Origin of the sequence: Kitasatospora sp. NPDC051702 (genome assembly GCF_040681575.1) — a bacterium.
Lineage (GTDB): Bacteria > Actinomycetota > Actinomycetes > Streptomycetales > Streptomycetaceae > Kitasatospora.
This window is the reverse complement of the sequence record NZ_JBFAZB010000012.1, coordinates 115163-170942: the sequence shown is the minus strand read 5'-3', so window position 1 is coordinate 170942 and position 55780 is coordinate 115163. Positions and strand designations below refer to the sequence as shown.

Annotated in this window: 52 protein-coding genes and 1 pseudogene (2 of these 53 cut by a window edge); 26 read left to right on the top strand and 27 right to left on the bottom strand. The window is 73.6% G+C overall.

The window, feature by feature from the left end:
• Nucleotides 1-32, top strand: the 3' end of a protein-coding gene (locus AB0N04_RS13735; protein ID WP_360210936.1) for an ABC transporter permease. 826 nt of this gene lie to the left of the window's left edge; 32 of the gene's 858 nt are visible here — the last part of the coding sequence; its start codon lies beyond the left edge, outside the window; its stop codon occupies nt 30-32.
• Nucleotides 33-174: 142 nt separating this feature from the next.
• Here AB0N04_RS13735 and greA read toward each other — a convergent pair whose 3' ends face one another.
• Together greA and AB0N04_RS13725 are read right to left on the bottom strand one after the other, a co-directional pair.
• The gene (greA, locus tag AB0N04_RS13730) at nt 175-675 is read right to left on the bottom strand and encodes a transcription elongation factor GreA (RefSeq protein ID WP_360210934.1); all 501 of its coding nucleotides are present in this window, start codon (nt 673-675) and stop codon (nt 175-177) included.
• Between the two features lie 266 nt (nt 676-941).
• Nucleotides 942-1355, bottom strand: coding sequence for a DUF4307 domain-containing protein (locus AB0N04_RS13725; RefSeq protein ID WP_360210932.1), 414 nt, complete (start codon nt 1353-1355; stop codon nt 942-944).
• A gap of 258 nt (nt 1356-1613) precedes the next feature.
• On the opposite strand from AB0N04_RS13725, the gene mca reads away from it, so the two are divergent.
• The 3 genes from mca (at nt 1614) to AB0N04_RS13710 (ending at nt 4919) form a co-directional block, all read left to right on the top strand.
• Nucleotides 1614-2519: a mycothiol conjugate amidase Mca gene (mca, locus tag AB0N04_RS13720; protein WP_360210930.1), complete on the top strand. Its 906-nt coding sequence runs from the start codon at nt 1614-1616 to the stop codon at nt 2517-2519.
• Between the two features lie 49 nt (nt 2520-2568).
• Nucleotides 2569-2760, top strand: coding sequence for a hypothetical protein (locus AB0N04_RS13715; protein ID WP_360210928.1), 192 nt, complete (start codon nt 2569-2571; stop codon nt 2758-2760).
• A gap of 110 nt (nt 2761-2870) precedes the next feature.
• Nucleotides 2871-4919 (top strand): thioredoxin domain-containing protein, encoded by a 2049-nt coding sequence (locus AB0N04_RS13710; protein WP_360210926.1) that lies wholly within the window; start codon nt 2871-2873, stop codon nt 4917-4919.
• Nucleotides 4920-5070: 151 nt separating this feature from the next.
• Here AB0N04_RS13710 and AB0N04_RS13705 read toward each other — a convergent pair whose 3' ends face one another.
• The gene (locus AB0N04_RS13705) at nt 5071-5427 is read right to left on the bottom strand and encodes a hypothetical protein (RefSeq protein ID WP_360210924.1); all 357 of its coding nucleotides are present in this window, start codon (nt 5425-5427) and stop codon (nt 5071-5073) included.
• A gap of 90 nt (nt 5428-5517) precedes the next feature.
• Between AB0N04_RS13705 and AB0N04_RS13700 the strand changes: the two genes are divergently transcribed.
• A complete protein-coding gene (locus tag AB0N04_RS13700; RefSeq protein WP_360210922.1) occupies nt 5518-7188 on the top strand; it encodes an alpha/beta hydrolase in 1671 nt (556 codons plus the stop codon).
• Between the two features lie 117 nt (nt 7189-7305).
• On the opposite strand, the gene AB0N04_RS13695 is transcribed toward AB0N04_RS13700, so the two are convergent.
• Nucleotides 7306-8238 (bottom strand): hypothetical protein, encoded by a 933-nt coding sequence (locus AB0N04_RS13695; RefSeq protein WP_360210974.1) that lies wholly within the window; start codon nt 8236-8238, stop codon nt 7306-7308.
• Between the two features lie 262 nt (nt 8239-8500).
• On the opposite strand from AB0N04_RS13695, the gene AB0N04_RS13690 reads away from it, so the two are divergent.
• The 3 genes from AB0N04_RS13690 to AB0N04_RS13680 all read left to right on the top strand — a co-directional run bounded on the left by AB0N04_RS13690 (nt 8501) and on the right by AB0N04_RS13680 (nt 10906).
• Complete coding sequence (locus AB0N04_RS13690) at nt 8501-9160, top strand: papain-like cysteine protease family protein (protein ID WP_360210920.1); 660 nt, start codon at nt 8501-8503, stop codon at nt 9158-9160.
• Nucleotides 9161-9169: 9 nt separating this feature from the next.
• Entirely contained in the window at nt 9170-10018 is an 849-nt protein-coding gene (locus AB0N04_RS13685) for a hypothetical protein (RefSeq protein ID WP_360210918.1), read from the top strand.
• 312 nt (nt 10019-10330) lie between these two features.
• On the top strand, nt 10331-10906 hold the full coding sequence (locus AB0N04_RS13680) for a hypothetical protein (protein WP_360210916.1): 576 nt from the start codon (nt 10331-10333) through the stop codon (nt 10904-10906).
• Here the strand turns inward: AB0N04_RS13680 and AB0N04_RS13675 are convergent.
• A complete protein-coding gene (locus AB0N04_RS13675) occupies nt 10877-11557 on the bottom strand; it encodes a hemolysin III family protein (protein ID WP_360210914.1) in 681 nt (226 codons plus the stop codon). The genes AB0N04_RS13680 and AB0N04_RS13675 overlap by 30 nt on opposite strands.
• 285 nt (nt 11558-11842) lie before the next feature.
• Between AB0N04_RS13675 and AB0N04_RS13670 the strand changes: the two genes are divergently transcribed.
• The gene (locus AB0N04_RS13670; protein WP_360210912.1) at nt 11843-13669 is read left to right on the top strand and encodes a phosphoenolpyruvate carboxykinase (GTP); all 1827 of its coding nucleotides are present in this window, start codon (nt 11843-11845) and stop codon (nt 13667-13669) included.
• A 234-nt stretch (nt 13670-13903) separates the two neighbouring features.
• Here AB0N04_RS13670 and AB0N04_RS13665 read toward each other — a convergent pair whose 3' ends face one another.
• Both AB0N04_RS13665 and AB0N04_RS13660 read right to left on the bottom strand, forming a co-directional pair.
• Entirely contained in the window at nt 13904-15118 is a 1215-nt protein-coding gene (locus AB0N04_RS13665) for a pyridoxal phosphate-dependent aminotransferase (protein ID WP_360210910.1), read from the bottom strand.
• A 99-nt stretch (nt 15119-15217) separates the two neighbouring features.
• Nucleotides 15218-15931, bottom strand: coding sequence for a hypothetical protein (locus AB0N04_RS13660; RefSeq protein WP_360210908.1), 714 nt, complete (start codon nt 15929-15931; stop codon nt 15218-15220).
• Between the two features lie 96 nt (nt 15932-16027).
• Between AB0N04_RS13660 and AB0N04_RS13655 the strand changes: the two genes are divergently transcribed.
• A complete protein-coding gene (locus AB0N04_RS13655) occupies nt 16028-16738 on the top strand; it encodes a prepilin peptidase (protein WP_360210906.1) in 711 nt (236 codons plus the stop codon).
• Between the two features lie 175 nt (nt 16739-16913).
• On the opposite strand, the gene AB0N04_RS13650 is transcribed toward AB0N04_RS13655, so the two are convergent.
• On the bottom strand, nt 16914-18521 hold the full coding sequence (locus AB0N04_RS13650) for a glycosyl hydrolase family 18 protein (protein WP_360210904.1): 1608 nt from the start codon (nt 18519-18521) through the stop codon (nt 16914-16916).
• Between the two features lie 381 nt (nt 18522-18902).
• Here AB0N04_RS13650 and AB0N04_RS13645 point away from each other — a divergent pair, with 381 nt between their 5' ends.
• The 4 genes from AB0N04_RS13645 (at nt 18903) to AB0N04_RS13630 (ending at nt 24498) form a co-directional block, all read left to right on the top strand.
• Entirely contained in the window at nt 18903-19697 is a 795-nt protein-coding gene (locus AB0N04_RS13645; protein ID WP_360210902.1) for an isoprenyl transferase, read from the top strand.
• A gap of 263 nt (nt 19698-19960) precedes the next feature.
• The gene (locus AB0N04_RS13640; RefSeq protein ID WP_360210900.1) at nt 19961-21295 is read left to right on the top strand and encodes a PhoH family protein; all 1335 of its coding nucleotides are present in this window, start codon (nt 19961-19963) and stop codon (nt 21293-21295) included.
• A 451-nt stretch (nt 21296-21746) separates the two neighbouring features.
• Nucleotides 21747-22487, top strand: a complete 741-nt coding sequence (locus tag AB0N04_RS13635; RefSeq protein ID WP_360210898.1) for a transglycosylase SLT domain-containing protein — start codon at nt 21747-21749, stop codon at nt 22485-22487.
• 484 nt (nt 22488-22971) lie between these two features.
• Complete coding sequence (locus AB0N04_RS13630; protein WP_360210896.1) at nt 22972-24498, top strand: AI-2E family transporter; 1527 nt, start codon at nt 22972-22974, stop codon at nt 24496-24498.
• Here AB0N04_RS13630 and AB0N04_RS13625 read toward each other — a convergent pair.
• From AB0N04_RS13625 to AB0N04_RS13615, 3 genes are all read right to left on the bottom strand, one after another.
• Nucleotides 24485-24805 (bottom strand): hypothetical protein, encoded by a 321-nt coding sequence (locus AB0N04_RS13625; protein ID WP_360210894.1) that lies wholly within the window; start codon nt 24803-24805, stop codon nt 24485-24487. The two genes, AB0N04_RS13630 and AB0N04_RS13625, sit on opposite strands and share 14 nt — an antisense overlap.
• A 219-nt stretch (nt 24806-25024) precedes the next feature.
• On the bottom strand, nt 25025-25567 hold the full coding sequence (locus tag AB0N04_RS13620; protein WP_360210892.1) for an alkyl hydroperoxide reductase: 543 nt from the start codon (nt 25565-25567) through the stop codon (nt 25025-25027).
• Nucleotides 25568-25570: 3 nt separating this feature from the next.
• Nucleotides 25571-26122: a peroxiredoxin gene (locus tag AB0N04_RS13615; protein WP_030397082.1), complete on the bottom strand. Its 552-nt coding sequence runs from the start codon at nt 26120-26122 to the stop codon at nt 25571-25573.
• 190 nt (nt 26123-26312) lie between these two features.
• Between AB0N04_RS13615 and AB0N04_RS13610 the strand changes: the two genes are divergently transcribed.
• Nucleotides 26313-27263: a LysR substrate-binding domain-containing protein gene (locus AB0N04_RS13610; RefSeq protein ID WP_360210890.1), complete on the top strand. Its 951-nt coding sequence runs from the start codon at nt 26313-26315 to the stop codon at nt 27261-27263.
• A 102-nt stretch (nt 27264-27365) separates the two neighbouring features.
• Here AB0N04_RS13610 and AB0N04_RS13605 read toward each other — a convergent pair whose 3' ends face one another.
• A complete protein-coding gene (locus AB0N04_RS13605) occupies nt 27366-27992 on the bottom strand; it encodes a TetR/AcrR family transcriptional regulator (RefSeq protein ID WP_360210888.1) in 627 nt (208 codons plus the stop codon).
• A 154-nt stretch (nt 27993-28146) separates the two neighbouring features.
• On the opposite strand from AB0N04_RS13605, the gene AB0N04_RS13600 reads away from it, so the two are divergent.
• Nucleotides 28147-30327 (top strand): MMPL family transporter, encoded by a 2181-nt coding sequence (locus AB0N04_RS13600; RefSeq protein ID WP_360210886.1) that lies wholly within the window; start codon nt 28147-28149, stop codon nt 30325-30327.
• 125 nt (nt 30328-30452) lie between these two features.
• On the opposite strand, the gene AB0N04_RS13595 is transcribed toward AB0N04_RS13600, so the two are convergent.
• The 3 genes from AB0N04_RS13595 to AB0N04_RS13585 all read right to left on the bottom strand — a co-directional run bounded on the left by AB0N04_RS13595 (nt 30453) and on the right by AB0N04_RS13585 (nt 36570).
• Nucleotides 30453-32294, bottom strand: coding sequence for an ATP-binding SpoIIE family protein phosphatase (locus AB0N04_RS13595; RefSeq protein ID WP_360210884.1), 1842 nt, complete (start codon nt 32292-32294; stop codon nt 30453-30455).
• Between the two features lie 71 nt (nt 32295-32365).
• Nucleotides 32366-33064, bottom strand: coding sequence for a class I SAM-dependent methyltransferase (locus AB0N04_RS13590; protein ID WP_360210972.1), 699 nt, complete (start codon nt 33062-33064; stop codon nt 32366-32368).
• A 536-nt stretch (nt 33065-33600) separates the two neighbouring features.
• Nucleotides 33601-36570 carry a BTAD domain-containing putative transcriptional regulator gene (locus AB0N04_RS13585; protein ID WP_360210882.1) on the bottom strand — a complete coding sequence of 990 codons (2970 nt, stop codon included), beginning with the start codon at nt 36568-36570 and terminating at the stop codon, nt 33601-33603.
• 213 nt (nt 36571-36783) lie between these two features.
• Between AB0N04_RS13585 and AB0N04_RS13580 the strand changes: the two genes are divergently transcribed.
• Complete coding sequence (locus AB0N04_RS13580; protein WP_360210880.1) at nt 36784-37068, top strand: hypothetical protein; 285 nt, start codon at nt 36784-36786, stop codon at nt 37066-37068.
• Nucleotides 37069-37362: 294 nt separating this feature from the next.
• Here AB0N04_RS13580 and AB0N04_RS13575 read toward each other — a convergent pair whose 3' ends face one another.
• A complete protein-coding gene (locus AB0N04_RS13575; RefSeq protein ID WP_360210878.1) occupies nt 37363-37647 on the bottom strand; it encodes a hypothetical protein in 285 nt (94 codons plus the stop codon).
• A 199-nt stretch (nt 37648-37846) separates the two neighbouring features.
• On the opposite strand from AB0N04_RS13575, the gene AB0N04_RS13570 reads away from it, so the two are divergent.
• Nucleotides 37847-38605: a GntR family transcriptional regulator gene (locus AB0N04_RS13570; RefSeq protein ID WP_360210876.1), complete on the top strand. Its 759-nt coding sequence runs from the start codon at nt 37847-37849 to the stop codon at nt 38603-38605.
• Between the two features lie 145 nt (nt 38606-38750).
• On the opposite strand, the gene AB0N04_RS13565 is transcribed toward AB0N04_RS13570, so the two are convergent.
• Nucleotides 38751-40418, bottom strand: a complete 1668-nt coding sequence (locus tag AB0N04_RS13565) for a fumarate hydratase (RefSeq protein ID WP_360210874.1) — start codon at nt 40416-40418, stop codon at nt 38751-38753.
• Between the two features lie 145 nt (nt 40419-40563).
• Between AB0N04_RS13565 and AB0N04_RS13560 the strand changes: the two genes are divergently transcribed.
• Nucleotides 40564-41379 (top strand): DUF1707 domain-containing protein, encoded by an 816-nt coding sequence (locus tag AB0N04_RS13560; protein ID WP_360210872.1) that lies wholly within the window; start codon nt 40564-40566, stop codon nt 41377-41379.
• Nucleotides 41380-41641: 262 nt separating this feature from the next.
• Complete coding sequence (locus tag AB0N04_RS13555) at nt 41642-42118, top strand: WhiB family transcriptional regulator (RefSeq protein WP_360210870.1); 477 nt, start codon at nt 41642-41644, stop codon at nt 42116-42118.
• A gap of 99 nt (nt 42119-42217) precedes the next feature.
• Here the strand turns inward: AB0N04_RS13555 and glpX are convergent, their stop codons facing one another.
• On the bottom strand, nt 42218-43258 hold the full coding sequence (gene glpX / locus AB0N04_RS13550) for a class II fructose-bisphosphatase (protein WP_360210868.1): 1041 nt from the start codon (nt 43256-43258) through the stop codon (nt 42218-42220).
• Nucleotides 43259-43473: 215 nt separating this feature from the next.
• On the opposite strand from glpX, the gene AB0N04_RS13545 reads away from it, so the two are divergent.
• Nucleotides 43474-44010, top strand: a complete 537-nt coding sequence (locus AB0N04_RS13545) for a DUF4245 domain-containing protein (RefSeq protein WP_360210866.1) — start codon at nt 43474-43476, stop codon at nt 44008-44010.
• A 147-nt stretch (nt 44011-44157) separates the two neighbouring features.
• On the opposite strand, the gene AB0N04_RS13540 is transcribed toward AB0N04_RS13545, so the two are convergent.
• The 4 genes from AB0N04_RS13540 to AB0N04_RS13525 form a co-directional block, all read right to left on the bottom strand.
• Nucleotides 44158-44760, bottom strand: a complete 603-nt coding sequence (locus AB0N04_RS13540; protein WP_360210864.1) for a malonic semialdehyde reductase — start codon at nt 44758-44760, stop codon at nt 44158-44160.
• A 112-nt stretch (nt 44761-44872) separates the two neighbouring features.
• On the bottom strand, nt 44873-45130 hold the full coding sequence (locus tag AB0N04_RS13535; RefSeq protein ID WP_360210862.1) for an exodeoxyribonuclease VII small subunit: 258 nt from the start codon (nt 45128-45130) through the stop codon (nt 44873-44875).
• Nucleotides 45131-45208: 78 nt separating this feature from the next.
• A complete protein-coding gene (gene xseA / locus AB0N04_RS13530; RefSeq protein WP_360210860.1) occupies nt 45209-46432 on the bottom strand; it encodes an exodeoxyribonuclease VII large subunit in 1224 nt (407 codons plus the stop codon).
• A gap of 76 nt (nt 46433-46508) precedes the next feature.
• Nucleotides 46509-47873, bottom strand: a complete 1365-nt coding sequence (locus AB0N04_RS13525; RefSeq protein WP_360210858.1) for an APC family permease — start codon at nt 47871-47873, stop codon at nt 46509-46511.
• 87 nt (nt 47874-47960) lie between these two features.
• Between AB0N04_RS13525 and AB0N04_RS13520 the strand changes: the two genes are divergently transcribed.
• Both AB0N04_RS13520 and ppgK read left to right on the top strand, forming a co-directional pair.
• Complete coding sequence (locus tag AB0N04_RS13520) at nt 47961-48935, top strand: 4-hydroxy-3-methylbut-2-enyl diphosphate reductase (RefSeq protein ID WP_360210856.1); 975 nt, start codon at nt 47961-47963, stop codon at nt 48933-48935.
• A 155-nt stretch (nt 48936-49090) separates the two neighbouring features.
• Nucleotides 49091-49837 carry a polyphosphate--glucose phosphotransferase gene (gene ppgK / locus AB0N04_RS13515; RefSeq protein ID WP_360210854.1) on the top strand — a complete coding sequence of 249 codons (747 nt, stop codon included), beginning with the start codon at nt 49091-49093 and terminating at the stop codon, nt 49835-49837.
• Between the two features lie 29 nt (nt 49838-49866).
• Here the strand turns inward: ppgK and AB0N04_RS13510 are convergent, their stop codons facing one another.
• Nucleotides 49867-50352: a DUF6542 domain-containing protein gene (locus tag AB0N04_RS13510; RefSeq protein ID WP_360210852.1), complete on the bottom strand. Its 486-nt coding sequence runs from the start codon at nt 50350-50352 to the stop codon at nt 49867-49869.
• Nucleotides 50353-50744: 392 nt separating this feature from the next.
• Here AB0N04_RS13510 and ychF point away from each other — a divergent pair, with 392 nt between their 5' ends.
• Complete coding sequence (ychF, locus tag AB0N04_RS13505; RefSeq protein WP_360210850.1) at nt 50745-51818, top strand: redox-regulated ATPase YchF; 1074 nt, start codon at nt 50745-50747, stop codon at nt 51816-51818.
• A gap of 134 nt (nt 51819-51952) precedes the next feature.
• Here the strand turns inward: ychF and AB0N04_RS13500 are convergent, their stop codons facing one another.
• Nucleotides 51953-52216: a type II toxin-antitoxin system RelE/ParE family toxin gene (locus AB0N04_RS13500; RefSeq protein WP_360210848.1), complete on the bottom strand. Its 264-nt coding sequence runs from the start codon at nt 52214-52216 to the stop codon at nt 51953-51955.
• Nucleotides 52209-52478: a type II toxin-antitoxin system Phd/YefM family antitoxin gene (locus AB0N04_RS13495; RefSeq protein WP_360210846.1), complete on the bottom strand. Its 270-nt coding sequence runs from the start codon at nt 52476-52478 to the stop codon at nt 52209-52211. Before AB0N04_RS13495 ends, AB0N04_RS13500 begins: the two co-directional genes overlap by 8 nt.
• A 179-nt stretch (nt 52479-52657) precedes the next feature.
• Between AB0N04_RS13495 and AB0N04_RS13490 the strand changes: the two genes are divergently transcribed.
• The gene (locus tag AB0N04_RS13490) at nt 52658-53089 is read left to right on the top strand and encodes a hypothetical protein (protein ID WP_360210844.1); all 432 of its coding nucleotides are present in this window, start codon (nt 52658-52660) and stop codon (nt 53087-53089) included.
• Nucleotides 53090-53091: 2 nt separating this feature from the next.
• Nucleotides 53092-54921, top strand: coding sequence for a caspase family protein (locus AB0N04_RS13485; RefSeq protein ID WP_360210842.1), 1830 nt, complete (start codon nt 53092-53094; stop codon nt 54919-54921).
• A gap of 52 nt (nt 54922-54973) precedes the next feature.
• On the opposite strand, the gene AB0N04_RS13480 is transcribed toward AB0N04_RS13485, so the two are convergent.
• Both AB0N04_RS13480 and AB0N04_RS13475 read right to left on the bottom strand, forming a co-directional pair.
• On the bottom strand, nt 54974-55639 hold the full coding sequence (locus AB0N04_RS13480; RefSeq protein ID WP_360210840.1) for an HAD-IA family hydrolase: 666 nt from the start codon (nt 55637-55639) through the stop codon (nt 54974-54976).
• A 73-nt stretch (nt 55640-55712) separates the two neighbouring features.
• A pseudogene (locus AB0N04_RS13475) lies at nt 55713-55780 on the bottom strand (dihydrofolate reductase family protein); it runs 1062 nt beyond the window's last position.

The window sequence follows — 55780 nt, the reverse complement described above, 5'->3', positions numbered from 1 at the left end:
CGGTGCGCAAGTACCGCTCGGCCGTCGGCTGAACCCGTACGCGCCGGGCGCGCCGGACGCGCGGTCCGGGTCGGCGGTGCCGGACGCGCCGGGCGCGCCGGACGCGTCCGACACGCCGGAGGGCGGCCGCGGGGTCCCGGACCCCGCGGCCGCCCTCGTCGTGCGGCGGCCGGATCAGCCGGCGTGCGGCACGACCTTGACGATCTTCACCATGGCCGGCTTGCCGTTCGGCAGGTCGTAGGTGGCCTCGTCGCCGATCTTCTTGCCGTCGATCGCGCGGCCCAGCGGCGACTGCGGCGAGTAGACGTCCAGCGTGTCGGAGCCGGCCACCTCACGGGAGGCGAGCAGGAACTCCATGAGGTCGTCCTCGTCGCCGTCGAAGGCGACCGTGACGACCATGCCCGGGGCCACCACGCCCGAGTCGGCCGGGGCCTCGCCGACCTTCGCGCGCTCCAGCAGCTGGGTCAGCTGGCGGATGCGCAGCTCGTACTTGCCCTGCTCCTCCTTGGCCGCGTGGTAGCCGGCGTTCTCCTTGAGGTCGCCCTCCTCGCGCGCCGCCTCGATCTTCTGGGCGATCTCGATGCGCCAGGGCCCGGTCAGGTGATCCAGCTCGGCCTTGAGCTGGTCGTAGCCGGCCTGAGTGAGCCAGGTCACGTTCTCACTGGTCTGGGTCACGGGTGCTCCTCGTAGGTGCTGGGGCTGTGCTGAGGGTGTGAGTCGTCAGCAGGGTTGGTGGTGATAACGGTCGTAACTACAAAGCAACGCCCGCTCCCGTACCATCCGGTGCGGAAGGGGCGAAACCACGAGCCTAACAAGTCCTGCCGACAAGCGGGAGGGTCGTTGGCGCGCCATTGACGTCGGCGTTGCGCCACGGTGTACAGAACGGGGTGCGGGACTTCCTACGGATGCCCGCTCGCCCTGTCGAATATGCGCCGACGGTCCTACTTGGCCGGCGTGCAGCCCAGCAGCTCGGCCGTACTGCCGCGGGCGGTGGTGCGCAGCGTGACCACGGCGTCGTAGCTGGAACCGTCGGCCGGGACGGGGAAGTCCGCGACCCCGACCACCGCGCCGTCCCTGCCCTGCGAGCGGACGGTGCAGCTGCCGGCCGTCCCGTCGCTCTTGCGCACCGCCAGGTGCAGCTGCACCTCGGAGTCGGAGACCGCCTGGAAGGTCGGCACCGAGCCGTTGATCGCGGTCTCGCGCATCAGGTAGGAACCGCCCAGCCAGGCCACCAGGCCCAGGCCCAGCACGCCGCACACCGCGCCGACCGCCTTCAGTCGGCGGTCCGAGTCACGGTCGCCGCTCCGGCCGTAGCGCCCCTCGGGCAGCTGCGGGGTGGTGGTGCTCGCGTTCATCCGACCCGGTCCTCTCCTGGGGGAGGGGCCGCGCGGGTGGTGCGGGGGAATGCGACGCTCCTCCAGTCCGTCACTATAGGAGGGGCACGCCCGCGGCCGGTCCGGCGGGGGCGGGGCTCGGTCGCGCCGGGGTCGCTTCGCGGGCCGGTCCGGCGGCCGCGCGGCCCCGAGGTGAGCGGCCCGCACGGCGGGCGCTCGTACGGTGGGCGGGTCCGGACTTTCGCGGAACGCCCGACGATGTGGAAGGAACGCAAGGCGTTGACTGAGCAGTTGCGACTGATGGCGGTGCACGCCCACCCGGACGACGAGTCCAGCAAGGGCGCGGCCACCATGGCCAGGTACGTCGAGCAGGGTGTGGACGTGCTCGTGGTCACCTGCACGGGGGGCGAGCGCGGGTCGGTCCTCAACCCCAAGCTGCAGGGGGACCCGTACATCGAGGAGAACATCCACGAGGTGCGGCGCAAGGAGATGGACGAGGCCAGGGCGATCCTGGGCGTCCGGCAGGACTGGCTGGGCTTCGTCGACTCCGGCCTGCCCGAGGGCGACCCGCTGCCCCCGCTGCCCGAGGGCTGCTTCGGCCTGCAGGACGTCGACGAGGCGGCCGAGCCGCTCGTCCGGCTGATCCGGGAGTTCAAGCCGCAGGTCATCACGACCTACGACGAGAACGGCGGTTACCCGCACCCCGACCACATCATGACCCACAAGATCACCATGCGGGCCTTCGACGCCGCCGGCGACCCGGACGCCTACCCGGAGGCCGGCGAGCCCTGGCAGCCGCTGAAGCTCTACTACAACCACGGCTTCCCGATGGGCCGCATCCGCGCGCTGCACCAGTACCTCACCGAGCACGGCCACGACTCGCCCTACGGCGAGTGGATCGCGGGCTGGGAGAAGAGCGGCCGCAAGGAGCGCGAGATCACCACCCGGGTGCGCTGCGACGACTGGTTCGAGACCCGCGACCGCGCCCTGATCGCCCACGCCACCCAGATCGACCCGGACGGGCCCTGGTTCCGCGTCCCGCTGGAGGTCCAGCGCGAGGTCTGGCCCACCGAGGACTACGAGCTCGCCCGTACCCTGATCGATGTGGACCTGCCGGAGGACGACCTGTTCGCCGGCCTGCGCACCCCCACGCTGGCGGCCGACGTCGCCGACGCGCGCGACTGAACCACCCCCCGATGGCCCGGCTCCCCGTGAGCCGGGCCACCATAGAGATATGAGCGCCCCCGTGAACCTCGTCCACCTCGCCGCCGACCTCGCCGTCGACGACGCCAAGGTCACCCCCGGTCTCCTCGGCTTCGTCGTCTTCGCCGCGCTCGGCGTGGCCACCTGGTTCCTGGCCAAGTCGATGAACCGGCAGTTCAAGAAGGTCGACTTCGTGGAGGAGCCGGAGGCCCCCAAGGAGTAGCGGGCCCCGCCCGCCCGGCGGGCGCGGACACCGTGCCCGCCGGCCCGCGCCGGCCCCGTACCGGCCCGACCTGCCGCCTGCCCGGGGCCGGATGCGCGAGGATGGGGGCCATGCCGAACCGTCTCGCGGACGCGACCTCGCCGTACCTGCTGCAGCACGCCGACAACCCGGTCGACTGGTGGCCGTGGGGGGTGGAGGCCTTCGAGGAGGCGCGGCGCCGCGGCGTACCGGTACTGCTGTCGGTCGGCTACGCGGCCTGCCACTGGTGCCACGTGATGGCGCACGAGAGCTTCGAGGACGCCGGGCTCGCCGAGTACCTGAACGAGCGGTTCGTCGCCGTCAAGGTGGACCGGGAGGAGCGGCCCGACGTCGACGCCGTCTACATGGAGGCGGTGCAGGCCGCGACCGGGCAGGGCGGCTGGCCGATGACGGTCTTCCTCACCCCCGACAAGGAGCCGTTCTACTTCGGCACCTACTTCCCGCCGCAGCCCCGGCACGGCATGCCGTCCTTCCGTCAGGTGCTCGAAGGCGTCGACGCGGCCTGGCGCGACCGGCGCCAGGAGGTCGCCGAGGTCGCCGGCCGGATCCGGGCCGACCTCGCCGAGCGGGCCGCCGTCTACTCCGCCGGGGCCCACCACCCGCCCGCCGACGCGGACCTGCACCAGGCCCTGGTCGCGCTCACCCGGGAGTTCGACGAGCGGCGCGGCGGCTTCGGTGGCGCGCCCAAGTTCCCGCCGGCCATGGTGATCGAGTTCCTGCTGCGCCACCACGCCCGCACCGGCTCCGAGGCGGCGCTGGAGATGGCCGTCCGCACCGGTGAGGCGATGGCCGGCGGCGGGATCCACGACCAGCTCGGCGGCGGCTTCGCCCGGTACTCGGTCGACGCAGGCTGGGTGGTACCGCACTTCGAGAAGATGCTGTACGACAACGCCCTGCTGCTGCGCGCCTACCTGCACCTGTGGCGGGCCACCGGATCCGACCGGGCCCGCCGGGTCGCGCTCGCCACCGCAGACTTCCTGCTGCGCGAACTGCGCACCCCCGAAGGGGCGTTCGCCTCTGCCCTGGACGCCGACAGCCTCGACGAGGAGACCGGGAAGTCCGTCGAGGGCGCGTACTACGTCTGGGAGCCCGGCCAGTTGGTCGACCTGCTCGGACCCGCCGACGCGGCCACCGCCGCCCGGCTCTTCGTCGTCACCGCCGAGGGCACCTTCGAACACGGCACCTCCGTCCTCCAACTCCTGTCCGAGCCCGAGGACTTCGCCGAGTACGAGGCCCTGCGGGCCCGCCTGTTCGAAGCCCGGGCCCAACGGCCCGCACCCGCCCGCGACGACAAGGTCGTCGCGGCCTGGAACGGCCTGGCGATCGCCGCCCTCGCCGAGACCGGCGCACTGCTCGACCGCCCCGACCTCGTCGAGGCCGCCGAACGCGCCGCCGACCTGCTGCTCGCCGTCCACCTCACCCCCGACGGCCGGCTGCTGCGCACCTCCCGGGACGGCCGGGCCGGCACCAACGCCGGCGTCCTCGAGGACTACGCCGACACCGCCGAGGGCTTCCTCGCGCTGTACGCCGTCACCGGCGAGGCCGAGTGGCTCGAACTGGCCGGCGCGCTCCTCGACACCGTCCTCAAGCACTTCACCGACGAGGCGTCCGGCGCGCTCTACGACACCGCCGACGACGCCGAGGAGCTCATCCGGCGCCCCCAGGACCCGACCGACAACGCCACCCCCTCCGGCTGGACGGCCGCCGCCGGCGCCCTGCTCGGCTACGCCGCCTACACCGGCTCCGACCGGCACCGGACCGCCGCCGAACGGGCCCTCGGCATCGTCGGAGCGCTCGCCGCGCGGGCGCCCCGCTTCATCGGCTGGGGCCTCGCCGTCGCCGAGGCGCTGCTCGACGGGCCGCGCGAGATCGCCGTGGTCGGCGCGGCCGGCGACCCGGCGACGGACGCGCTGCGCCGCGCCGCGCTCCTCGCCACCGCGCCGGGGGCCGTGGTCGCGGTGGGCGCGCCGGGCGATGGGGCGGAGGTCCCGCTGCTCGCGGACCGGCCGCTGGTCGGCGGGGCGCCGGCGGCGTACGTCTGCCGGCACTTCGCCTGCGAGGCGCCCACCACCGATCCGGCGGAGCTCGCGTCGCGGCTCGGCGTGGTCGTGGAGCCGTAGCGGCGGGTGCGCGCTGGGCGCCGCCGTGGTGCTGCTGTACACCGACCTGGCCAATCCGACCAGCAACTCCATTTACCAGCAGATCGGTTACCGGGCGGTGGAGGACTGCCTGAGCATGGACTTCGCGGGTCAGAACACCTAGGACCGCCCTTCACGCGCCGTCGGTCGGGCGCCCGTCGGCGAGCTTCGTGCCGAAGGGGTCGGCGGCGCCGGTCGCCCCGGGCGCGGGCAGGTAGTCGGAGTCCTGGTAGGCCCGTGCGCAGGTGAGCAGGTTGGCGCCGGCCGCCCGCATGTCGCCGGCGAGGCCGTCCAGCAGGGCCGTCCAGGCGGCGCCGCACCCCTGCAGCGCCGCTCCCGCCCGCCAGCCGGGCAGGCTCCCGGCCGCCCTCGCGCCGGGCTCCGCCAGCTTCGCCGTCTCCTCCGGCACCTTGCCGGCGACGGTCAGCGCGTTGTGCCCGGCCGCGGTCAACTCGCCTGGCCTGACGGTGAATCCCGGGTCTGGTGCCATCGCGTCCCCTTGCCGGCGGTGTCGGTCGCGGGCGCTATGGTAGCCGTGCGTACCCGGGCGGGCACGCAGCGTCGGTAAAGGGGGTGGGGGATGGACCTCGCGGGCCTGAGGGACGCCGGCCTGGCGGACCTCCACACCGCGGCGGACGCGTACGACGCGCTCTGCCGGGCGTACGCCCGGCACGTCGCCGACTGGAGGGGCGGCACCGCCGATCGGGTCCGCGGGTCCGGGTGGAGCGGCCCGGCGGCCACCGCCGCGGCGACCGTCCTGGACGGTGTCACCGGCAAGCTGGACGCGGCGATGACCGAACTCGGCTGCATCGGCCGGGAACTGCGCGCCTGCGCCGACTCCCTGGCCCTCGCCCAGGGCACGCTCCACCAGGCGCTCGCGGACGCCCGGGCCGAGGGCTTCGCGGTCGACGGCGCGGGCGCGGTGAGCCGGCCAGTGCCGGACAACCCCTACCGGGCCGTCGGCTGGGAAGCCCGGCAGAAGGCCGCCGCCGAGGACATCGCCCGGCGGATCGGCTCGGCGCTGTCCGCGGCGACCAGGGCCGACGAGGGCCTGGCCGCGGAGCTCGACCGGTTCGCGCGCCAGGCGAACGACGCGTCCGGTCTGGACGGGCGGACGGCCGCCGCGGACGTCCTCCGGGAGGAGCGTGCCGACCCGCTCTGGAGGCGGAACATGCCAGCCGGGGGCGCGACGCCGACGGAGGTCCGCTCCTGGTGGCAGGGCCTCGGCCCGCAGGGGCGGCAGTGGTTCCTCGACCACCACCCGGAGGAGCTCGGCAACCTCGACGGCGTCCCCGCGCAGGTGCGGGACCAGGTGAACCGGGCGCGGCTGGAGGCCCTCCTGAGGGCCGCCCGGGACAGGGCGGCGGCGGGCCTGCCGCCGACCCCCGGCGACCGGGCGGCCCTCGCCCGTTACGGGCCCGTCGCCGACCGGCTCGGAACGGGCCGGGGCGAGCCGCCGCTCTATCTGCTCGGCCTCGGCGAAGCGGGCCGGGGGCGGGCGATCCTCTCCTACGGGAATCCGGACACCGCCACCGACATCGCCGTCTACGTGCCGGGGATCACCACCACCACCGAGAGCCTGGGCACGGCGGGAAACGTGCACGACGGCACCAACGAGGCGGAGAACGCGCTGAGCCTCTACCGCGCCGCCGGCGCCAGGGCCCCGGCGGGGCGCGCGGTCGCCTCGATCGTCTGGCTCGGCTACGACCCGCCGGGAGCCGACTTCGGGGCCGCCTCCACCAGGGCGGGCAAGGACGGCGCCCCGGCGTACGCGAGGTTCCTGAGCGGGCTGCGGGCGAGCAACGAGGGGGTCCGCCCGCCGCACGTGACCGCGGTCGGGCACAGCTACGGCTCGTACCTGGTGGGCCGGGCGGCCGGGCTGGCGTCCGGGCCGGGGTCGCCGGACTCGCCCCCCGACGACGTGGTCCTCCTCGGCAGTCCGGGCGTCGGCGCGGACCGGGCCTCCGACCTGGGGCTGCCCCCGGGCCGGGTCTGGGTCGGTGCGGCCGACAACGACGTGGTGACGCACACCCCGTCCAGGCTGAGCATCGATCCGGACGAACGCTGGTTCGGGCGGGATCCGGCCAGCAGGCACTTCGGCGCGAACCGCTTCACCGTCGACGACTGGAGCCGGGGGAACCCCGTCGACGCCCACACCAAGTACCTGACCGGCCGGGGCGGGCCCTCGCTGGGCAACGTCGCGGCCATCGTCACGGGCAGCGGCGACGTCCGTCTGACGGGCGGGCGCTGACGACCGGGTGCTGACGACCGGGCGGGCGGCGGAGCCGGGGCGGCGGACGCCTGGATGGTGGGCGCCCGGGCGCCCCGGGCGCGGCGGCGGCCGTACGGGGCGTACCGGTCGGCGCCGTCACGCCCAGTCCCACCGGATCCCGAGGATGCACGGCCGCAGCGCCGTCGCGACCAGGTGGACGCAGTGGTGCCCGTCGAGGGTGAGTTCCTCGGTCTCGTAGGGCGTTCCTCCGGGGGAGTGCAGGGCGAAGCGGTGGCAGCGGACGGGGAGGGCCGCGGGGTGGAAGGTGACCTGCAGGACGTACTGGCCGGCGCCGGAGTTGAAGCCGCGGACGTACTCGCAGCTGGGGTCGGGGGAGGGGGCGTCGTCGAAGCCGTAGCCGAGGAGGTGGGTGTCGCCGGCGCGCAGCCGGCGGTCGAGGAGGAGTTCGGCGACGAGCAGGTGGTGGGCGCGGTCGTGGCGGATCCGGCCGGGGCGGCAGTTCTCCTCGGCACGGACGCCGACGCCGGTGATGTCGCAGCCCGGGTCGCCCTGGTAGAGGGCGAGGTAGCGGTCGGTGCCGTCGCGGTGGGCGCGCAGGGCGTGTTGGGAGTCGCGGCGGGTGATCTGGCGGTCGGGGCCGAGGCGGACGCGTTCGATGTGGGTGATGGTGTGCAGGCCGGTGTCGCGGGGGCCGGCGATGGTGGCGAGCAGGTCGTCGACGGCGGTGGCGGGGGAGATGAGGTCGCGGTAGGGGCGGACGGGCGGTCCGGCCGGGGTGGTGTCGGCGGCGCGGCGGGGGCCGAGCAGCCGGGTGAGGGAGCGGTCGGGGAGGTCGAGGACCTCCTCGAGGGCGGCGACGGCGCGGAGCGATTCGGGGCGTTCGGGTCGGCGCCGGCCCTGTTGCCAGTAGCTGAGGCTGGTGAGGCCGACGTGGACGCCGCGCAGGGCGAGGTGGCGGCGGATGCGGTGGAGGGCGAGGCCGCGGGTGGCGATGGCGGTGCGCAGGGCGAGGTGGAAGGGGCCGGTGCGCAGGGCGGCGGCGAGGTCGGCCTGGTCGGTGCGGTGGATGACGGCCTCCTGGTGTGGGGGTGGGCAGACCGTGTTTGACCGTGAATATTCACATCCGGTCGGGGGTTTGTCACCGGTTCCGGCTCGTCGCGCGGGGGTTTCCGGGGTGGCGTTCACACCGGGGACCGCCCGTTCACACCCGAACTCGGTTGGCCTCGGAGGCCGTTGACCGGATCCGGCCACGGCGCGATGCTCATGGCGCGATCCGGACCGCGCCCCCACACAGCACTTCGCTTCGCTCGTGCAAGGAGGCACCTCCCCCATGCCAGTTCCACGCATACGGCTGCGCCGTGCGGTCTCACTGCTCGCCCTCGGCGTGCTGGGCCCGGCGCTGACCGTCGCGGCGACCACCCCCACGGCCGCCGCGACCCCCACCGCCGACCGGGCCGCGGCCCGGGTCCGGCAGGCCGCCGCACCCGGCAGCACGGCCGATCTGGCCGGCACCTACAAGAAGCTCAACATCACCATGCAGCAACAGCAGCAGACCAACTGGTGCTGGGCGGCGAGCGGGAACACCATCGCCACCTGGTTCGGCTACTCCTACAGCCAGAACCAGTTCTGCAACGCCGCGTTCGGCCGCTCGGCCAACTCCGGCTGCCCCAACAGCCAGGCCACCCTGGGCGACGTGCAGAACGGCCTGAGCCGGATCGGCGTCAACCCGGGTTCGTACGTCACCGGGTACCTGCGCTACGGCACGGTGCAGGTCGAGGTGGACGCCGACCGGCCGATCGAGACGCGCATCCAGTGGAGCTCCGGCGGCGGTCACATGCACGTCGTCTACGGCTACGACACCGGCAACAACTGGGTGTACTGGGGCGACCCGTGGCCGTCCAACTACCGCTACAACTGGGCGGACTACTGGTACTACGTGAACAACGACACGTTCTCGTGGACCCACTCCCTGTACCGGATCGGCGCGTGAGGGGCGACCATGACTGACCTCGGAAGGGCCCGTCGGGCCGCCGTCACCGCCCTGCTCGCCGCCGGTCTCGGGCTGGTGCTCGCGCCGGCCGCGCACGCGGGCTCCCCGGCCGGCGCCCCGGCGCCGCTGTCCGCGGCCGACCTGGCCGGGGCCCGCAGCGCGGTCCAGGACCGGGCGGTCCTGGACCGGGTGGGCCACTTCTTCGCCCGCAGGGGCGTCCCGCCGACCGGGCAGCTCACCCTCGGCGCGGCGGAGGAGGCCCGGGCGGCCGGCGCGGCCGCGCCGCGGCTGACCGGCGACACCGTGCCGGTCTACACCCTGGACGCGGCCTTCGTGGCGGGCGCCGCGGGCGTGCCGGTGGCGAAGGCCGAGTTCACCGCGAGCACGGTGGTCGCGGCGGACGGGCAGACGGCCTCGGTGTGGACGGTCCGGCAGGGCGGTGCCTGGAGGGTCGTCAACATCGCGTCCGGCGGTGACGAGGGCGACTACGCGGCGAAGGCGGCGAGCGGTGGCGGCGGCACCGCGTTCCGCGAGCCGCAGGTCAACGCCTGGTACGTGCTGCGCGACGGCCGGGTGCTGCCGCTGGACGACGAGGCGCGGCGCTCGGTGGGCGCGGGCGGGGTGTCGCTGGCCGCGTACCAGCAGCTGGTGCACCAGCGGTACGGGGACAAGCTGCCCGGCTCGGCGTACGACCGGGCGGGTGGGGGCGGCGGCTACCCGCTGGCGGCCGGTCCGGAACGGGCGGCGGGCGGCGGTTCGGCGCTGCCGGCGGTGACGGCGGCCGCGGCCCTGGGCGCCACCGCGCTCGCGGGTGCGGGCGCGGCCCTGCGGCGGCGGAGGGCGGGCGTCCGGGCTTAGCCCCTGGATGCGCCGCACGCGGGACGGGCGGGGTCCGGCCGACACGGCCGGGCCCCGTCGTCGTGTCCGGAGGGTGACGGCGGCCGGGTGACCGGTCGGGTGCGCTCCGTGATGTGTCCTGGAAGTGCAGCTTCCGCACGAGGAATTGACGCAACGTTGATCTGTCGTTCGCCGCCCGGGGGCGGTTCCGGGTGACGGACGGTAGATACGATGTGGCGGTCGGTCAGTGCGGGCCGACGTGTGCCGAGAGCGGGGAAGGGGTGGGGCGGCAGGAGCCGACCACGAGCCCGGCGCCGGGAAAGGGGAGCCGCAGTGGCCGACAGGGATGACAGGCAGTCGAGTGCCCAGGTGTGGGGCGCGGTGGTGGTGGTGGCGTCCGCGCTCGCCGTGGTCGCGGCCTACCTGATCAACGGGGCGGCGCTGGTCCTGGCGGTCGCCGGGGTCGAGGTGCTGCTGGTGATGGTGCACGTCGGTCGCAGGTGGCGTGCGATGCACCGGGAACCCGCCCCGCGCGGACACCGGTCCTCCGCCGCCAGCCCGGACGCCGCGCACTGCGAGCGCTGCCGCCGGGCCCGCGAGGCGCTGGACGCCCGGCAGGCGCGCGGCGGTGCCGCCCGGCCGGTGGTGGCTCCGCGCTCGCAGGCGCAGGCGGGCCCGGCCTCGTGGTCCGGCCCCGCGCCCGTCCCCGGCCCGGACGTCGAGCCGCACCCGGGGGCCGGTCCCGAGGCCGGCCTGGTCGACCGCCCGCCGTACCCGCGCCGCCCGCAGGGCCGGGCGCCGTACGAGCGCCCGTGGACGGCGGAACGGGCGGTCACCCGGTCCGTGGACCGGGCGGCCGCCCGCCGTGGTGCGCCGGGTTCAGCCGGCCGCGCTGTACGCCACCAGTGAGACCCCGACGTACTGCACGATGAACGCGCCCAGGGTGAAGGCGTGGAACACCTCGTGGAAGCCGAACCAGCGGGGTGAGGGGTTGGGCCGCTTGAGCCCGTACACCACGCCGCCGATGCTGTAGAGCACCCCGCCGACGATCATCAGCACCAGGACGGCGACTCCGCCGGCCCGCAGGAAGTCGGGCAGGAAGAAGGCGGCGGCCCAGCCGAGCGCGATGTACACGGGGGTGTACAGCCAGCGCGGCGCGCCGACCCAGAACACCCGGAACGCTATCCCGGCCAGTGCGCCGCCCCAGACCGCCCAGAGCAGCAGCTGCTGGGCGGCGCCCTTGAGCAGCAGCATCGTGAACGGCGTGTAGGTGCCCGCGATGATCAGGAAGATGTTCGCGTGGTCGAGCCGGCGTAGCACGGCGTCGCCGCGCGGCCCCCAGTCGAAGCGGTGGTAGACCGCGCTCACCCCGAACAGCAGCCAGGCGCTGACCGAGTAGACGGTGCAGGCGATCCGGGCCGGCGTGGATTCGGCCAGGCAGATCAGCACGATCCCGGCGGCCACGGTGGCGGGGAACATGCCGGCGTGCAGCCAGCCGCGCCACTTCGGCTTGTGCTCGGTGCTCTCACTCTCCGTGCTCCCGAGGAGCTCAGCAGTCATGCGCTGCATGCTACCCGCTACCTACGGGGCCGTAGGTTACTGGCTCGTAGTGAAGTGGCGATCGTCACTCTTGGACGTTTTGGAGCATTCGGAGAGGGGGTGGAGGCGCCCGGGGCGCGGCGCGGGTGGCTCGTTACTGGCTGGTAATCATACTTACTGTAGTAAAAGATGCGTCAATTTCGCCTTCGTGCCGTGATTCGGCCCCGAGGCCGGAGCTACGCTGCAAGCACCCTCAGACCCCCGCTACGCCATCTCCTCGCCGAGATGGCGTGAAACGGAGCGATCGTGTCGTACGAGATCTCTGCTCTCAGCGCCTCCGCGCCCACCCGTCACCAGCGCCTGCTGGCGTGGGTGAGCGAGATCGCCGAGCTCACCCAGCCGGACCGCGTCGAGTGGTGCGACGGCTCCGACGAGGAGTACCAGCGCCTCGCGGACCTGCTGGTGGCTCAGGGCACCTTCAAGAAGCTCAACGAGGAGAAGCGCCCCAACTCCTACTACGCCGCCTCGGACCCGACGGACGTGGCGCGCGTGGAGGACCGCACCTACATCTGCTCCGAGCAGGAGAAGGACGCCGGCCCGACCAACAACTGGAAGGCCCCCGCCGAGATGCGGGAGGTCTTCCAGGGCGAGAACGGCCTGTTCCGCGGTTCGATGAAGGGCCGCACGATGTACGTCGTGCCCTTCTCGATGGGCCCGGTCGGCTCCCCGCTGGCCGCCTACGGCGTCGAGATCACCGACTCCGCCTACGTCGCCGTGTCGATGCGCGTGATGACCCGCATGGGCACGGCCGTGCTGGATCAGCTCGGCGAGGACGGCGACTTCGTCAAGGCCGTGCACACCGTCGGCGCCCCGCTGGCCGAGGGCCAGGCGGACGTGCCGTGGCCGTGCAACAGCACCAAGTACATCTCGCACTTCCCGGAGAGCCGCGAGATCTGGTCCTTCGGCTCGGGCTACGGCGGCAACGCCCTGCTCGGCAAGAAGTGCTACGCGCTGCGCATCGCCTCGACCATGGCCCGCGACGAGGGCTGGCTGGCCGAGCACATGCTGATCCTCAAGCTGACCCCGCCGTCGGGCGAGGTCAAGTACGTCGCGGCCGCCTTCCCGTCGGCCTGCGGCAAGACCAACCTGGCGATGCTCCAGCCGACCGTCCCGGGCTGGAAGGTCGAGACGATCGGCGACGACATCGCCTGGATGCGCTTCGGCGCCGACGGCCGGCTCTACGCCATCAACCCCGAGGCCGGCTTCTTCGGCGTCGCCCCCGGCACCGGCGTGGACACCAACGCCAACGCCATCGACACCCTCTGGGGCAACACGGTCTTCACCAACGTCGCCCTCACCGACGACGGCGACGTGTGGTGGGAGGGCCTGACCGAGGAGCCCCCGGCGCACCTCACCGACTGGCGCGGCAACGACTGGACGCCGGAGTCCGGCACCCCGGCCGCCCACCCGAACGCCCGCTTCGCCGTCCCGGCCGCGCAGTGCCCGACCATCGCCCCCGAGTGGGAGGACCAGGCGGGCGTGCCGATCTCGGCGATCCTGTTCGGCGGCCGCCGCGCCACCGCCGTCCCGCTGGTGACGGAGTCCTTCGACTGGCAGCACGGCGTCTTCCTCGGCGCCAACATCGCCTCCGAGAAGACCGCCGCCGCCGAGGGCACCGTGGGCGAGCTGCGCCGCGACCCGTTCGCGATGCTGCCGTTCTGCGGCTACAACATGGGCGACTACTTCGCCCACTGGCTGAAGGTCGGCGCCCAGGCGGACGCCGCCAAGCTGCCGAAGATCTACTACGTCAACTGGTTCCGCAAGAACGCCGAGGGCTCGTTCGTCTGGCCCGGCTACGGCGAGAACAGCCGCGTGCTGAAGTGGATCGTCGAGCGCCTGGAGGGGACCGGCGACGGCGTCGAGACCCCGATCGGCGTGCTGCCGACCGTCGAGGGCTTCGACCTCGGCGGCCTGGACCTCTCGAAGGAGGACCTCGACCTGCTCTTCACCGTGGACGCCGACATCTGGCGCCAGGAGGCCGCACTCGTGCCGGCCCACCTGGAGCTGTTCGGCGAGCACACCCCGAAGGAGCTGTGGGACGAGTACCGGAGCCTGGTCGCGCGCCTCGGCTGAGCCTGAGCCTCAGCCGAGCGAGAGGCGGGGGCGCGGCACGAACCGCGCACCCGCCGAGCGACAGGACGGCCGGAGTTCCGCTGGACGGTCTTTCCCCGACCAAGGAGACCGTCCGGGCCGGAACTCCGGCCGTAGTGCTTTTCCGGGGCGCCCGCGGGGCGCCCCGCGGGCGTCGCCCGGGCGGGGTCCTCTCGAGGGGCGTCCTTTCGAGGGGCGTCCTCCGAGGCGGGTCCCTCAGGGCTGGGTGTAGCCGCTCAGGAAGTCGCCGATCCTGGTCACCGCGTCGGTGATCTCCTCCGCCCGCGGCAGGGTGACCAGCCGGAAGTGGTCCGGTTCGGGCCAGTTGAAGCCGGTGCCCTGGACCAGCAGGATGCGCTGGGAGCGCAGCAGGTCCAGCACCATCTGCGCGTCGTCCTTGATCTTGTAGACCTTGGGGTCCAGCCGGGGGAACGCGTACAGCGCGCCCTTGGGCTTGACGCAGCTGACCCCCGGGATCTCGTTGAGCAGCCGGTAGGCCGCGTCCCGCGAGGCCAGCAGCCGCCCGCCGGGCAGCACCAGGTCGCGGATCGACTGCCGGCCGCCGAGCGCGGCGGCCACCGCGTGCTGGGCGGGCATGTTGGCGCACAGCCGCATCGAGGCGAGCACGGTCAGGCCCTCGACGTAGCTGCGGGCCCGCTGCCGGTCGCCGGAGAGCACCATCCAGCCGGAGCGGAAGCCCGCGACCCGGTACGCCTTGGACAGGCCGTTGAAGGTGACGCAGAAGAGGTCGGGCGCGAGGGTGGCCAGCGGGACGTGCTCGGCGTCGTCGTAGAGGATCTTGTCGTAGATCTCGTCGGCGTAGACCACCAGCTGGTGCCGGCGGGCGATCTCGGCGATGCCCTCCAGCACCTCGCGCGGGTAGACCGCGCCGGTCGGGTTGTTCGGGTTGATCACCACGATGGCCCGGGTCCGGTCGGTGACCTTGGCCTCGATGTCGGCGAGGTCCGGGTACCACTCGGACTGCTCGTCGCAGCGGTAGTGCACCGCGGTGCCGCCGGCCAGCGAGACCGACGCCGTCCAGAGCGGGTAGTCCGGGGCCGGGACGAGCACCTCGTCGCCGTCGTCCAGCAGCGCGGTCATGGCGAGCTGGATCAGCTCCGAGACGCCGTTGCCGAGGAAGACGTCCTCGACGCTCAGCCCGTGCAGGCCGCGCTCCTCGTAGTGCATGACCACCGCGCGGCGCGCGGAGAGCAGGCCCTTGGAGTCGCCGTACCCGTGCGCGGACGCGAGGTTGCGCAGGATGTCCTGGAGGATCTCCGGCGGTGCCTCGAAGCCGAAGGTGGCGGGGTTCCCGGTGTTGAGCTTGAGGATGCGGTGGCCCTGTTCCTCCAGCCGCATCGCCTCGTCGAGCACCGGGCCGCGGATGTCGTAGCAGACATTGGCGAGCTTGCTGGACTGGATGACCTGCATGCCTGCCTACTTTAGGGGCACCTGCGGCACCTCGGCGCGCGTCCGGGGACACGCGCCGAGCCCGCTCGAACGGCCCCCTTGGATCGGCAGGCCGGGGTGTCAGCCGACCTTCCAAACCAGGGGCGCGGTGTCCAGGATGTTCCCGTACGTGAGGAAGCTGGGCGGGGTCTCGTTCGGAACGAGATAGACGGCACACAGCTTCACGGACTGCCCGTCGGCGAGTGGGACCAGCGACCGGGTGTCGCACTGCGGGATCGCCTTCTGCAGGGTCGCGGCCGGCAGCGCGCCCGCCGAGTGGTCCCGGGGCTTCACCCAGACCCGCATCATGTAGGCGTCCTCGCCCAGCGGGGCGCCGGTGCGGTTGGTGAAGGTGACGGTGACGTAGTAGGGGGTCTTGCCGTCGGTGCTCGCCGCGGGGAGGCGGAACGGGGCGATCTCGGCGGCGGTGCCCTTCACGACCGAGACGGCCGAGGCGTCCACCACCGAGCTCTTGCCGACGTAGCGGCCGGTGGCGCCGAGCGGCAGCGGGCGGTCGTAGCTCACCTGGGTGACGTTGCCGCCGCCGGCGGTCGCGGCCGGCTGCGGGCCGCCCCCGCCGGGCGGGGCGGAGGCCGCGGGTGAGGAGGCCGCCGGCGGGGGAGCGGCCGGGGCCGAGGAGGGGGCGGTGGCGGCGGGCGCGGTGGTCACGGCGACCGGCGCGGTCGGGTCGGCCACCGGGTCGGCGTTGTCCGGCCCGCAGGCCGACACCGCCAGGACGAGTGCCGCCGCCGGCAGGCCGGCCGCGAGCGCGCGGGTGGATCGGGTCTTCTTCACGGTCGTTCCCCCGTTGGATGATGTGGTCCGTGCGTCCCGCCCCGTCGCCGGGCGCCGCACGCCGTGCGGGCGCGATCGAGAGGGGGTGCGCCGGTGATGCTAGCCGCAGCCGGCGCGGTACTGGCCGGTTTTCTGGTGGCTCCGCTGGTGCGCGGCCTGGTCGCCCGGTTCGCCGTTCCCGAAGGTGAACCCTGGTGCGCTGCCTGTCCGTTGTGCGGGCGGGAGGTGCGCCTGCTGCCGCCGGGCGGGCGCTGCCCGGGCTGCCGGGGCCGGCTGGGCGCGGGCCCCTGGTCGGTGGAGCTGGTGGTGGCGGCCGTCGCCGTCGCGGTGGCGCGCGCGGCGGACGGGCCGTCGGCCGCGGCGCTGGGCTGGACGGCGGTGCTGGGCGTGGTGCTGGGGTTCGTCGACGCGCGGGTGCGCCGGCTGCCGTACCCGCTGACCCTGCCGCTGGCCGGCGGGGTGGCGGTGCTGCTGGCGGTGGCGGCGCTGGCGGAGGGGCGCCCCGGGGTGCTGCTGCGCTGCCTGCTGGCGGCCTGCACGGTCGGTGCGCTGCTCGAACTGGCCGTCTGGCTGAGAGCCCTGGGCCCGGGTGACTCCCCGTTGGGGTTCGCCCTGGGCGGGTTGCTCGGCTGGTTCGGGTGGCGTGCGGCGGCCGGCGGACTGCTGGCCGCGGTGGTGCTGGCCGGGCTCTGGGCGAGCCTGCGGGCCGCGGTGGAGCTGGCGCGCCGCCGGCCGGTGCGCGGACTCGACGTTCCGGTGGGGCCGTTCCTGCTGCTCGGCGCGCTGCTGGCGGTGCTGGCCGGGTAGCGACGGACACGGCGGGGCCCGCCGTACCGCGTGGGTACGGCGGGCCCCGCCGCCGGCGCGCGGGCTCCACCCTCGAGGAGCGGCGCGCCGCGGGCCTGTCCCCGGTGCCCCGTCCACCGGGTGCCCCCCGGTCCGCCCCGGGCGGACGACGGGGTGGGGCGACAGGCCCCGGGAATTACGGCATCTTGTGGACGAACGGGCCGACCGCGTTGGAGAACGCGTTGCCGTTGTTGGCGTCCCAGTTGGTGGACCAGGTCATCGCGCCGCGGATGGTCGGCCACTTGGCCGGCGGGACGAAGCTTCCGCAGTTGTTGCCGGTGGCCAGGCAGTCCAGCGCGTTGTTCACCACGGTCGGCGAGACGTAGCCGCCGCCGGCCGCCCGGGTGGAGGCGGGGACGCCGATGCCGACCTGGTCGGGCCGCAGGCCGCCCTGGATGTGGGTGCAGACCTGCGAGGTGATGAAGTCGATGGTGCCCTGGTTGTAGACCTTGCCGTCGCAGCCGTTCATGCCGCCCGAGTTGTAGAACTGGGTGTTGACGACGGTGAGGATGTCCTTGGTGTTCAGCGCCAGCTGGAAGTAGGCGCCGGCGGTGCTGTACATCCCGATGGTCTCGGGCGCCATGGTCAGGACGAAGCCGGGGCCGACCTTGGCCTGCAGGGCGTGCAGCGCGTTGCCGAGCGGGCCGGCCTGGACGCCGTTCTCCAGGTCGACGTCGATGCCGTCGAAGCCGTAGTCCTTGATGATCGCGTAGGCGCTGTTGACGAAGTTGTTCCCGGCGGTGGCGTCGCCGACGGTGATCGCCCCGTTCTGGCCGCCGATGGAGAGGATCACCTTCTTTCCGGCCGCCTGCTTGGCCTTGACGTCGGCGCGGAACTGCGCGTCGGTGTAGCCGCCGAGGGCCTTGGACAGGCCCGGGTCCAGGGTGAAGCTGATCGCGCCGGTCTGGGTGGGCACGGCGTCGGCGAAGGAGACCGCGATGATGTCGTAGGCGCTCTGGACGTCGCTCAGGCGCTGCGGGGTCGAGTTGTTGTCGAAGTTCTGCCAGTAGCCGGTGACCGCGTGCGCGGGCAGGCCGGTGACCGGCGGGGTGGTGGCGGTCGCGGTGGCGGTGGGGGTCGGCGTCGCGGTCTGGGTGGGGGTCGCGGTGGCCGTCGGGGTCGGCGTGGCCGTCTTCGTCGGCGTGGCGGTGGCGGTGGCGGTGGCCGTCGGCGACGGGGTGGGGGTGGCGGTCGGGCTCGGCGTGGAGGTGCCGCCCGGGCCGGCCAGTGCGACGTCGTCGGCGAGGTAGGCGCTCTGGCCGTACCAGCCGTGCAGGTAGACGGTGACGCTGGTCGCGCTGGCGCCGGTGGTGAAGGTGGTGGACAGCTGGTTCCAGCTGTTCTGGTTCGACCAGGTCGACGGGTCGGTGCCGCCGGTGCCGCGGGCCCCGAGGTAGACGTACGGGCCCTGGACCCACGCGCTCAGCGTGTAGCTGGTGTTGGGCAGCACGCTGATGGTCTGGGTGCACTCGGCGGTGTCGCCGGCGCCCGGGGTGGCCTGCAGCGCGCCGGTGCCGGAGTGGACCGGGGAGGACACCGTGGTGGCGGCGCCGGCGCAGTTCCAGCCGCCGAGCCCGCCGTCGAAGCCGCCGTTGGTGACCAGGTTGCCGACCGCGGCGTTGGCGCCCCCGGCGAAGAGGGCCAGACCGCCGCCGGCCAGGGCGAGGGCGGTGGCGCCGGCCGCGACGGCCGGGAGGGTGCTGCGCCGGCGCTTGTGCGCGGGCTGGTTCAGCGAACGGGCCATGGGGTGACGCTCCTGGGGGAGGAGCGGCCGCCGCGGTGGGGGGCGCGGCGGCCGCGTGTGGGGGAGGGGAGGTCCGCGATGGGGCTCGGGTGGGACGGGATCCGTGGGGTTCGTTCCGTCCTGGGTCACAAGCTGGACTAGACCATTGCGGGTCGTCAAGCATCGGGCGGTCGGCTTACGGGTCCCTTAAGGATTCGGAGACCGTTCCGTGTCCGCCGACGAACCATCCCCGGCCGAGCCCGGCGCGCCCGCCGGAACAGACTCCGCACAGGACCGTGACCAGACCGCTACCTGCGGCTTTACCGTGCGCCTGCCTGCCGGAGTAGGCTGCGCCGGGGTGGTGACGCACCAGCTGAACGAGTACGGAGGGGTCCGGAAAACATGGGTCTGCGCGATGTCGCCGAACGGACGCCTGGGCTGCGCACCCTGCTGGGCGGGATGTACGGGCTCTACGGCCGCCGGGTCGAGGTCCACCTGGCCCGCACCCCGCACCACATCGGCGTGATCCTCGACGGCAACCGCCGCTGGGCGAAGGCGACCGGCGGCTCCACCGCCTACGGCCACCAGCGCGGCGCCGACAAGATCAGCGAGTTCCTCGGCTGGTGCGACGAGACGCACGTCAAGGTCGTCACCCTGTGGATGCTCTCCACCGACAACCTGGACCGGCCGGCCGACGAGCTCGTGCCGCTGCTCGGGATCATCGAGGACGCCGTCACCGGCCTGGCCTCCGCCCGCCGCTGGAAGGTCCACCCCGTCGGCGCGCTGGACCTGCTCCCGCAGCACACCGCCGACGTGCTCAAGCGCGCCGCCGACGAGACCGCCGACATCGACGGCATCACCGTCAACGTCGCCGTCGGCTACGGCGGCCGGCACGAGATCGCCGACGCCGTCCGCTCGCTGCTCCAGGAGCACGCCGGGCGCGGCACCTCGATCGAGGAGCTGGCGGAGATCCTCGACGTCGAGCACATCGCCGAGCACCTCTACACCCGCAACCAGCCCGACCCCGACCTGATCATCCGCACCTCGGGCGAGCAGCGCCTGTCCGGCTTCCTGCTCTGGCAGAGCGCGCACAGCGAGTTCTACTTCTGCGAGGCGTACTGGCCGGCCTTCCGCAAGGTCGACTTCCTGCGGGCGCTGCGCGCCTACGAGCAGCGGAACCGCCGCCTCGGCCTGTAGCGGCCCGACCAGGGGATCCGGCCTCCGGGGCCCGCGGCCGGGCTCCCCGGGGCGGGTCGGCGCGAAGTGACCGCCGTAGGGCTGGCCTACCCCCACGCGGCGCGAGGCCAAACGTTCACCGGCAATGATCCGTCAGTTCGCCGGGGACGCGAATGCACCGCCCCTCGCCTGGGAATACTCCACTCAGTCCGGTCCCGAGGCCACCGGGGCAGCGGGGGCCGGCATGCCGCGGATGACGCAGGGTCATCCGCTCTGGAGGCCTAGTGGTCAGTTCCAAGAGCCGCCGGACACCAGACCGGCGCACGTACGTTCTCGACACCAGCGTGCTCCTCGCGGACCCGCTCGCCATGACCCGCTTCGACGAGCACGAGGTCGTCCTGCCGGTGGTCGTCGTCACCGAGCTGGAGGCCAAGCGGCACCATCCGGAGCTGGGCTACTTCGCCCGCCAGGCGCTGCGGCTGCTCGACGACTACCGCATCCGCCACGGCCGGCTCGACGAGCCGATCCCGGTCGGAGAGCTCGGCGGCACCATCAGGGTCGAGCTCAACCACTCCGACCTGTCGATACTGCCGGCCGGCTACCGGTCCGGCGGGGGCGAGGCGGACACCCGGATCCTCGCGGTCGCCCGCAACCTGCAGGCCGAGGGGTACGACGTCACCGTCGTCTCCAAGGACCTGCCGCTGCGGATCAAGGCCAGCTCGGTGGGCCTGCTCGCCGAGGAGTACCGGGCCGAGCTCGCGATCACCTCCGGCTGGACGGGCATGTCCGAGCTGCACGTCCAGGCCGATCAGGTGGACGCGCTGTTCGCGGCCGGCCACGACGCCGCGGTGGACGTCGAGGGGGCCGCCGAACTCCCGGTCCACACCGGGCTGGTGCTCACCTCGGAACGCGGCCGGGCGCTCGGCCGGGTGACGGGCGACGGCAGGGTCCGGCTGGTGCGCGGCGAGCGGGAGGCGTTCGGGCTGCGCGGGCGCAGCGCCGAGCAGCGGGTGGCCTTGGACCTGCTGCTCGACCCGGACGTCGGGATCGTCTCGATGGGCGGCCGGGCGGGCACCGGCAAGTCCGCCCTGGCGCTGTGCGCCGGTCTGGAGGCGGTGCTGGAGCGGGGGCAGCACCGCAAGGTGATGGTCTTCCGGCCGTTGTACGCGGTCGGCGGGCAGGAGCTCGGCTACCTGCCGGGTTCCGAGACGGAGAAGATGAGCCCCTGGGCGCAGGCGGTCTTCGACACCCTCTCCGCCGTCACCACCCCGGACGTGATCGAGGAGGTCATCTCCCGGGGGATGCTGGAGGTGCTGCCGCTGACCCACATCCGGGGGCGCTCGCTGCACGACGCCTTCGTGATCGTGGACGAGGCCCAGTCGCTGGAGCGCAACGTCCTGCTGACGGTGCTGTCCCGGATCGGCCAGGGGTCGCGGGTGGTGCTCACCCACGACGTGGCGCAGCGGGACAACCTCCGGGTCGGCCGCTACGACGGCGTGGTGGCGGTGGTGGAGAAGCTGAAGGGGCATCCACTCTTCGCGCACATCACGCTCACGCGCTCGGAGCGTTCGCCGATCGCGGCGCTGGTCACGGAGATGCTGGAGGACATCAGCCCGTGATTCCGCCCTGATCGGGGCATAGTAGGACAATAAGGTCAACTCATGGCGTGGGGCCCGCTCCTGACGGAGCGGGCCCCCGTCCCTTTCATCACATCGAGTGCTTTCTGTCCGGAGAACTCCCGTGCGGTGAATGTGACATGCGCCACGCGGGCGGGAATTGCGTCGACAGTGCCGGGTACGGCATGGTGAGGGTTCTGTCAGGCCCCGCGTACGGTGCGGCAGGGCTTCCGGACCCCGGAAGTCAGGCCCCGGATGGTCCACCAACTCCGGTCGGTGGACAGACAATTGAACACCGATGAGCCGTACGCCGCCCGATTCCAACGCCCGGTCGCCTCACCTCGGCCGGACGCCGGGCCAGCACCTCCCGTGACCAGAGCACCTGCGGAGGTCAGTGCCAAGGGGCATGTTGCGCCCGCACGGTCACGCGTGGGCGATGCTGGAAGGAATCCATGTGACTCGGATCTCGGTCCGGGGAGTCGCTGTGGCCTCCGCCACCGCCGTCACCGCAGTCGGTGCCGTCGTGGGTGTGGCCTCGGGCAGCGAGGGCAAGACGACGCAGACGGTCGACGTCGCCGGCGCGACCCTGCTTGCCGAAGTCCCCTCTGGCGCCCAGGCGCAGACCATCAGTGACAACATCGGCCAGCAGGCCTCCGCCCAGCAGGCCTCGGCCGACGCTGCGGCCAAGGCCGCCGCCGAGCAGAAGGCCGCCGAGGAGGCCGCGCGCCAGAAGGCCGCCGCGGACGCCCAGGCGAAGGCCGACGCCCAGGCCAAGGCCGACGCGGAGAAGGCGGCCAAGGCCGCCGACGACAAGCGCAAGGCCGACGAGGCCGCCGCGAACCGCTCCAAGGCCCGGTCGGCGATGGCCGCCGTCGACAGCAGCACCCCGCCCGTCTCGGTGAGCCCCGGCTCCGTCCAGGACACCGCGCGGCAGATCGTCGGCGACGACACCCAGTTCCAGTGCTTCAGCCAGATCGTGAAGCGCGAGAGCGGCTGGGACTACACCGCGACCAACAAGAGCTCCGGTGCGTACGGTCTGGTCCAGGCGCTGCCCGGCACCAAGATGGCCTCCGCCGGTGCCGACTGGCGCACCAACCCCGCCACCCAGATCAAGTGGGGTCTGAGCTACATGAACAGCCGCTACGGCAGCCCCTGCGGCGCCTGGTCGTTCTGGCAGGCCCACAACTGGTACTAGGAGCACCGCCGCCACGGCGTGCACTTTCGACGGCCCCCGGCCGTCCGTCCTTCGGGGCGGGCGGCCGGGGGTCGTCGCGTCGTGCGGCCGTCGGAGCCGCCGGGCCCTCGGGGCGGAGTCGGGCCGCGCCGCCCGGGCTGCGCTGACCAGTGCGCCCACGGGCGGTGCGGGCCCGGGTGCGGACGCGGGGCGCGGGAAGGGGTCCTGGTTGCTTCCCGCACCGGCCGGTCCGCCGACGGTTGGCTCGCGGGGGCGACTCCGTGTTCCCCGGGGTCTCGCCCGACTCCTCCCCCGCGCTGCGCATCCGAAACCATCTGAAACCTGGTCTTTTGTCCAGTTTTGCCGGTGAGATTGTTCGGGCCGAACCCACCGGCGGCCGGACTCCCCGGGCCACCGCCGGGTAGCGTCATCCCTGACGGCCGTGGCGGGACCCACGGCGTTCCGCCGGCGGCGGCGGTTCGGCAGGGGAGCGGCGGTAACGGGGATGGCACGGGGCGGAAAGGCCTTCAAGGCCGTGGCCAAGGGCATGGCCGTGGTGGCGAGCGCGGCCGCCGTCATCGAACGGCGCCGGCGCGCCGCGATGGCGGCCGACCCGCACGAGCTCGCCGTCCCCGAACTGGCGGGCGCGCCCGAGCCCGTTCCGGCCCCCCGGATCGAACCCGCCCGGCCCGCGGACCTGCCGCCGGCCCCGGCCCAGGCCCCCGCGTCGGCCGGAGCCGCGCCCACCGTGGCCCCCGTCGCCCCCGTGCCGGTCGCGCACGCCGGGCTCGGGCGGGAGTACCACCCCGGCCGGCCCGCCACCCCCGCCGAGGCGGTGCCGTGGAGCCTTCGGGTGGCCGCCGAGTCGACCTGGCGGCTGCTGCTGCTCGGCGCCGCGCTCTACGCCGTCTTCTACATCGTCGACATGCTGCGGCTGGTCGCCTTCGCGGTGCTGGCCTCCCTGCTGATCTCCGCGCTGCTGGAGCCCTCGGTCTCCTGGCTGCGCCGGCGCGGGGTGCCGCGCTCGCTGGCGGCGGGCGGGGTGTTCCTCAGCGGCCTGGCCGGCATCGGCCTGGTCGGCTGGTTCGTGGTCTGGCAGGTGACGACCAACCTGTCCAAGGTGACCACCCAGGTCAAGGACGGCGTCAACCAGCTGCGCGACTGGATGATCACCGGGCCGCTGCACCTGACCCAGCAGCAGATCACCGACTTCGCGAACCAGATCACCAAGGCCATCACCACCAACACCGACCAGCTGACCTCGGCCTCGATCACCGGTGCCCAGATCGCCGTCGAGGTGCTGACGGCGGTGCTGATGACCTTCTTCACCACCTTCTTCTTCCTCTACGACGGCGGCCGGATCTGGAACTGGGCGCTGCGCGGCCTGCCCAGGCACTCCCGGTTCGCGATGGCGGGGGCCGGGCCCAAGGCCTGGGCGACGCTCACCGCGTACGTCCGCGGCACCGTCTGCGTGGCCTTCATCGACGCGGTCTGCATCGGCGTCGGGATCGACCTGCTCGGCGTGCCGCTGGCGATGCCGCTGGCCGTGATCATCTTCCTGGGCGCCTTCGTCCCGCTGGTCGGCGCCCTGGTCACCGGGACGGTGGCGGTGCTGATCGCCCTGGTCACCCAGGGGCCGTGGACGGCGCTGATGGTGCTGGTCGTGCTGGTCGCGGTGATGCAGATCGAGAGCCACATCCTCCAGCCGCTGATCCTCGGCCGCGCGGTGCGGGTGCACCCGCTGGGCGTGGTGCTCGGCGTCGCGGCGGGCGGCATCATCGGCGGCATCGGCGGAGCGGTGGTCGCCGTCCCGCTGATCGCCGTCACCAACACCGTGGTCACCCACCTGCGCCGCCGCAACGAGGCGGGGCAGGAGGTCTTCACCGCGCTGGAGGCCGCCCGGGAGGCGGCCGGCCGCAGCGCCGCGGCGAACGCGTCGGGCCCGTCGGGTCCGAACGCCTCCGGCGCGGACTCCGCGGCCGGGCACCCGCCCACCGCGCACCCGGAGGCGGCGCCGGTCACCAGCCCCTGAGGACCGGGACGAACGGCACCGCGAGGACGCCCAGCAGGGCGGCCTCGCCGACCAGGGCCACCCGCACCGCGCGGGCCCGGGTGCGGGCGGGGGTGAACGCGGTGAGGGCCCAGCCGAGGAGGGCCCCGCCCAGCGGGCCGGCCACGGGGGCGAGCAGGCCGAGGGCGACGACCGGGCCGTGGCCGAAGTCGGTCCAGATGAACGCGATCGGCAGCCACATCCCGATCGCGACCGCGACCAGGCCCCACGAGATCCAGGCGAAGGTCGGCCAGGCCGAGCCGGGCGGCAGTTCCCTCAGGTCGGACACGGTGTTGTTCTCCCCCCGGAGTCGATCTTCCGTTGCCTACACGCCGGTTCCGGCCGCCCCGGTTCCGGTCGGCCGGCTCCGGTCCGGGACCGCTCGGGCCGCGGCCGGGGGCGGTCCGGGGGCGGTCCGGACCGGGCCCGGGAACCGTCCGGGAACGCCGACGGGCCCCTTCCGGACGCGGTGTCCGGAAGGGGCCCGTCGGGCCGGGTGCACGATCCGTCAGGCGTCGACGGTGGCGAGGGCGGCCTCGGCGTCGAGGACGCCGGCCACGGCCTGCAGCACGGCGGCGATCTTCATCGAGGCCTGGACGACCTCGCGCTCCACGCCGGCCTTGCGCAGCACGGCCTCGTGCGAGTCGAGGCACTGGCCGCAGCCGTTGATGGCCGAGACCGCGAAGCACCAGAGCTCGAAGTCGACCTTCTCGACGCCCGGGGTGCCGATGATGTTCATCCGCAGACCGGCCCGCATCGTGCTGTACTCCTTGTCGGAGAGCAGGTGCAGGGTCCGGTAGTAGACGTTGTTCATCCCCATGATCGCGGCCGCGCCCTTGGCGGCGGTGTACGCCTCCGGGGAGAGGTTGGCCTTCGCCTCGGGCTCCAGCTCGCGCAGCAGGCCGGCGCTACGGGTGGCCATCGCGCAGGACAGCACGGTGCCCCAGAGCTGCTGGGCGGGGAGGTCGGAGTTGCCGATGACCGAGCCCAGGTTGAGCTTGAGGTCCTTGGCGTAGTCCGGGAGGGCGGCCTTGAGGTCGTCGAGGGCCATGGGTCAGCCCGCCAGCAGGGCCTGGGCGTCGAGGGTGTCCTCGCCCTTGGTCCAGTTGCACGGGCACAGCTCGTCGGTCTGCAGGGCGTCGAGCACCCGCAGGACCTCCTTGGGGTTACGGCCGACGGAGCCGGCGGTCACCATGACGAACTGGATCTCGTTGTTCGGGTCGACGATGAACACCGCGCGCTGGGCGGTGCCGTCGGCGGCCTCGACGCCGCAGGCGCGCATCAGGTCGTGCTTGACGTCGGCCAGCATCGGGAAGGGCAGGTCGCGCAGGTCCTTGTGGTCCTTGCGCCAGGCGTGGTGCACGAACTCGGAGTCGCCGGAGACGCCGAGGATCTGGGCGTCGCGGTCGGCGAACTCGTCGTTCAGCTTGCCGAACGCGGCGATCTCGGTCGGGCAGACGAAGGTGAAGTCCATCGGCCAGAAGAAGACGATCTTCCACTTGCCCTCGTAGGACTTGTGGTTGATCTCGGCGAAGGCGTTCGCGGCGTCCAGGTCGACGCAGGCGTTGAGTTCGAACTCGGGGAACTTGTCACCGATCGTGAGCACGTTCGCTTCTCCTGAAGTGAGATGAGGGGCGTTTGTCCGGATTCCGGACACGTCCTACGTTTCCACATCGTGGACTGATCGGGGAAATAGCTAGACTGGATGTGTCTGATCGGAGATGGCTATCAGTACCGAACCTCCCACGTCCAAGCCCCGCAGTCGCCGTCCCGCCGCCGCGAGACCCGAGCGGCCTGTGGCGAGCGCCACAACCCGCAGCCCCCGGACGCCGACCGTCGCCCAGCTCAGGGCCTTCGTCGCGGTCGCCGAGCACCGGCACTTCCGGGAGGCCGCGGCGGCCACCGGGACGAGCCAGCCGGCCCTGTCCGGCGCGGTCGCCGCGCTCGAGGAGGCGCTAGGCGCGCAGCTCGTCGAGCGTACGACGCGCAAGGTGATCGTCACCCCACTAGGGGAGCGGGTACACGCGCACGCACGCCGGGTGCTGGCCTCGCTGCAGGCCCTCACCGAGGAGGTCGAAGCCGCCCGCCGGCCCTTCACCGGCCCCCTGCACCTCGGCGTCATCCCGACCGTCGCGCCCTACCTGCTGCCCACGGTGCTGCGGCTGGTCCGCGACCGCTTCCCGGAGCTGGAGCTGCACGTCCACGAGGAGCGCACCCCCCCGCTGCTGGAGGGGCTGGCCGCCGGACGCCTCGACGTCCTGCTGCTCGCGCTCCCGGCCGGCGGCGCCTCGCCGACCCGGGACATCCCGCTGTTCGACGAGGACTTCGTGCTGGTCACCCCGCCCGGGCACCCGCTCGCCGGGCGGATCGACGTCCCGCGCGACGTCCTGCTCGACCTGGACGTGCTGCTGCTGGAGGAGGGGCACTGCCTGCGTGACCAGGCCCTCGACATCTGCCGGGAGGTCGGCGCCGACCCGTCCGGCTCCACCACCCGTGCGGCGGGGCTGTCCACCCTCGTCCAGCTGGTCGCCGGAGGGCTCGGCGTGACCCTGCTGCCCGCCACCGCGCTGGACGTCGAGGCGGGCCGCACCGACCGGCTGGCCGCCGTCCGCTTCGCCGCGCCGGCGCCCGGCCGCCGGATCGGCCTGGCCACCCGGCCGGGCTCGGCGCGCAGTGCCGAGTACGAGCGCTTCGGTGCCGCGCTGCGCGAGGTGCTGGCCGACCTCCCGGTCCGGATCGCCTCCTGACGCTGCGCCCGGCGCCGGGGCTGTCGGCGCGCGCCCGGCGCCCGGGCTGCCGACGCGGGGCCGGCGCCGGGGCTGTCGACGCGCGGCCGGCGCCGGGCGGGTCTAGCGGATCGCGGCCGGGGCGCCCAGGCAGAGCCCGACGGTGGTGGCCACCAGAAGGTCGAGGGCGCGCAGGGTGTCCTGGTCGGGCTGCTCGCCGGGAGCGCGCAGGGCCAGGTAGCGGTCGGTCAGGCCGTCGAAGCCGGTGAGGAAGTGGACGGCGATCTCCCGGGCGGGCATCGCCAGGTCGAGGCCGTGCGCCTCGGCGAGTGCGGTGAGCATCTCCGCCGCGGTGCCCTCGATCCCGTGCTGGAGCGCCCGCATGATCTCCTGCAGGTCCGGGTCGCGCATCGCCAGTGCGGCGAACTCGCTCAGCAGCACGCAGCGCCCGTCCTCGCCGGTCGAGCTCTCCCAGAGTGCGTGGACCAGCGTCCCGACCTGCTCGCCGAAGGTGCCGTCGCCCGGGTAGGCGGCGCGGACGTGGCCGATGAACTCCGCGGTCAGCTGCTCGACCACGGCCCGGTAGAGGTCCTTCTTGGTGCCGAAGGTGTAGTGCACCGTGGCCTGGGCCACGCCCAGCTCGGCCGCGATCGCCCGGGTGCTGCCGGCGGCGACGCCCTCCCGGGTCATCAGGTCGAGGGCGGCCTGGACCAGTTGCGGGCGGCGTTCGGAGGCGGGGACGTGAGCCATCCAGCCAGGGTAGCGCCATGGTCGGTCAACCGCGTCGAATGATTCTGTCGATCGATCCTGTCGGTCAACTTGGTCACCCGACAAACTTGCGCGTACGGTGGGACGCGACCGTCCAGGCGCCCGCCTGCCCGACGACCTGACCGAGGGGTCACCCATGGCCACGTACCTGTACCGACTGGGCCGCCACTGCTTCCGGCGGAGACGGGCCGTGCTGGCCGTCTGGATCGCCGTGCTGATCGCGATCGGCGGGGCCGCGGGAGCGTTCGCCGGGAAGACCAGCGACGAGTTCAAGGTGCCGGGCACCGAGGCGCAGACCACCCTGGACCGGATCAAGGACACCTTCCCGGAGCAGGGCCACGGCTCCGCCCAGGTGGTCTTCGCCGCCCCCGCCCCCGGCGGCGCCACCGCACCCGGGGCCGGCCGGGCCGTCAGCGAGGCGGTCGGCCGGATCGCCGCCGTCCCGGGCGTCGCCGCCGTGCCCGACCCGTACGCCACCGGCGCCGTCTCGCCGGACGGCCGGGTCGTGATCGCCCTGGTCTCCTTCGACCACAAGCTCGCCGACGTCACCGACCAGCAGCGCGAGGCCGTCCGGGCCGCCGCCGAACCGGCCCGCTCGGCCGGGCTGGACGTCGCCTTCGGCGGCGACGCCTACAACCGGATGGCCCAGGTCGACGGCGGCGAGGCGGTCGGCCTGGCCGTCGCCGGAGTCGTCCTGGTGGTCACCCTCGGCTCGCTGGTCGCCGCCGGTCTGCCGCTGCTGACCGCGCTGGTCGGGGTCGGCGTCGCGATGGCCGGGATCATGGCGCTGTCCGGCTCCTTCGAGATCATCACCACCGCCCCGGTGCTGGCCCTGATGGTCGGCCTCGCCGTCGGCATCGACTACGCGCTGTTCATCCTCTCCCGCCACCGCCGCCACCTCGACGAAGAGCTGGAGCCCGAGGAGGCCGCCGCCCGGGCCACCGCCACCGCGGGCAGCGCGGTCGTCTTCGCCGGCCTGACCGTGGTCGTCGCGCTCGCCGGACTCGCCGTCGCCGGCGTCCCGTTCCTCACCGTGATGGGCCTGGCCGCCTCCGGCGCCGTCGTGGTGGCCGTCCTGGTCGCGGTCACCCTGCTGCCCGCGCTGCTCGGCTTCGCCGGCCGCGCCATCGACCGGCTCCCGGTGTGGCGGCGGGCGCTGCGCACCGGTGGCCGCACCACCCTGGGCGAGCGCTGGGCCCGCTTCGTGGTCCGTCGCCCGCTGGCCGTGCTGCTCGTCGGTCTGGCGGGCCTGGGCGCCCTCGCGGTGCCCGCCGCGAGCCTCAGCCTGGGACTGCCGGGCGGTGGCTCGATGGCGGCCGGCACCGACGCGCGCAAGGCCTACGACCTGGTCGGCGGCAGTTTCGGGCCGGGCTTCAACGCCCCGCTGGTGGTCGTGGTGGACGCCCACGGCACCCCGCAGCCGCAGCAGGCGGTCCAGGGCGTCGCGGCGAAGCTGCAGACCCTCCCGGGCGTCCAGACGCTGCTGCCCCCGTCCGCGGACGGCACCGGCCGCACCGCGCTGCTGACCGTCATCCCGCGGACCGGCCCGGACCACGCCGACACCAGGGCCCTGGTCAACGAGATCCGCGACCAGCGCGCTCCGCTGCGGGCCGCGACCGGCGCGGACATCGCCGTCACCGGCACGACCGCCGCCAACATCGACGTCTCCACCAAGCTCGGCCAGGCCCTGCCGCCGTTCCTCGCGGTGATCGTCGGGATCGCGGTGGTGCTGCTGGCCCTGGCGTTCCGCTCGGTGCTCGTTCCGCTGAAGGCGGTGGCCGGCTTCCTGCTCAGCGTCACGGCCTCGCTCGGCGCGGTCGTCGCGGTCTACCAGTGGGGCTGGCTGGACGGCCTGATCGACGTGCCGAAGGTCGGGCCGGTGGTGAGCTTCGTGCCGATCCTGCTGATCGGCGTGCTGTTCGGGCTGGCGATGGACTACGAGCTGTTCCTGGTCTCCGGGATGAAGGAGCAGTACGTCCACGGCAAGGCGCCGCGCGAGGCCGTGGTGGCCGGGGTGCGGGGCGGCGCCCGGGTGGTCACGGCCGCCGCGCTGATCATGGTGTCGGTGTTCGGCTCGTTCGTCTTCGGCCACGACCCGATCGTCCAGCCGATCGGCTTCGCCCTCGCGGTGGGCGTGCTGGTGGACGCGTTCGTGGTGCGGATGGCGCTGGTGCCGGCCGCGATGGCGCTGTTCGGCCGGGCCGCCTGGTGGTTCCCGAAGCGGCTGGAGCGGGTCGTGCCGCGGGTCGACATGGAGGGTGAGCAGCTGGTCGCGCAGCTGGAGCGGCGGCCCGCGGAGGAGCCGGTCCGGGTCTGAGCGGGCGCCGGCGGCTGGGCTTGCGCGGCGCTGTCGGAGGCCGGGCGGGTGCGCCGCTGTCGGAGGCCGGGGGCCGGGTCCGAGTCGGCGCCGGGGCGCTCGGGCGGTCGCGGCCGCCCGGGCGCTCAGCCCTGCGGCAACCGCTGCTCGAACCAGACCACCTTGCCGGTGCCCAGCCGGGTGGCCCCCCAGCGGTCCGCGCACCTGGCCACGATCTGCAGCCCGCGGCCGCGCTCGTCGTCCGGCCCGGTCCGGCGCGGCCGCGGCAGCAGCGGGCTGTCGTCGCCGACCTCGCAGCGCAGCCGGGTGGTGCGCACCAGGCTCAGGGTCACCGGCCGGGTCGCGTGCTGGACGGCGTTGGTCACCAGCTCGCTGACCATCAGCTCGGTCGCCTCGCTGAGCGAGCCGAGCCCCCAGCGGCGCAGCGTGTGCGCGGCCAGCCGACGGGCCCGGCCGGGCGTCTCGTTGCGCGGCTGCAGGTACCAGTGGGCGACGTCCCCGGCCGGGATGCCGTCGAAGCAGGCGCCGAGCAGGGCGATGTCGTCGCCGCGGTCGCCCGGCGGCAGGATCCGCAGCGCCTCCTGGCAGAGCTGTTCGGGGGCCTGCCAGCGGGCGGCGGCGATCCGGGCGCGGAGCACCTCCAGGCCGTCGCTGATCGCCCGGGTGCGGGTCTCCACCAGGCCGTCGGTGAACAGCAGCAGGGCCGATCCGGGCGGTGCGGGCAGCTCGACGGAGTTGAAGTCCACGCCGCCGACCCCGATCGGCGCCCCGGAGTCCAGCTCCACCAACTCGGCCGTCCCGTCCGGTCGGACGAGCACCGGCGGGACGTGCCCGGCGTTGGCCAGCACCACCCGGTTGGCGATCGGGTCGTACACCGCGTACACGCAGGTCGCCAGGTGCTGCTCGCGGCCGAGCCGCTGGGCCTGCTCGTCCAGGTGGTAGAGCACCTCGTGCGGCGGCAGGTCGAGGGCGGCCAAGGTCTGTGCGCTGGTGCGCAGTTGGCCCATGATGGCGGCCGAGGTGAGTGAGTGGCCCATCACGTCGCCGACGATCAGGGCGACCCGGTTGCCGGGCAGCGGCACGGCGTCGTACCAGTCGCCGCCGACCTGCGCGCCGCGCTCGCCCGGCAGGTAGCGCTGGGCGATCCGGACACCGTGCGGCTGCGGCAGCCGCAACGGCAGCATGCTGCGCTGGAGTTCGTTGGCTATCTCCCACTCGCGGGCGTACCGCAGTGCGGTGTCCACGGCCAGCCCGGCCTGGGTCGCGAGGTGCGCGGCGGTCGCGGTGTCGGCGGCGTCGAAGCCCGGCCGGCCGGTGCGTTCAGGGGGCCGGCGGATCAGCACCAGCAGGCCGAGGACGGCCTTGCGGCCGCGCAGCGGCAGCGCCAGCACCGAGGTGCCGGGTGCCAGCCGGGCCGGCCCGCGGGTGCCGTACAGCTCGCGCAACAGCGTCGCGGTGCGCTCGGCGCCGGGGCTGCCGAGCACCGCGGGCTCGGCGGGACGCCTGCTGAGCAGGGTGTGCGCGAGCACTCCGCCGCGGGTCACCGGGGTGGCCGGGCCGGTGTCGGCGGTCGAGCGGAAGCCGTAGCGGGACCGGTTCCGCTCGTCGACGCCGCCGGGCCGCCCGCGCCGTCCGATCCGGGTGCCGGTGCTGTGGTGGATCCGCAGTTCGTCCGGGAAGCCCGGTTCGCGCTCGACGTTGGGCAGCGGGTCGCGCAGGTGGATCACGGCGGCGTCGGCCAGCGTGGGGACCAGCACCCGGCCGATGTTGCGCAGCGTCGCGGACAGGTCGAGCGCGCTGTTGATCCGGCGGGTCGCCGAGTCGAGGTAGCCGAGGCGGTCCGCCACGTCGTCGCGGGCCGGCCCGGCGGCGGCCGGTGGGAGGGCGCCGGGCGCGGCCGGCTCGGCGCCCCGCGGGTGCGGGAGGGCAGGCGACTGTCCGGCCTCTGGTTTGAGCTGGTCGCGCACGGCTGCCTGTCCTGGACTCGAGGGGTGCTGTGAGGTGTGGTGCTGGCTGGCTTTCCTGGTCCCGCGGTCGATCAGCCGACGCGTCGACAGCACAGGAACAGCTGTTCCTCCGGCGGCAGCGTGGTACTGGCCGGCGCGTACGGGTGCCCCGAGCACTCCTCGACGGAGAAGCCCGCCGCGACCAGAACCCGCTCCAGATCCTCCCTCAGATACCCACTGATCCGCAGCTCTCTGCCAAGGAACGGAAGCGGAACGTGATCCAGGTCGGCCTCGACCATGCCGAGCGCCAGCAGGCCGCCCGGCCGCAGGAGTTCGCGCAGCCGCCCGAGCACCGTCGGGATCTCGTCCTGGGGCAGCAGGATCAGCGAGAAGAACGCGGTGACGGCGGCGAACCCGCCCCGGCCCGAGGGCCCCAGCCCGGGGGCGCCCCAGACCCGCTCGGCGCGCTCGGTGGCCAGATCGAAGAGGTCGATGCGATGGAACACCGGCGGGTGCTCGCCGGGGTATCGGGCCTCCGCGGCCAGGGTGAGCATCACGTCCGAGAGGTCCACCCCGGTGACCCGCAGGCCGCCGGCGGTGAGCTGGCGGACCGTCGGCTCACCCGTCCCGCAGCCGACGTCCAGGACCGGGGCGCCCGGTTCGAGCTCGGCCAGCAGCCGCTGCCCGCAGGCCAACTGGCCGTCCTTCGCCGGGAAGGCGTCGCCGTACCCGGCTCCGATGGTGTCGAAGGCGACCGCCTGGAGGGCCCGCGCGGCCCGGCGCCGCCGCAGGTCGGGATCGTCGTCACCCGCGTCCTCGTCGACGGGGAACGCGTCGGATATCTGTCCGGTCGTCACGATTGAGAGGCACCCTTCCACCCGTGGCCTCCGGGCGGCTGCACGCGGCCGCACGGGTCCGGGCCGCCGTCCGCCCCGGCGCCCGCCCTGCCTCGCCGGCCCACACGGTGTCGGCAGACACTCGTGTGTGTACTGGCATCCGAGAATATGCGCGATCACCGTGCCATGGGGTCCCTTTCCGGCCAACTCGTCATGCTTGGGCCGGTGTGGACGGGCTTGCGGAAGCACGACGGTGCGGGCCAGGGTGGTGCGGACCGGCGCCGCACGCCGCATGGCGCGCCGTGGTGAGGCCGCTGACCTGCGATGCCGCCGATCCGCAGGCTGACAATCGGACGTTTATCGAACGTCAATCGCCCCGGTGCAGAGTGGAGTCCAGCGCCGGGGAAGCGTTGAGGGCGCTCCCGCAGCCGGGGGGCTGCGGGAGCGCCGACGCGCGGATCGGGGGAGGAACTCCGCTGGGGGGCGGAGGCCTACGGCGCGGGGGGAGGGGAAGGGAGGGGCTCGGTGTGCTGTCGTTCGATGAGGGCCGCCACGGGGGAGGCCTCAGGCACACCGAGCCGCGTGAAGATCGCGTGCGCCTCCTGCAGACACGCCAGCCCGCGCGCGGGCTGCGCGAGCGCCAGCAGCGCCTCGCCGAGCGCGGCGTTCGCCAGGCCCTGGCAGTAGGCGGAATCCATCTCCCGGCCGATCGCGAGTGACTCCTCGGCCGCCTCGGCCGCCTCCGCGTGCTGACGTGCGGAGAGGAGGGCGGAGGAGAGCCGGGCCAGTGTGTACCCCTCCCAGAGGACGTTCTGCTGGGACCGGTACAGCTGGTGGGCCTCGCGCAGGTGCGGTACGGCGTCACCGGCGGTGAGCACCACCCCGAGCTGGTAGAGGGTGTGGGCGAGGCAGGGGCCGTTCTCGGACTTCCGGGCTGCGGCGACGCCGTCGGTCGCGGACTGGATCGCCGTCTCCGTCATGCCCAGCCGGTTCTGCACCCGGGCGATGTTGCTGATCAGTCTGGCCTCGCCGATCGCCGTGCCGACGATCCGGCTGATGGCGAGGGCCTGTTCGAGGAACGGCAGGGCCTCGGCCGTGCGGTTGCCGACGCTGAGGATCCACCCGAGCGTGTTGGCCGTGGCCAGGCGGAGGACGGTCGCGTCGTCCGGGGCCTGGAAGCCGAGGCTCCGGAGGAGGGACTGCTCGGCGCCGTGGAAGTCGCTGGTCACCGACTGCAGCGTGCCGAGCGCGAAGTGCACCCGGGCGAGCGCGGCCGCGTCGTCGCGCAGCTCCGAGTCGCCGCCCGTGATCTCCAGGATCCGCCGGACCCGGGGGCCGTGCGTCGGGTCGGGGCCGAGTCCGTAGAGGAGGATCAGCAGGTCGATCGCCGACCGCTGCAGGGCGACGGGCCCGTTGGCGGCGGCTTCGATGGCGCTGAGCAGCAGGGCGCCCTCCGTACGGAGCCAGTCCTGAGCGGACGCGCCGGTCGGGAGGCTGAGCCCCGGTGAGACGAGGGTGGTGAGCAGTTCCGGCAGCGGGTCGTCCGGCTCGATGGCCTGGGCGGCGTTGTGGACGGTCGGGATCAGCAGGTCGAGGAGCCGGAGGACGGCCTGCTCCTGGTCCCCGGAGTCCCCGATCCGCTCGTTCTGCCGCTGGGCGTAGAGCCGGAGGAGGTCGTGGTACCGGTAGCGGCCGGGCGTGAAGCACTCCAGCATGTTGGCTTCGACCAGTGCTTCGGTGAGGTCCTCGGCGGTGTCCTCGTCCACGCCGAGCAACGCCGCGGCTGCCGCGAGGGGTATGTCGGGCGCGTCGATCAGGGAGAGCAGCCGAAAGGCCCGGGCCTCGGGAACGGAGAGCTGTCCGTACCCGAGCCCGATCGTGGTCTCCACGGCGAGGTTGCCGAGTTGCAGTTCGTCCAGGCGCCTGCGCTGGTCGGCTAACAGCCGAGCCAGGTCGGAAACGCTCCACCGGGGGCGACTGGCCAACCGTGCTGCGGCGATCCGGACCGCGAGCGGAAGGAACCCGCAGGCGGTGACGACCGCCATGGCCGCCTCCGGTTCGGCGGCCACCCGTTGTTCCCCGACGATGGCGGAGAACAGCGACAGTGCCTCTTCAGGAGTCAGCTCCTCGACGTCGAACAGCTGCGCCCCGGGGATCCCGGCCAGCCGGGACCTGCTGGTGGCGAGCACCGCACAGCCGGAGACGCCGGGGATGAGGGGCCGGATCTGCTCGGCGTCCCGCGCGTTGTCCAGCAGGATGAGCATGCGTCGGCCGGCGAGCTGCGACCGGTAGAGGGCTGCTCGTTGTTCGAGTGAGTCGGGGTTCTCGGTGACCCCGAGCGCGTGGAGGAAGTCGCCCAGGACGACGACGGGGTCGGCCGGGGAGGCGCCGGCTCCGCGCAGGTCGACGTACAGCTGCCCGTCCGGGAAGTCGGACCTGACGCGGTGGGCGACGTGGACGGCGAGCGTGGTCTTCCCGACTCCGCCGATTCCTGCCAGGGAGGTCACCAGCACCGCCTGGCCGGTGGCGTTCATCAGGACGGTGGAGAGGTCGGACACCAGATCGGTCCGCCCGCTGAAGTCCGAGACATCGGCGGGGAGTTGCGCCGGTGCCGGTGGTCCGGCCGGGCTCTCCTCGCGGGCCGCCCCGTCGGCCGTCGAGACTGGGAGTGCCAGCGCGGGATCGGCGGCGAGGATGCGCGCGTGCATGGCCGACAGGCCGGCGCCGGGTTCCACGCCCAGCTCGTCGATGAGCAGCTTCCGCGTGTCGGTGTAGACGCCCAGGGCCTCGGCCTGCCGCCCGCAGCGGTACAGCGCCAGCATGAGCAGTTCACGGAGTCGCTCGCGCAGGGGGTGTTCGGCGGTCAGGCCGTTGAGCTCGCCGACGATCTCGGCGTGCAGCCCGATGTCGAGGGCGGCGGCGCACAGGTCCTCGGACGCGGCGACCTGACGTTCGGCCAGTCGCAGCCGCTGGCTCTCGGCGTAGGGTCCCGGGATGCCCGTGAGCGGGCGGCCGCTGAACAGGCCGAGGGCCTGGACCAGCAGGCGGTGGGCCTCGGACTTGTTGCCGGCGGCCCGGGCGGACGTCGCCTCGGCGGAGAGCCGTTCGAAGACCGTCAGATCGACTGCTTCGCCGGGGATCCGCAGGGCGTATCCGTCCGCGACCGAGACCAGGAGCTCGGCGGGCGCCCGTACTTCGCGGCGCGGCTCGATGACGGCCCGCAGCCGGGAGACGTAGGTGCGGAGCGCGGCCACGGCCTGTGCCGGCGGGCGGTCGCCCCAGAGCGCGTCGACGAGGTCCTGCGTGGTGACCGGGCGCCCGGCGTGGAGGAGGAGCGTGCTCAGAACGGCTTGTTGTTGCGGGGAGCCGAGGGAGACGGGCTTGTCGTCGAGCCAGGCCTGGACCGGGCCGAGGACCTGGAAGCGCAGCGCAGGTGCCGGCGGCGTCTCCCGAAACTCCATGAAGTCCCCCGATGGCCTGTGGTGTTGATTCCGCGAAGGGCGCTCGGCGGTCCGCCGCGATGGTTCAGCCTAGGCGGACGCCCGACTCTGCCGGATGGCACTGCAAGCCGCACGATGTTTATCGGACATTTAATCAACCCTACGATACTGTCCGCGCGCCCGCGCCAAGCAGGTCGGGCTGAACACATTTGATGACCGAAAGGCGGCCGCCCAATGGCCAACAACCAGAGCGAGACCTCGGAGCCGTCGACGCCCGACAACGCGGCGCGGACCTCGGCCCCGGAGGCTGCTGTGGAGGCGGGCAAGGCTGTCGAGGGCGCGGTGACCGCCTCCTCGAACCCGACCGGATACACCGAGCCCACTCCCGAGCAGAAGGCGGCCCTCGAGGGCGAACTGTTCGGCGACGAGGCCGAGCACGTGGTGGAGCCCGCCGAGCCGACGACGGGCGAGCCGGGCAAGAAGTACGAGCCGGAGAGCATCATCTCCAGCCACCCGTAAGCACCCGCAGAACCGTCTGCCCCGGTATCCTCGGCCAGCCGCAATCCGACTGGGACGGCGCCCCCGCTTTGCTTGCCGCGAAGGTGGGGGCGCCGGTCGTTATGCCGGGGAATGGGGGATTGGGCGCTGCGGTACGGTCGATTCCGGCACCTGGCGCCCGGCCGGTGACCAGCGCCTCCCGTGTCGTGCCGGGGGGTGGGCGGGGCGTTCCGGAATTTCGGATTCACCGGGGATTGCCAGGTCCGAAATGCTTGGTTTGAGCGGATTCCGGAGCAATTCCAGCGAATCGTGATCTCAGGCGCAGGCGCGGAGCCGAGCGCTGTCGGAGAGGTCCGGCGCGCGGCCCGGCGGCCGTCTCGCGGGCTCGGGGTCGGGGTCGTCGGTGGCGGGTGGGCTCGTGGGGGCGGGGGAGAGGTGGCCCGGTTCGGCGGTCCACTCGCAGCCGCCGGTCTCGGGGCGCAGGTAGTGCTCTCCGCCGAGGGTGTCCATGTAGATGCCGGTGCGTCCGGTCCTCCGGTCGAGGACGAGTTCACCCACGTGCGGCCGGTAGGCCGCGGCGTCGCGTTGACGGGTGCTCACCGCACTGCTCCCTTGCTCTGGTGCGGGTGCGGCGCCGGGTGGGGCCGCCCCCTGGTCGCTGTCCGTGCGTGTGTGGTGCTGCTCGGCGACTACCCAGCATCTCTAGAGAAGCTAATATCTCTAGAGATGTCAACGGTCGTATCTCCTTACCGGCGGCCGTGGGCGCGCCTAGGATTTGTCCGAGGGAGAGGGAGCGGCGATGACCGGCAGCAGTGGCGACAAGCAGCCCAAGTACCAGCGGATCGCCGACTCGCTGAAGGCGGCCATCGGCACCGGCCGCTACCGGGCCGGGGACCGGCTCCCGGGGGAGAACGACCTCATGGACGAGTACGGCGTCGCCCGGATGACGGCCCGCCAGGCACTGGGCGTGCTGCAGAGCGAGGGCATCGCCGAGGCGCGCCGGGGTGCCGGGGTCTTCGTGCGGGACTTCCGGCCGCTGCGGCGGCGCGGGATCCAGCGGCTGGCGCAGGGGCAGTGGGGGTCGGGCCGGTCGATATGGTCGGCCGACATCGACAACCGGTCGCTGGTGGTCGACCAGGTGTCGGTCACCGAACTGGGCGCGCCCGAGCACGTGGCGGGGGTGCTGGGGGTGGACCCCGGCGCGCCGATGTGCGTGCGGCACCGCCGCTTCGTCCTGGACGGCAAGCCGGTGCTGCTGTCCACCTCCTACCTGCCGGCCGGGCTGGTCGCCGGCACGGCCATCACCCGCGAGGACACCGGCCCGGGCGGCACCTACGCGCGCCTGGCCGAGATAGGCGCCAAGCCCGTCCACTTCCGGGAGGAGGTCCGCTCCCGGATGCCCAGCGGCGAGGAGGGCGCCCGGCTGGAGCTCTCCGCCGGGACCCCGGTCATCCTGATCTGCCGGACCGCCTTCGCCGACGAGGGCCAGGTCGTCGAGCTCAACGAGATGATCCTCGACGCGGCCTCCTACGTCCTGGAGTACGACTTCGACGCCTGAGCGGCCCCGGCCCGGCCCAACTCGCCGGCCCGAACGCGTCCGACGCCCCGGCCCGCACCGCACCGGCCCGCACCGGCTCGCCCCCCGGAACGCCGCCGCCCCGGGCGCGTGGTGCGGCCGGGGCGGCGGTGGGGCGGGGCGGGGGCTACTCCTTGGAGCGGACCCGCAGGTTGGTGATCAGCGGCCCCTCGGTGGTCTCCCGGAAGAAGTCGTTGCCCTTGTCGTCGACGACGATGAAGGCCGGGAAGTCCTCGACCTCGATGCGCCAGACGGCCTCCATGCCGAGCTCGGCGTACTCCAGGACCTCGACCTTCTTGATGCAGTCCTGGGCGAGGCGGGCGGCCGGGCCGCCGATGGAGCCGAGGTAGAAGCCGCCGTGCTGGGCGCAGGCGTCGGTGACCTGCTTGCTGCGGTTGCCCTTGGCGAGCATCACCATGGAGCCGCCGGCGGCCTGGAACTGGTCGACGTAGGAGTCCATCCGGCCGGCCGTGGTGGGGCCGAAGGAGCCGGAGGCGTAGCCCTCGGGGGTCTTGGCCGGGCCCGCGTAGTAGACCGGGTGGTCCTGGAGGTACTTCGGCATGCCCTCGCCGGCGTCCAGGCGCTCCTTGATCTTGGCGTGCGCGATGTCGCGGGCGACGACCAGGGTGCCGGTGAGCGAGAGCCGGGTCTTGACCGGGTACTTGGACAGCTCGCCGCGGATCGCCGACATCGGCTGGTCGAGGTCGATGCGCACGACGTCGTCGTCGAGGTGCTCGTCGGTGGTGTCCGGCAGGTACTTGGCCGGGTCGGTCTCCAGCTGCTCCAGGAAGACGCCCTCGGCGGTGATCTTGCCGAGTGCCTGGCGGTCGGCGGAGCAGGAGACGGCCATGGCCACCGGCAGCGAGGCGCCGTGGCGCGGCAGGCGGACGACGCGCACGTCGTGGCAGAAGTACTTGCCGCCGAACTGGGCGCCGATGCCGATCTTCTGGGTCAGCTCGGTGACCTTGGCCTCCAGTTCCAGGTCGCGGAAGCCGTGCCCGGTCCTGGCGTCGCCCTCGGTCGGCAGGTTGTCCAGGTAGTGCGCGGAGGCGTACTTGGCGGTCTTGAGCGCGAACTCGGCGCTGGTGCCGCCGATCACGATGGCCAGGTGGTACGGCGGGCAGGCCGCGGTGCCGAGGGAGCGGATCTTCTGCTCCAGGAACGAGAGCATGCTCGCCTCGTTCAGGATGGCCTTGGTCTCCTGGTAGAGGTACGACTTGTTGGCGGAGCCGCCGCCCTTGGCCATGAAGAGGAACTTGTACGCGTCGCCGTCGGTGGCGTACAGCTCGATCTGGGCCGGCAGGTTGTTGCCGGTGTTCTTCTCGTCCCACATGGTCACCGGGGCCATCTGGGAGTAGCGCAGGTTGAGCTTGGTGTACGCGTCGAAGACGCCCCGCGCGATGGCGGACTCGTCGCCGCCCTCGGTGAGCACGTTCTGGCCGCGCTTGCCCATGACGATGGCGGTGCCGGTGTCCTGGCACATCGGGAGGATGCCGCCGGCCGAGATGTTGACGTTCTTCAGCAGGTCGAGCGCGACGAAGCGGTCGTTGGGGCTGGCCTCCGGGTCGTCCAGGATGCGGCGCAGCTGGGCGAGGTGGGCGGGGCGCAGGTAGTGCGAGATGTCGTGCATCGCCTCGGCGGTGAGCAGCCGCAGCGCCTCGGGCTCGACCTGGAGGAAGGTGCGACCGCCGGCCTCGAAGGTGGAGACACCCTCGGAGGTGAGCTTGCGGTACGGGGTCGGGTCAGCGCCCAGGGGGAGCAGGTCGCTGTACTCGAAGTCTGGCGTGGGAGCCATGGGGGCGGTCCTTAGGTTTCCAGTGATCCGGCTGCGTCGGCGAAGCACCATCCAGGGTAGGACCCGGCCTTGCGTCGCATGCGGACAGGGCAGCCTGCGTGACGGGGCTCACTCGGTCAGGAGTGCGAGCGACTAGGCTTGCGCCGTGGACAACTCGCCGCCGCAGGACGATCCGGGGCAGCCGCCGGTGCCGGCGCCCGTGCCGATGACCAAGCCCGAGACCCGACCGGAGCCGCAGCCGGACCGCGCGCCGGCCCCGCGGCCCCAGCCGCAGGCCCAACCCCAGCCGCAATCCCAGCCCCAGGCGCTGCACGCGCCCGTCGCGCAGGCGGACCTGCGGGTGTCCGACGCCGACCGCGAGCGGATCGCGGAGCTCCTGCGGGACGCCTACGCGGAGGGCCGGCTGGACGCGGAGGAGCACGCGGAGCGGATCGGGGCCGCGTACGCCGCCAAGACCTTCGGCGACCTGGTGCCGCTCACCCGGGACCTCCCCGGCCACCGGCCGCTGTCCTTCGAGAAGCCCCCGCTGGAGGCCCCGGCACCGCGCCCGGTGGCCCCCGCGCTGCCGCCCGCGCGCCAGGAGTCGCCGTCGATGGTGGCGGTCTTCGGCGGAGCCTCCCGCAAGGGCCGCTGGCGGGTGGGTTCGCACCTGAGGGCCTTCGCGGCCTTCGGCGGCGTGGAGATCGACCTGACGGACGCGGTGTTCGAGTCGCCCGAGGTGGAGATCGAGGTGACCGCGCTGTTCGGCGGGGTCGAGATCCGGGTCCCGGAGAACGTGAGCCTGCACGGCAGCGGTGTCGGCATCTTCGGCGGGTTCGACGTCCGGGAGCAGACGGCGGCGGATCCGTACGCGCCGGTGGTGCGGGTCAAGGGCGTTGCGATCTTCGGTGGTTGCGAGGCCAAGCCGCGGCGCGGCAAGAAGCTCAAGGAGTGGGTGCGCAAGCAACTCGGCACGGAATAGCCGGGGTTGTCCCACTCGGCGCCCGACCGGAAATCAACTCCCGGTCGGTCGCTCGGCGTTGCTCCGGGTGCGCTGTGTAGTCGATTGCGTGCAGTGTGCATGAATCGCGTCCGGCGGGGTAGTTCCTTCCGCACATCGCTTCTTGTACGGCTGCACACCGGAGGCGGCCCAGCGGCCGGTTCGGGGGTTGGACAGCGGGGGCTCGCAGCCGGGCAGGGGAGCGAGCTTCCCCGTGTCCGAGAGTCTCGTCAGGAGTACGGCCGTGCTGCATCCGATCGAGTCCCGCACCACCTCGCCCGTCGCCGCCGCGCAGCTGCTGGAGCGACCTCCGGTGGCCAGGCGGCAGCCGCAGCCCCCGGGCGGGCCGGGTTCCCAGGGCCTTGCCGCGGGGTCCCCCGGCGGGCCCGGCCCGGCCGGCGGTCCGGGGTCGGGCGAGGACAACCCGTGGCACACCGGGGCGGCCTGCCGGCGGGACGAGGCCGGGCTGTTCTTCGCGCCCTCGAAGGAGCCGACGGCGGCGCGGCTGTCGCGCGAGGAGCAGGCGAAGCAGGTGTGCGCCCGCTGTCCGGTGCTGCTGGAGTGCCGTGAGCACGCGCTCGCCCAGCCGGAGCCGTACGGCGTCTGGGGCGGGCTGACGGCGGCCGAGCGGCGGGTGGTGCTGGCCCGGCGGCGGCGCCGGGACGCCGAACTGCGGGAGGCCTCGCGGGTGGCGGCGGGGCAGCGGCGGATAGCCGGCTGACGGCGCGGGCCGGGCCCCGGGGCGGGCATCGCGGCCGGACGCGCCGCGGCCCCGGCGGAGGGGGATTCCGCCGGGGCCGCGGTCGCGGTCGTCCGGGTCTCAGTTGGCGCGGTCGAAGTCGATCGCGCTGTAGGCCCGCAGCTTCGACAGCTTGTGGACGGAGTTGATCTCGCGGATCGTGCCGCTCTTGGAGCGCATCACCAGCGAGCTGGTGGTGGCGGTCTCCGAGCGGTAGTGCACGCCGCGCAGCAGCTCGCCGTCGGTGATGCCGGTGGCGACGAAGAACACGTTCTCGCCGCTGACCAGGTCGTTGGTGGTGAGCACCCGGTCCAGGTCGTGGCCGGCGTCGAGGGCCTTCTGCCGCTCGGCGTCGTCCTTGGGCCACAGCCGGCCCTGGATCACGCCGCCCATGCACTTCATGGCGCAGGCCGCGATGATGCCCTCGGGGGTGCCGCCGATGCCCATCAGCAGGTCGACGCCGGTGCCCTCGCGGGCGGCCATGATGGCGCCGGCGACGTCGCCGTCGGAGATGAACTTGATCCGGGCGCCCGCCTCGCGGATCTCCCGGACCAGGCCGTCGTGGCGGGGGCGGTCGAGGACGACGACCGTGACGTCCTCGACGGCGCTGCCCTTGGCCTTGGCGACCCGGCGGATGTTGACGGCCGGCGGGGCGGTGATGTCGACGAACTCGGCGGCCTCGGGGCCGGCCACCAGCTTGTCCATGTAGAACACGGCGCTGGGGTCGAACATGGTGCCGCGGTCGGCGACGGCCAGGACGGCGACGGCGTTGTTCATGCCCTTGGCGGTCAGCGTCGTGCCGTCGACCGGGTCGACCGCGACGTCGCACTCGGCGCCGGTGCCGTCGCCGACCCGCTCGCCGTTGTAGAGCATCGGGGCTTCGTCCTTCTCGCCCTCGCCGATGACGACGACGCCGTTCATCGAGACGGTCGAGACCAGGGTGCGCATCGCCTTGACTGCGGCGCCGTCGGCGCCGTTCTTGTCGCCACGGCCGACCCACCGGCCGGCGGCCATCGCGGCCGCCTCGGTGACCCGGACGAGTTCGAGCGCGAGGTTCCGGTCGGGAGCCTCCGGCGCGACCTCAAGGGCGCTGGGAAGGTGGTGCGGGTACTGCGTGGTCATCGTCGTTACCTCTCTGTACGCGACGGCCAGTGAGCGCCCGACTACTGCCTGGTCGAACGCCGTGGTGAGGGTCCTGCGATCGTATCTGCCCACGAGATGACTGTCTGTGGCGCGGGTCGCCCCCCGGGTGCGGAGGGTGGCGGTTCGTCCCGCTTCACCCGTTCGTGGGCACCCCGGGTGGCCGGGGCGGTGTGTGGATGAGTCACCATGTGGGGGTGGCTGGAGAGAGCAAGGGCATGAGGGGCCGGCAGACCGTGCGGGACATGGTCCTGTCGATGCTGGCCGTCGGCGTCGTGGTCTGGGTGGGGTACCTGTTCCTGCCGCACGACGCGGACGGCGACCCGGTGCACGTGGTCGAGTACAAGGTGGCGGCGGCCTCCGCGAAGCGCGGTGCGCCCTACCGACTGCTCTCGCCCGAGGGCCTCCCCGACCAGTGGCGGGCCACCTCGGTCGGCTACCAGCCGGCCGCGAACGGCAAGGGCCAGGGCAATGCCTGGCACCTGGGCTTCGTCACGCCGTCCGGCCAGTACGCGGCGGTCGAGCAGAGCGACGTCCCGCGCGACGCGCTGGTCGGCGAGAAGGCCGCGGGCGCCAAGCCGGACGGCACCTCGGAGGTGGCCGGGCGGACCTGGGAGCGCCTGCAGGGCGAGAAGTCCCGCGCGCTGGTCGTGCAGTCCGACGGCGCGACCACGGTGCTCACCGGCACCGCCTCCTACGAGGAGCTGGCCGAGCTGGCGCAGGCGCTCAAGTAGCCGCGGGGCCCCGCGGCCGGCCCGGAGGGGCCGGGTGCGCCCCGGCGGGCGCCCTCGCAGGCCCCCGTGCGACCCCCGGCGCCCCCGTGCGCACACGGAAGGGCCCGCACCGGACGAACCGGTGCGGGCCCTCGTGCGTGCGGCGGATCAGACCGTGGTGACGACCTGGTCGTACGCGAGGCGCGGCGAACGGGCGAACCAGGCGTCGTCGCCCGGCTTGCCGATGTTGACCACGGCCAGCACCGAGTGCTCGCCGTCGCCGAAGAACTCCTTGTTGATGCCCTCGGCGTCGAAGCCGGTCATCGGGCCCGCGGCCAGGCCGGCGGCGCGCACGCCGATGATGAAGTAGGCGGCCTGCAGGGCGCCGTTCAGGGTGGCGGACTGCTCGCGGACGCTGCGCTCCGAGAAGAACACGTCCTTGGCCTGCGGGAAGTGCGGGAGCTGGGTCGGCAGCTCCTCGTGGAACTCGTTGTCCACGGCCAGGATGGCGACCAGCGGGGCGGCGGCGGTCTTGGCCTTGTTGCCGTCCGCGAGGTGCTGGACGAGGCGCTCGCGGCCCTCGGCCGAGCGGACCAGGACCACGCGCAGCGGCTGCTGGTTGAAGGCGGTCGGGCCGAACTTGACCAGGTCGTAGATGGCCTGGACCTGCTCCTCGGAGACCGGCTCGTCGGTGAAGGTGTTCGCGGTGCGGGCCTCGCGGAACAGCAGGTCCTGAGCGGCGGCGTCGAGTACCAGGGCTTCGGTGGTCATGCTTGTCTGCACCTCATGCGGGAGGGGTTCGTCGGAGTGTCCGGCCGGAGCCGGTCACATCATCCCAACATGGGTGAACGTTCAACGATTCCCCGGGGCGGTGTGAGCCGCGTCACTCCCCGGCCGCGGGCCCGCCCTCCTCGGCGGCCAGCGCGGCGTCCAGCCTGGCCCGGGCGCCGTCCAGCCAGCGCTGGCAGACCTTCGCCAGCTGCTCGCCGCGCTCCCACAGGGCCAGCGACTCCTCCAGCGACGTCCCGCCGTTCTCCAGCTGCCGGACGACGTCCAGCAGCGCGTCCCGGGCGTGCTCGTAGCCCAGCGCGTCGTCCGGGGTCGGCGCCGCCGCGGCCTGCTGCTCCTGCTGATCTGCCATGCGTGCCAGCGTAGGGGCTGGCGCCGACAGAACGGCCGCCACCGGACGAACCGGAGGCCGCGGGCCGGGCCGACCGGCTCAGTCCTCGTCGGCGGGCGCCTCCACGCGAACCCCGAAGGAGCCGGCCGCCACCCGGGCGTGCAGCCCCTCGCCGGCCGCGACCTGCCCCGGGTCGGTCACCACCGTGCCGTCCGCCCGCTGCAGCACCGCGTAGCCGCGCTCCAGGGTGGCCGCCGGGGAGAGCGCCACCACCCGGGCGAGGGTGTGCCCGAGGTCGCTCTGCGCGTGGTCCAGCCGGTGGCGCAGGGTGCGCCGAGCCCGTTCCAGCAGTGCCTCGACCTCCTGGCCGCGCCCGTCCAGCATCCGCTGCGGGGCGGCCAGCGCCGGGCGGCTGCGCAGGCCGTCCAGCCCGTGCTGCTCGCGGTCGACCCGGCCGAGGACGTGTCGGCGGGCCCGGTCCCGCAGCTGGCGGACCTTGGCCAGTTCCTCGCCGACGTCCGGAACCACCCGTTTGGCGGCATCGGTCGGGGTCGAGGCCCGCAGGTCGGCGACGAAGTCCAGCAGCGGCTGGTCCGGCTCGTGCCCGATCGCGCTGACCACCGGCGTCCGGGCGGCCGCGACCAGCCGCACCAGCCCCTCGTCCGAGAACGGCAGCAGGTCCTCGACGCTGCCGCCGCCGCGCGCCACGATGATCACGTCCACGTCGGGGTGCTCGTCCAGCTCCCGGACGGCCGCGCTCACCCGCTCCACCGCGCTGACCCCCTGCACCGGGACGTTGCGCACCTCGAAGCGGACCGCCGGCCAGCGCCGCCGGGCGTTCTCCAGCACGTCCCGCTCGGCCGCGGAGCCGCGCCCGGTCACCAGGCCGACGCACTGCGGCAGGAACGGCAGCGGCCGCTTGCGCCCGGCCTCGAACAGGCCCTCCCCGGCGAGCCTGCGCTTCAGCTGCTCCAGCCGGGCCAGCAGCTCGCCCAGCCCCACCGGCCGGATCTCCGAGGCCCGCAGGGACAGCTGCCCGCGTGCCGCGTACCACTCCGGCTTAGCGTGCACGACGACCCGCGCGCCCTCCTGCACGACCTCCGCGACCTGGTCGAACACCGAACGGAAGCAGGTCACGGTGAGCGAGACGTCCGCCTGCGGGTCGCGCAGGGTCAGGAACACCACGCCCGCCCCGGGCCGGCGGCTCAGCTGGGTGATCTGCCCCTCCACCCACACCGCCCCGAGCCGGTCGATCCAGCCGCCGATCAGCGCGGAGACCTTGCCGACCGGGAGCGGGGCTTCGGGGGAGCTGGTGTTGGCCATGCGTACGAGGCTAGCGGTCCCGTCGGACAGGCCCATGGCCCGACGGCCGGTGCCGGGGCGGCCGGGCGGGGCGGGCTCAGCGGTGGCCGCCGACCGGCCCGCCCGACCCGGTGGAGCCCTGCACGCCCAGCACCACCAGCCCGGCCGCCAGCCAGATCAGGGCGGCGAGCTGCGCGGTCGCCGAGGCCTCGTAGACCACCGCGCAGATCACCGCGATCCCCAGCCCGGGGGCGACCAGGTGCCGCAGCCGGTCGCGCGAGCCGTGCCGCACCGTGTACCAGCCGATCACCGAGGCGTGCAGCAGCGCGAAGGCGGTCAGCGCGCCCACGTTGACCACCGACGTCAGCTGGTCCAGCCCGTCGTCCCGGTTCGCCGCCCAGACCGCCGCGACCATGGTGATCACCGCGGCCGTCAGCAGCGCCCGGCGCGGGACGCCGCTGGCGGGGTCGACCGGGCCGAGGGCGCGCGGCAGCCGGCCGTCCCGGGCCATCGCGTAGACCAGCCGCCCGGCGGCCGCCTGCCCGGCCAGGGCCGCGAAGGCCGCGCCGACGGCCTTGCCGGCCGCCACCAGGACGTGCAGCCAGTGCCCGACGCCGCTCTCCACCGTGTCGTAGAAGGCCGAGCCCTGTGCCGCCGGGTCGGCGGCCAGCTGCTGCGGGGTCGTCGGCTCCAGGAGCGCCGCCAGGTAGGTCTGCGCGGCGAACAGCACTCCGGCCAGGACCAGGCACCAGAGCACCGCCCTGGCGACGGCCGCCGAGGCGCCGACCGCCTCCTCGACGAAGGTCGCGATCGCGTCGAAGCCCAGGTAGGACAGCACTGCGACGGACACCGCGGAGAGCACGGCGGCGAGCGAGAAGCCGCCGACGGCCGTGAACGGGGTGTCCCAGCCCCGCCGGGGGCCGTCCTGGACCAGCGCCACCACGGCCGCGGCGACGAACACGGCCAGCACCGCCAGCTCCATCGCGAGCACCGCGAAGCCGACCACCGCCGCCGTCCGCACCCCGACCAGGTTGAGCGCGGTGGTCACCAGCACCGCGAGCGCCGTCCAGACCCACCGGGAGACCCCGGGCACCAGCGAGTGCAGGGCGATGCCGGAGAACAGGTAGGCGACCGCCGGGATCAGCAGGTAGTCGAGCATCGCCATCCAGCCGGCGATGAACCCCGGCCCCTCGCCCAGCCCGGCCCGCGCGTAGGCGAACACCGAGCCGGTCTGCGGCACCGCGCGCACCATCTGGGCGTACGAGAAGGCGGTCAGGCCCATCGCCACCGTCGCCACCAGGTAGACCGCGGCGACGGCCCCGTGGCTCCTGGCGTCGAGCACGCCGAACACGCCGACCGGGGCCATCGGGGCGATGAACAGCAGGCCGTAGACCACCAGGTCGCGGACGCCGAGGCTGCGCCGCAGGGCGCCCGGCGGCGCCTGATCACTCGTGGAGCTCATAGACACCACATTTGAGCACCGACGACCGGGTCCGTCCGGAAGGCGCCTCACGTCGGCGCGGCTCGCCGCCGCCCGTACGATGGACCCATGTCCAACACCGCGCAGCGCCGTGTCCTGCTCGCCGCCCCCCGGGGCTACTGCGCGGGTGTCGACCGCGCCGTGATCGCCGTTGAGAAGGCCCTGGAGCAGTACGGGGCACCCATCTACGTCCGCAAGCAGATCGTCCACAACAAGTACGTGGTGCAGACCCTGGAGAAGAAGGGCGCCGTCTTCGTCGACGAGACGGAGGAGGTGCCCGAGGGCTCGATCGTCGTCTTCTCCGCGCACGGCGTCGCCCCGTCCGTCCACGACGAGGCGAAGGCCGGCAAGCTCGCCACCATCGACGCCACCTGCCCGCTGGTCACCAAGGTGCACAAGGAGGCCGTGCGCTTCGCCGACGAGGGCTTCGACATCCTGCTGGTCGGCCACGAGGGCCACGAGGAGGTCGTCGGGACGATGGGCGAGGCGCCGGACCGCATCCACCTGGTGGACGGCGCCGAGGACGTCGCCAACGTCCGGGTCCGGGACGAGTCCAAGGTCGTCTGGCTGTCCCAGACCACGCTGTCCGTGGACGAGACCATGGCCACCGTCGGCGAGCTGAAGAAGCGCTTCCCGGCGCTGGTCAGCCCGCCCAGCGACGACATCTGCTACGCCACCCAGAACCGCCAGGTCGCGGTGAAGCAGATGGCGCCCGACACCGACCTGCTGATCGTGGTCGGCTCCAGGAACTCCTCCAACTCCGTCCGCCTCGTCGAGGTCGGCCTGGAGTACGGCGCCCGCGCCGCCCACCTGGTGGACTTCGCCGAGGAGATCCAGGAGGCCTGGCTGGAGGGCGTCACCACGGTCGGTCTGACCAGCGGCGCCTCGGTGCCGGAGATCCTCGTCGAGGGCGTCCTGGAGTGGCTGGCCGCGCGCGGTTACGACACCGTCGAGACGGTCAAGACCGCCGAGGAGCACCTCACCTTCTCGCTGCCCAAGGAGCTGCGCCGCGACCTGCGGTCCGAGGCCGCCGGCAAGCTGTAGTCCGCCTCCGCACGGAGCCCGGCACCCCGAGGGGGGCCGGGCTCCGTCGCGTCCCGGACCCGTCCCTTCGCTGTGCGCGGCCGAACCCGCTCTCGTAACTTTGTGCACAGGCTGTGGACAAGCGGGTCCGCCGCCACGGGTGGAGGGTGGTCGTGATGACGGCGGTATTCGGCGTGGACATCGGCGGTTCGGGCATCAAGGGCGCCCCGGTCGACCTCGGCCGCGGCGCACTGGCCCAGGAGCGGCACAAGGTGCTCACCCCGCAGCCGTCCGCACCCGAGGCCGTGGTCGCCGCCGTCCGCGAGGTGGTCCGCCACTTCGACCACCAGGGCCCGGTCGGGCTGACCTTCCCCGGCGTGGTGGTCGGCGGCCGGACCAGGACCGCCGCCAACGTGGACAAGGGCTGGATCGGCCTGGACGCCGAGGGCCTCTTCCGCGAGGCGCTGGACCTGCCGGCGACGGTGCTCAACGACGCCGACGCGGCCGGTATCGCCGAGACGGCCCACGGCGCCGGCCACGACCAGTCGGGCGTGGTGCTGGTCCTCACCTTCGGCACCGGCATCGGCAGCGCGCTCTTCGTGGACGGCGCGCTGGTGCCCAACACCGAGCTGGGCCACCTGGAACTGCGCGGCAAGGACGCCGAGCGCCGGGCCTCCTCGGCCGCCAAGGAGCGGCACGGACTGAACTGGGAGCAGTGGGCCGGGCGCGTCGACGAGTACCTGGACCTGGTCGAGATGCTGTTCTCGCCGCAGCTGGTCGTGATCGGCGGCGGGGTGAGCCGCAAGCACGAGAAGTTCCTGCCGCTGCTGCGCCACCGGGAGGCCCGGGTGGTGCCCGCCGAGCTGCGCAACGACGCCGGCATCGTCGGCGCCGCCATGGCGGCGGCCCGGGCGGCGGGCTGAGCCCGGCCCGCGGCAGCCGCGGGCCGGGCTCAGCGGGAGCGGTGGATCCGGCGCTGGGCCACGAACCGGGCGAGCACGATCAGCGCGGCCAGCCCGGTGCCGGAGAACAGCCAGCCGGCCCGCAGCGCCAGCCCGGTCGCCAGCGCCACCACCTGGGCGGTGACCCCGGAGGAGCCGACCGGCCCGAACGCCAGCAGCGCCAGGGCGAACGCGATCGGCCCGCTGATCGGCGCGGCCAGCAGGTCGGCGTAGCGCACCCGGACGGCCAGCTGGAAGCAGACCACCAGGTAGCCCAGGCCGAACAGCCAGCCGAGCCCGTCGAACAGCAGCCGGTCCAGGCCGGCCACCGCGAGCGTGGCCAGCACCGCGACCACGCCGGTGCCGACGGCCGTCAGCCGGGTCGGCCGTCCCGTCCGGCGGCGGCCGTACAGCCGGGGCGCGGAGCGCCCGCGCAGGGGCAGGCGCAACCGCGGCCCGGGCGCGGCCGGGCGGCCCGCGGCGGGCGCGCCGGCCACGGGGCGCAGCCGGGAGGCGGGGGCGCCGGGGGGTCCGGAGGTCTCGGGAGCCCGGCCTGGACCGGGGACGGCGGCCCCGGCCGCGCCGTTCGGCGGTCGGCGTCTGGGCCCTGGCGGCTGGGTACGGATGCTCTGCTCCACCCGCCCAACGTACGGTCCGATCATCGCCACACTGTGTAATGGACCGTTCAGGTCTTGTCCCGTGTCCCCGGACCGGGTACTGATGTGACCGTCGATCAGGGCCCCGATCCGTCCGGCCCCGCCCGCGCACCGTGACCACCGGACCCGAGCCCCTCCCGGCGGCGACCGGGGGGTGAGGAGCTGCCCGTAGACTTGGGGGTCGGCCCGTACGGTGCCGACCCAACTCCTCCAAGCCCACGGGACTGCGCTTCATGTCGCTCACGATCGGAATCGTCGGCCTGCCGAACGTCGGCAAGTCGACCCTGTTCAACGCCCTGACCAAGAACGACGTGCTGGCGGCCAACTACCCGTTCGCCACCATCGAGCCGAACGTCGGCGTCGTCGGCGTCCCGGACGCGCGCCTGGCCAAGCTCGCCGAGATCTTCGGCTCCCAGCGCGTCCTCCCGGCGACCGTCGACTTCGTCGACATCGCCGGCATCGTGCGCGGCGCCAGCGAGGGCGAGGGCCTGGGCAACAAGTTCCTCGCCAACATCCGCGAGTCCGACGCGATCTGCCAGGTCGTGCGCGCCTTCACCGACCCGGACGTGGTGCACGTGGACGGCAAGGTGTCGCCCAAGGACGACATCGAGACCATCCACACCGAGCTGATCCTGGCCGACCTCCAGACGATCGAGAAGGTCCTGCCGCGGCTCCAGAAGGAGGCGCGCCTCAAGAAGGACACCGCCCCCGTGCTGGCCGCCGCCGAGGCCGCGCAGGCCGTCCTGGAGACCGGCAAGACCCTCTTCGAGGCCGGCTTCGACACCGCCCCGATCCGCGAGCTGCACCTGCTGACCGCCAAGCCCTTCCTCTACGTCTTCAACGTGGACGAGGAGGAGCTGGCCGACGAGGACTTCAAGAACGCCCAGCGCGCGCTGGTCGCCCCGGCCGAGGCCATCTTCCTGAACGCCAAGATCGAGTCCGAGCTGATCGAGCTGGACGACGCCGAGGCGCTGGAGCTGCTCCAGTCGATGGGTCAGGAGGAGCCCGGCCTGGCCACCCTCGCCCGGGTCGGCTTCGACACCCTCGGCCTGCAGACCTACCTCACCGCCGGTCCCAAGGAGACCCGCGCGTGGACCATCAAGAAGGGCGCCACGGCCCCCGAGGCGGCCGGTGTCATCCACACCGACTTCCAGAAGGGCTTCATCAAGGCCGAGGTCATCTCCTTCGCCGACCTCGTCGAGACCGGCTCCGTCGCCGAGGCCCGTTCCAAGGGCAAAGCCCGCATCGAGGGCAAGGAGTACGTCATGCAGGACGGCGACGTGGTGGAGTTCCGCTTCAACGTCTGAGCGGCCGGCACGGCGGCACGTCGCTGCCGCCGCAGGCAGCACGTGGGAAGGGGTCGGACTCCGTGGAGTCCGGCCCCTTCGGCGTCACCCGCGCCGGACGGGTGCCGGACGTTCCGGTGCGGGACCGGCGGTGATCAGGTCTCGTAGACGGTGGACCGGTGTCCCACGTGGACGACCCAGACCACCAGCTCTCCGTTGTCGATCGTGTAGACGACGCGGTAGTCGCCGACGCGCAGGCGGCGTCGGTCGGGCCGGGACACGAGTGCGGTCGTGTTGAAGCCGAGCGGGTCGGTCTCCAGCTCGGTCAGCTTGGCCAGGATGCGCAGCGCCGTGTCGCGGGGGATCTTCCGGAGCTCGGCCTGCGCCTCGGGGCGGAAGACGGTCCGGTACTCACTCACCGCGTGCCAGCGTCTCCCTCATGATGTCCTCGATCGGGATACCGGGCGCCGGGGTGGCCATGCGCTCGTCGATGATCCGATTGATCTCGCGCTCTTCCCACTCCTGGTACCTGCGCAGCACCTCGATGGAGACGACGGCCGCGACCTGCTTGCCCCGGCGGGTGATGACCGTGGGCACGTCGTCGCGGTCCGCGCGCTCCACGACCTCCGCCAGGTGGGCGCGCACGTCCCGGATGGACTCTATGGGCAGCGGCTGTGTCATGCGCCCAAGAGTACCGAGTGTCCCATGTGTACACAACGGGAATGCGTTCCGCTCCGGATCGGCCGGGACGGCGGGGCTGGGGCCTTCGGTCGTTCGGGATCCGGTGAAGGGCGGTCCGGCGGGCGGGGGTTCCTCTACGCTGAAGCGGACAACCGGGCTGTGGGGGAGAGGTGTTGGGCGTGGAGGTCGCGCTCGCGGTCGAGCCGGCGGGGGACGGGCGGGAGGGCGAGCAGGCCGAGGCCGCGGGCTCGCTGCGCCGGTGGCTGCTGGCGGAGCCCGAACTGCGGGGCAGTGAGGTGCGGGCCGGGGCGGCCGATCCGGCGGAGGGCCGGATGGGGGAGGTCCTGGAGGTCGTCAACGTGGTGCTGGCCAACGGCATCGCGCTGGCCGGCCTGGTCACCGCCGTGGCGACCTGGCGGGACGCGCGCCGGGGGAGGCCGCGGGTGCGGATCGAGTGCGGCGGCGCCACGGTGGTGGTCGAGGGCGGCTCCGCCGAGGAGGTCCGCCGGATCCTGGAGCAGCTGGAGCGGCCCGCTCCGCCCGGGCTCCCGGCCCAGTCGGCACGGCCGGGCGCTGCGGCGCCGGTCCCGGCGACCGGAGACGCCGAGTAGCCGTGGCCGCACTGGCGGACCCGGGCCGGTCGGCGGCCGTGCTCATCGGGGTCCACGACTACCTCCACCTGGAAGGGCTGCCGGCCGTGGCGGCGAACCTGGAGGCGCTGCGCAGGGTGCTCACCGACCCGGCGGTGTGGGGGCTGCCCGCCGGGGCGTGCACGGTGATCGCCCAGCCGGGCAGCGCGCGGCAGGTGCTGGACACCGTCCGGGAGAAGGCGCGCGAGGCCACCGACACCCTGCTGGTCTACTACGCCGGCCACGGCCTGACGGACGACTACACGGACGAGCTGCACCTGACCCTGCCGGACACCGTCCGCGACTCCGAGTACACCGCGCTGCGGTACGAGTCCCTGCGGCGCGCGGTGCTCGACCCGCAGGCCCGGGCCCGGCGCACGGTGGTGGTGCTGGACTGCTGCTACAGCGGCCGGGCGCTGGCCGGCGCGATGAGCGCGGGTGAGCACATCGCCGACCAGGCCGTGATCAACGGCAGCGTGGTGCTCACCGCGACCTCGGCGACCAGGGCCGCCCTCGCGCCTCCCGGGGAGCGCTACACGGCCTTCAGCGGGGAACTCATCGGGCTGCTGGAGGCGGGGCTGCCCGGCGGGCCGGACCTGCTCGACATGGAGACCCTCTTCCGGCAGCTGGCGCAGCGGCTCTCGGAGAAGTCCCGGCCGATACCGCAGAAGCGCAGCCGGGACGACGGCAGCCGGATCGCGATCGCCCGCAACCGGGCCGCCGCGGTGCGGCCGGCGCCGAGCGGCGCGCCGGGGCACGGCGAACGGCGCGCGGGCGAGGAGCGGCGCCGGACGGCGGAGGCGGACGCCCGGGAGAAGCTGCGTCAGGCGGCCCGGCTGGTGGCGGTGCTGGCGGCCAAGCCGGATCCGGACTTCGCGCTGTTCTGGCTCGCGGTGCCGGTGGCGCGCGAGCTCTTCGGGGAGGGCTCGCTGGAGCCCGTCGGTGTGGTGGAGCCGGGGACGTGGTACCTGGCCGTCGACGGGCAGGGCGGCGCCCTGCGGGTGCAGCTGGCGGACGGCACGACGGGGTTCCTGCTCGACGTCGACGGGATCCAGAACGGCAACGCCGACCCGCCGGAGGCCGCGGAGCCGGAGGACGGGGGACCGGAGGCCGCGGAGCCGGAGTTCTCGCCGTACTGGCTGGCGGTGCCCGCGACCCGTCCGCTGCTCGCACTGGACGGGTCGTGGAATCCGGTGGGCGAGGTTCGGCCGGGCACCTGGTACCTCGGTGTCGAGGAGCGGGGGGCCGCCCTGGTCGTCCAGCTCCCGGACGGAACGCAGGGACTGTTGCTCGACCTGAGCGGGATCCAGCGGGACGGCACCGACCACGCGGAGGCCGGGGAGGTCGACTTCGTGCCGTTCTGGTTCGTGCTGCCGCTCGAACACCACCCGTTGATGGCGGAGGACGGTTCGGACCGCAGGGTGGGGGTGCTGGAGGCGGGGCGGTGCTACCTGGCCCTGCAGCATCGGGGCCAGGGCCTGCTCGTCCAGGCGTCGGCCACCGCCCGGGGGCTGCTCCGTACGACGCACGGTGTCCGGCGGGGGACCAAGGGCCGCGCCGGGGACGTGCGCCGGCTGTCCAAGCTGATCGACGCCGCTTCGGCGACCGGTCCGAGCCCGGACTTCCAGCCGTTCTGGTTCGCGGTTCCGGAGGTGCGTCCGCTGTTCGGGGCGACGGCCCGGGAGCCGGTCGGAGTCCTGCTGCCGGGGTCGTGGTACCTCGCGCTCGAGGCCCGCGGCACCGCCCTGGTCGCCCAGCTGCGCAGCGGCCGCAAGGGCCTGCTGCTCGACGCGGCGGGCATCCAGCGCGGGTGACCGCGCCGGACGGGTGACCGCGCCGGACGGGTGACCGTGCCGGACGCACCGGTCAGCGGCGGACGGTGACGGTCAGGGTGCCGTCGGGGCCGGCGGTGACGGTGACGTCCCGGAGGGTGTCGGCGTGGGCGTCGGGGCGGTGGGCGAGGGCGCGCGGGCCGATGCCGACGACGCGCACGCCGGCCGCGCGGGCGGCCTCGATGCCGGCGCCGGAGTCCTCGAAGGCGAGGCAGTCGGCGGGGGCGTGGCCGAGGGCGGCGGCGCCCTTGAGGAAGCCCTCCGGGTCGGGCTTGCTGGCGCCGACGGACTCGGCGGTGATCAGGACGGGCGGCAGCGGCAGGCCGGCGGCGGCCATCCGGACGGTGGCGAGCGGCTCGTCGGCGGAGGTGACCAGGGCGTGCGGCAGGTCGGCGAGGGCGGTCAGGAAGGCGGGAGCCCCGGGCACGGGGACGACGCCGTCGGTGTCGGCGCGCTCCTCGGCGAGCATCCGACGGTTCTCGGCGAGGTTGACCTCGACGGGGCGGTCGGGGAGGAGGGCGGCCATGGTCGCGTGGCCCTGGCGGCCGTGGGCGACGGCCAGGACGGCGGCGGGGTCGAGGCCCTGCCGTTCGGCCCAGCGGCCCCAGCACCGCTCCACGACGGCGTCGGAGTTGACCAGGGTGCCGTCCATGTCGAGGAGGAGGGCGTGGGCGGTCAGCTGGATCGGGGCGGCGGGCATGGGGAGGCTCCTCGCGGGCGCGGCGGACGGACGACGCAGGGCTGAGTCGTTTGTTCCTCGATGATACAAAAGATCATCCGAGCAAGTGGGCGTTGACCGCCCTGGCCTCCTCGGCGAGCTCCGGCAGCTCCACCACCTCGA

Bases quoted from the DNA above. Each gene is read 5' to 3' on its own strand.
- AB0N04_RS13725 (WP_360210932.1), bottom strand. From the start codon at position 1,355: ATGAACGCGAGCACCACCACCCCGCAGCTGCCCGAGGGGCGCTACGGC.
- AB0N04_RS13715 (WP_360210928.1), top strand. From the start codon at position 2,569: ATGAGCGCCCCCGTGAACCTCGTCCACCTCGCCGCCGACCTCGCCGTC.
- AB0N04_RS13710 (WP_360210926.1), top strand. From the start codon at position 2,871: ATGCCGAACCGTCTCGCGGACGCGACCTCGCCGTACCTGCTGCAGCAC.
- AB0N04_RS13705 (WP_360210924.1), bottom strand. From the start codon at position 5,427: ATGGCACCAGACCCGGGATTCACCGTCAGGCCAGGCGAGTTGACCGCG.
- AB0N04_RS13700 (WP_360210922.1), top strand. From the start codon at position 5,518: ATGGACCTCGCGGGCCTGAGGGACGCCGGCCTGGCGGACCTCCACACC.
- AB0N04_RS13690 (WP_360210920.1), top strand. From the start codon at position 8,501: ATGCCAGTTCCACGCATACGGCTGCGCCGTGCGGTCTCACTGCTCGCC.
- AB0N04_RS13685 (WP_360210918.1), top strand. From the start codon at position 9,170: ATGACTGACCTCGGAAGGGCCCGTCGGGCCGCCGTCACCGCCCTGCTC.
- AB0N04_RS13675 (WP_360210914.1), bottom strand. From the start codon at position 11,557: ATGACTGCTGAGCTCCTCGGGAGCACGGAGAGTGAGAGCACCGAGCAC.
- AB0N04_RS13665 (WP_360210910.1), bottom strand. From the start codon at position 15,118: ATGCAGGTCATCCAGTCCAGCAAGCTCGCCAATGTCTGCTACGACATC.
- AB0N04_RS13655 (WP_360210906.1), top strand. From the start codon at position 16,028: ATGCTAGCCGCAGCCGGCGCGGTACTGGCCGGTTTTCTGGTGGCTCCG.
- AB0N04_RS13650 (WP_360210904.1), bottom strand. From the start codon at position 18,521: ATGGCCCGTTCGCTGAACCAGCCCGCGCACAAGCGCCGGCGCAGCACC.
- AB0N04_RS13645 (WP_360210902.1), top strand. From the start codon at position 18,903: ATGGGTCTGCGCGATGTCGCCGAACGGACGCCTGGGCTGCGCACCCTG.
- AB0N04_RS13630 (WP_360210896.1), top strand. From the start codon at position 22,972: ATGGCACGGGGCGGAAAGGCCTTCAAGGCCGTGGCCAAGGGCATGGCC.
- AB0N04_RS13620 (WP_360210892.1), bottom strand. From the start codon at position 25,567: ATGGCCCTCGACGACCTCAAGGCCGCCCTCCCGGACTACGCCAAGGAC.
- AB0N04_RS13605 (WP_360210888.1), bottom strand. From the start codon at position 27,992: ATGGCTCACGTCCCCGCCTCCGAACGCCGCCCGCAACTGGTCCAGGCC.
- AB0N04_RS13600 (WP_360210886.1), top strand. From the start codon at position 28,147: ATGGCCACGTACCTGTACCGACTGGGCCGCCACTGCTTCCGGCGGAGA.
- AB0N04_RS13585 (WP_360210882.1), bottom strand. From the start codon at position 36,570: ATGGAGTTTCGGGAGACGCCGCCGGCACCTGCGCTGCGCTTCCAGGTC.
- AB0N04_RS13580 (WP_360210880.1), top strand. From the start codon at position 36,784: ATGGCCAACAACCAGAGCGAGACCTCGGAGCCGTCGACGCCCGACAAC.
- AB0N04_RS13570 (WP_360210876.1), top strand. From the start codon at position 37,847: ATGACCGGCAGCAGTGGCGACAAGCAGCCCAAGTACCAGCGGATCGCC.
- AB0N04_RS13565 (WP_360210874.1), bottom strand. From the start codon at position 40,418: ATGGCTCCCACGCCAGACTTCGAGTACAGCGACCTGCTCCCCCTGGGC.
- glpX (WP_360210868.1), bottom strand. From the start codon at position 43,258: ATGACCACGCAGTACCCGCACCACCTTCCCAGCGCCCTTGAGGTCGCG.
- AB0N04_RS13540 (WP_360210864.1), bottom strand. From the start codon at position 44,760: ATGACCACCGAAGCCCTGGTACTCGACGCCGCCGCTCAGGACCTGCTG.
- AB0N04_RS13535 (WP_360210862.1), bottom strand. From the start codon at position 45,130: ATGGCAGATCAGCAGGAGCAGCAGGCCGCGGCGGCGCCGACCCCGGAC.
- xseA (WP_360210860.1), bottom strand. From the start codon at position 46,432: ATGGCCAACACCAGCTCCCCCGAAGCCCCGCTCCCGGTCGGCAAGGTC.
- AB0N04_RS13525 (WP_360210858.1), bottom strand. From the start codon at position 47,873: ATGAGCTCCACGAGTGATCAGGCGCCGCCGGGCGCCCTGCGGCGCAGC.
- AB0N04_RS13520 (WP_360210856.1), top strand. From the start codon at position 47,961: ATGTCCAACACCGCGCAGCGCCGTGTCCTGCTCGCCGCCCCCCGGGGC.
- ppgK (WP_360210854.1), top strand. From the start codon at position 49,091: ATGACGGCGGTATTCGGCGTGGACATCGGCGGTTCGGGCATCAAGGGC.
- ychF (WP_360210850.1), top strand. From the start codon at position 50,745: ATGTCGCTCACGATCGGAATCGTCGGCCTGCCGAACGTCGGCAAGTCG.
- AB0N04_RS13495 (WP_360210846.1), bottom strand. From the start codon at position 52,478: ATGACACAGCCGCTGCCCATAGAGTCCATCCGGGACGTGCGCGCCCAC.
- AB0N04_RS13480 (WP_360210840.1), bottom strand. From the start codon at position 55,639: ATGCCCGCCGCCCCGATCCAGCTGACCGCCCACGCCCTCCTCCTCGAC.